The sequence below is a fragment of the Azospirillum sp. genome (assembly GCF_035627195.1).
Classification (GTDB): domain Bacteria; phylum Pseudomonadota; class Alphaproteobacteria; order Azospirillales; family Azospirillaceae; genus Azospirillum.
The window spans coordinates 1-56,416 of sequence record NZ_DASPMG010000169.1 but is presented as its reverse complement, the minus strand read 5'-3'; the positions used below and the strand labels follow the sequence as shown (position 1 = coordinate 56,416).

41 protein-coding genes are annotated in these 56,416 nt (G+C 72.0%); 24 read left to right on the top strand and 17 right to left on the bottom strand.

Annotation, left to right across the window (positions count from 1 at the left end; translation table 11 throughout):
• The first annotated feature begins 152 nt into the window (after nucleotides 1–152).
• Together VED21_RS15380 and VED21_RS15375 are read left to right on the top strand one after the other, a co-directional pair.
• On the top strand, nucleotides 153–455 hold the full coding sequence (locus VED21_RS15380) for a hypothetical protein (RefSeq protein WP_324883462.1): 303 nt from the start codon (nucleotides 153–155) through the stop codon (nucleotides 453–455).
• A gap of 147 nt (nucleotides 456–602) precedes the next feature.
• Nucleotides 603–10,730: a Calx-beta domain-containing protein gene (locus VED21_RS15375; RefSeq protein WP_324883457.1), complete on the top strand. Its 10,128-nt coding sequence runs from the start codon at nucleotides 603–605 to the stop codon at nucleotides 10,728–10,730.
• Nucleotides 10,731–10,741: 11 nt separating this feature from the next.
• Here the strand turns inward: VED21_RS15375 and VED21_RS15370 are convergent, their stop codons facing one another.
• Nucleotides 10,742–13,147 (bottom strand): ATP-binding protein, encoded by a 2,406-nt coding sequence (locus VED21_RS15370; RefSeq protein WP_324883460.1) that lies wholly within the window; start codon nucleotides 13,145–13,147, stop codon nucleotides 10,742–10,744.
• A 124-nt stretch (nucleotides 13,148–13,271) separates the two neighbouring features.
• Between VED21_RS15370 and VED21_RS15365 the strand changes: the two genes are divergently transcribed.
• The 4 genes from VED21_RS15365 (at nucleotide 13,272) to VED21_RS15350 (ending at nucleotide 15,781) form a co-directional block, all read left to right on the top strand.
• A complete protein-coding gene (locus VED21_RS15365; protein ID WP_324883455.1) occupies nucleotides 13,272–13,982 on the top strand; it encodes a response regulator transcription factor in 711 nt (236 codons plus the stop codon).
• 145 nt (nucleotides 13,983–14,127) lie between these two features.
• On the top strand, nucleotides 14,128–14,505 hold the full coding sequence (locus tag VED21_RS15360) for a hypothetical protein (protein ID WP_324883453.1): 378 nt from the start codon (nucleotides 14,128–14,130) through the stop codon (nucleotides 14,503–14,505).
• A 10-nt stretch (nucleotides 14,506–14,515) separates the two neighbouring features.
• On the top strand, nucleotides 14,516–14,722 hold the full coding sequence (locus VED21_RS15355; RefSeq protein WP_324883451.1) for a hypothetical protein: 207 nt from the start codon (nucleotides 14,516–14,518) through the stop codon (nucleotides 14,720–14,722).
• 60 nt (nucleotides 14,723–14,782) lie between these two features.
• Complete coding sequence (locus tag VED21_RS15350; RefSeq protein ID WP_324883449.1) at nucleotides 14,783–15,781, top strand: amidoligase family protein; 999 nt, start codon at nucleotides 14,783–14,785, stop codon at nucleotides 15,779–15,781.
• A 286-nt stretch (nucleotides 15,782–16,067) separates the two neighbouring features.
• Here VED21_RS15350 and VED21_RS15345 read toward each other — a convergent pair whose 3' ends face one another.
• Both VED21_RS15345 and VED21_RS15340 read right to left on the bottom strand, forming a co-directional pair.
• Nucleotides 16,068–19,055 carry a PAS domain S-box protein gene (locus VED21_RS15345; RefSeq protein ID WP_324883447.1) on the bottom strand — a complete coding sequence of 996 codons (2,988 nt, stop codon included), beginning with the start codon at nucleotides 19,053–19,055 and terminating at the stop codon, nucleotides 16,068–16,070.
• Between the two features lie 221 nt (nucleotides 19,056–19,276).
• Nucleotides 19,277–19,912: a TetR family transcriptional regulator gene (locus VED21_RS15340; protein WP_324883445.1), complete on the bottom strand. Its 636-nt coding sequence runs from the start codon at nucleotides 19,910–19,912 to the stop codon at nucleotides 19,277–19,279.
• 196 nt (nucleotides 19,913–20,108) lie between these two features.
• On the opposite strand from VED21_RS15340, the gene VED21_RS15335 reads away from it, so the two are divergent.
• The 9 genes from VED21_RS15335 to VED21_RS15295 all read left to right on the top strand — a co-directional run bounded on the left by VED21_RS15335 (nucleotide 20,109) and on the right by VED21_RS15295 (nucleotide 31,387).
• Nucleotides 20,109–21,299: an acetyl-CoA C-acetyltransferase gene (locus tag VED21_RS15335; protein WP_324883443.1), complete on the top strand. Its 1,191-nt coding sequence runs from the start codon at nucleotides 20,109–20,111 to the stop codon at nucleotides 21,297–21,299.
• Nucleotides 21,300–21,310: 11 nt separating this feature from the next.
• Nucleotides 21,311–22,282 (top strand): nitronate monooxygenase family protein, encoded by a 972-nt coding sequence (locus VED21_RS15330; protein WP_324883442.1) that lies wholly within the window; start codon nucleotides 21,311–21,313, stop codon nucleotides 22,280–22,282.
• A gap of 20 nt (nucleotides 22,283–22,302) precedes the next feature.
• Nucleotides 22,303–24,456 carry a fatty acid oxidation complex subunit alpha FadB gene (gene fadB, locus VED21_RS15325; RefSeq protein ID WP_324883458.1) on the top strand — a complete coding sequence of 718 codons (2,154 nt, stop codon included), beginning with the start codon at nucleotides 22,303–22,305 and terminating at the stop codon, nucleotides 24,454–24,456.
• Between the two features lie 7 nt (nucleotides 24,457–24,463).
• Nucleotides 24,464–25,246, top strand: coding sequence for an enoyl-CoA hydratase/isomerase family protein (locus tag VED21_RS15320; RefSeq protein WP_324883441.1), 783 nt, complete (start codon nucleotides 24,464–24,466; stop codon nucleotides 25,244–25,246).
• 20 nt (nucleotides 25,247–25,266) lie between these two features.
• Entirely contained in the window at nucleotides 25,267–26,403 is a 1,137-nt protein-coding gene (locus tag VED21_RS15315; RefSeq protein ID WP_324883439.1) for an acyl-CoA dehydrogenase family protein, read from the top strand.
• 44 nt (nucleotides 26,404–26,447) lie between these two features.
• Nucleotides 26,448–28,004 carry a long-chain fatty acid--CoA ligase gene (locus VED21_RS15310; protein ID WP_324883437.1) on the top strand — a complete coding sequence of 519 codons (1,557 nt, stop codon included), beginning with the start codon at nucleotides 26,448–26,450 and terminating at the stop codon, nucleotides 28,002–28,004.
• A gap of 53 nt (nucleotides 28,005–28,057) precedes the next feature.
• Nucleotides 28,058–29,257: an ABC transporter substrate-binding protein gene (locus VED21_RS15305; protein ID WP_324883435.1), complete on the top strand. Its 1,200-nt coding sequence runs from the start codon at nucleotides 28,058–28,060 to the stop codon at nucleotides 29,255–29,257.
• Between the two features lie 116 nt (nucleotides 29,258–29,373).
• Nucleotides 29,374–30,594: an ABC transporter substrate-binding protein gene (locus VED21_RS15300; RefSeq protein WP_324883433.1), complete on the top strand. Its 1,221-nt coding sequence runs from the start codon at nucleotides 29,374–29,376 to the stop codon at nucleotides 30,592–30,594.
• 64 nt (nucleotides 30,595–30,658) lie between these two features.
• Nucleotides 30,659–31,387 (top strand): acetoacetate decarboxylase family protein, encoded by a 729-nt coding sequence (locus VED21_RS15295; protein WP_324883431.1) that lies wholly within the window; start codon nucleotides 30,659–30,661, stop codon nucleotides 31,385–31,387.
• Nucleotides 31,388–31,492: 105 nt separating this feature from the next.
• Here VED21_RS15295 and VED21_RS15290 read toward each other — a convergent pair whose 3' ends face one another.
• A complete protein-coding gene (locus tag VED21_RS15290) occupies nucleotides 31,493–32,113 on the bottom strand; it encodes a TetR/AcrR family transcriptional regulator (protein ID WP_324883429.1) in 621 nt (206 codons plus the stop codon).
• A gap of 153 nt (nucleotides 32,114–32,266) precedes the next feature.
• Here VED21_RS15290 and VED21_RS15285 point away from each other — a divergent pair, with 153 nt between their 5' ends.
• Together VED21_RS15285 and VED21_RS15280 are read left to right on the top strand one after the other, a co-directional pair.
• Complete coding sequence (locus VED21_RS15285) at nucleotides 32,267–33,058, top strand: glucose 1-dehydrogenase (RefSeq protein WP_324883427.1); 792 nt, start codon at nucleotides 32,267–32,269, stop codon at nucleotides 33,056–33,058.
• 7 nt (nucleotides 33,059–33,065) lie between these two features.
• Nucleotides 33,066–34,589 (top strand): AMP-binding protein, encoded by a 1,524-nt coding sequence (locus tag VED21_RS15280; protein ID WP_324883426.1) that lies wholly within the window; start codon nucleotides 33,066–33,068, stop codon nucleotides 34,587–34,589.
• A gap of 15 nt (nucleotides 34,590–34,604) precedes the next feature.
• On the opposite strand, the gene VED21_RS15275 is transcribed toward VED21_RS15280, so the two are convergent.
• From VED21_RS15275 to VED21_RS15255, 5 genes are all read right to left on the bottom strand, one after another.
• Entirely contained in the window at nucleotides 34,605–35,363 is a 759-nt protein-coding gene (locus tag VED21_RS15275) for a histidine phosphatase family protein (RefSeq protein WP_324883425.1), read from the bottom strand.
• On the bottom strand, nucleotides 35,360–35,728 hold the full coding sequence (locus VED21_RS15270) for a DUF6285 domain-containing protein (RefSeq protein WP_324883424.1): 369 nt from the start codon (nucleotides 35,726–35,728) through the stop codon (nucleotides 35,360–35,362). The genes VED21_RS15275 and VED21_RS15270 overlap by 4 nt, the downstream gene beginning before the upstream one ends.
• Nucleotides 35,725–36,768, bottom strand: coding sequence for a phosphotransferase family protein (locus tag VED21_RS15265; RefSeq protein WP_324883423.1), 1,044 nt, complete (start codon nucleotides 36,766–36,768; stop codon nucleotides 35,725–35,727). The genes VED21_RS15270 and VED21_RS15265 overlap by 4 nt, the downstream gene beginning before the upstream one ends.
• The gene (locus VED21_RS15260) at nucleotides 36,765–37,961 is read right to left on the bottom strand and encodes an acyl-CoA dehydrogenase family protein (RefSeq protein ID WP_324883422.1); all 1,197 of its coding nucleotides are present in this window, start codon (nucleotides 37,959–37,961) and stop codon (nucleotides 36,765–36,767) included. Before VED21_RS15260 ends, VED21_RS15265 begins: the two co-directional genes overlap by 4 nt.
• A 136-nt stretch (nucleotides 37,962–38,097) precedes the next feature.
• Entirely contained in the window at nucleotides 38,098–38,865 is a 768-nt protein-coding gene (locus VED21_RS15255) for a glucose 1-dehydrogenase (protein ID WP_324883421.1), read from the bottom strand.
• A 401-nt stretch (nucleotides 38,866–39,266) separates the two neighbouring features.
• On the opposite strand from VED21_RS15255, the gene VED21_RS15250 reads away from it, so the two are divergent.
• On the top strand, nucleotides 39,267–40,013 hold the full coding sequence (locus VED21_RS15250; protein ID WP_324883419.1) for a TetR/AcrR family transcriptional regulator: 747 nt from the start codon (nucleotides 39,267–39,269) through the stop codon (nucleotides 40,011–40,013).
• A 39-nt stretch (nucleotides 40,014–40,052) separates the two neighbouring features.
• Here VED21_RS15250 and VED21_RS15245 read toward each other — a convergent pair whose 3' ends face one another.
• The 6 genes from VED21_RS15245 to VED21_RS15220 all read right to left on the bottom strand — a co-directional run bounded on the left by VED21_RS15245 (nucleotide 40,053) and on the right by VED21_RS15220 (nucleotide 49,024).
• On the bottom strand, nucleotides 40,053–41,855 hold the full coding sequence (locus VED21_RS15245; protein WP_324883417.1) for an acyl-CoA dehydrogenase: 1,803 nt from the start codon (nucleotides 41,853–41,855) through the stop codon (nucleotides 40,053–40,055).
• Nucleotides 41,856–41,955: 100 nt separating this feature from the next.
• Nucleotides 41,956–42,885 carry an electron transfer flavoprotein subunit alpha/FixB family protein gene (locus VED21_RS15240; RefSeq protein WP_324883415.1) on the bottom strand — a complete coding sequence of 310 codons (930 nt, stop codon included), beginning with the start codon at nucleotides 42,883–42,885 and terminating at the stop codon, nucleotides 41,956–41,958.
• A gap of 2 nt (nucleotides 42,886–42,887) precedes the next feature.
• The gene (locus VED21_RS15235; protein WP_324883413.1) at nucleotides 42,888–43,637 is read right to left on the bottom strand and encodes an electron transfer flavoprotein subunit beta/FixA family protein; all 750 of its coding nucleotides are present in this window, start codon (nucleotides 43,635–43,637) and stop codon (nucleotides 42,888–42,890) included.
• 2 nt (nucleotides 43,638–43,639) lie between these two features.
• Nucleotides 43,640–45,268: an acyl-CoA synthetase gene (locus VED21_RS15230; protein WP_324883411.1), complete on the bottom strand. Its 1,629-nt coding sequence runs from the start codon at nucleotides 45,266–45,268 to the stop codon at nucleotides 43,640–43,642.
• 149 nt (nucleotides 45,269–45,417) lie between these two features.
• Nucleotides 45,418–46,143 carry a response regulator transcription factor gene (locus VED21_RS15225; protein ID WP_324883409.1) on the bottom strand — a complete coding sequence of 242 codons (726 nt, stop codon included), beginning with the start codon at nucleotides 46,141–46,143 and terminating at the stop codon, nucleotides 45,418–45,420.
• 73 nt (nucleotides 46,144–46,216) lie between these two features.
• Nucleotides 46,217–49,024, bottom strand: coding sequence for a cache domain-containing protein (locus VED21_RS15220; RefSeq protein ID WP_324883407.1), 2,808 nt, complete (start codon nucleotides 49,022–49,024; stop codon nucleotides 46,217–46,219).
• Nucleotides 49,025–49,201: 177 nt separating this feature from the next.
• On the opposite strand from VED21_RS15220, the gene VED21_RS15215 reads away from it, so the two are divergent.
• The 4 genes from VED21_RS15215 (at nucleotide 49,202) to VED21_RS15200 (ending at nucleotide 52,892) form a co-directional block, all read left to right on the top strand.
• Nucleotides 49,202–49,513, top strand: a complete 312-nt coding sequence (locus tag VED21_RS15215) for a DUF485 domain-containing protein (protein ID WP_324883405.1) — start codon at nucleotides 49,202–49,204, stop codon at nucleotides 49,511–49,513.
• The gene (gene actP / locus VED21_RS15210; RefSeq protein ID WP_324883403.1) at nucleotides 49,510–51,177 is read left to right on the top strand and encodes a cation/acetate symporter ActP; all 1,668 of its coding nucleotides are present in this window, start codon (nucleotides 49,510–49,512) and stop codon (nucleotides 51,175–51,177) included. The genes VED21_RS15215 and actP overlap by 4 nt, the downstream gene beginning before the upstream one ends.
• Before the next feature lie 158 nt (nucleotides 51,178–51,335).
• Nucleotides 51,336–51,974: a YcbK family protein gene (locus VED21_RS15205; protein ID WP_324883401.1), complete on the top strand. Its 639-nt coding sequence runs from the start codon at nucleotides 51,336–51,338 to the stop codon at nucleotides 51,972–51,974.
• Between the two features lie 156 nt (nucleotides 51,975–52,130).
• Nucleotides 52,131–52,892, top strand: coding sequence for a 2OG-Fe(II) oxygenase (locus VED21_RS15200; protein ID WP_324883399.1), 762 nt, complete (start codon nucleotides 52,131–52,133; stop codon nucleotides 52,890–52,892).
• 8 nt (nucleotides 52,893–52,900) lie between these two features.
• Here the strand turns inward: VED21_RS15200 and manD are convergent, their stop codons facing one another.
• A complete protein-coding gene (gene manD / locus VED21_RS15195; protein WP_324883397.1) occupies nucleotides 52,901–54,106 on the bottom strand; it encodes a D-mannonate dehydratase ManD in 1,206 nt (401 codons plus the stop codon).
• A gap of 29 nt (nucleotides 54,107–54,135) precedes the next feature.
• Entirely contained in the window at nucleotides 54,136–54,825 is a 690-nt protein-coding gene (locus VED21_RS15190; protein ID WP_324883395.1) for a GntR family transcriptional regulator, read from the bottom strand.
• A 148-nt stretch (nucleotides 54,826–54,973) separates the two neighbouring features.
• Here VED21_RS15190 and VED21_RS15185 point away from each other — a divergent pair, with 148 nt between their 5' ends.
• Nucleotides 54,974–55,963, top strand: coding sequence for a C4-dicarboxylate TRAP transporter substrate-binding protein (locus VED21_RS15185; RefSeq protein ID WP_324883393.1), 990 nt, complete (start codon nucleotides 54,974–54,976; stop codon nucleotides 55,961–55,963).
• A gap of 57 nt (nucleotides 55,964–56,020) precedes the next feature.
• A partial coding sequence (locus VED21_RS15180) for a TRAP transporter small permease (protein WP_324883391.1) occupies nucleotides 56,021–56,416 on the top strand: 396 nt, incomplete at its 3' end.

Here is a 56,416-nt window from a genome sequence, read left to right as displayed (position 1 = left end):
CAACAGAACCAGTTGACCTGCCCCTGATTGCATCGCGCCGCATCGTCCCAGCCCTGGTAGCCGCACCGGGGCTGGGAGCTTGGCACATTCGGTCGCAATGAGCTGGAACTCAGTGCGCCACGGTCTCGACGCGGAACGAGGATCGTGTCCGCATGGGTGGTGTAAAAGGCCGTGTGGAGCCGGCGCTTCCAGCATTCCTGTTCGGAATGCTGGCCGATCCGCAGCCGGTGGACACGGCTTCCGAGGTGCAGACCATCGGTCGGCGCACGCTTCACGTCGGAGCCCGGCTTGAAAGGGCGGCACTCGTCTCGTCGGATCAAGAGGCGCGGATGGTCAAGGGCCGGGTCACGGCGGTGCCGTCCGCCAGCGGCACCGTCGCTCGGCCGCGGCCGGTTCCGCCGCAGCCGCCCGGGGCAGATGTTCAACGCATGTTGATGCGCAAGACCCTACTTTGAACGTGGGTTGAACACGGCTCCCCGGCATCCCGTGCTAGCACCTGCGGGCATCGCACCACCTCCGGTTTCACCGCCGGACGCTTGGCGGGCGCCTCTTGTCCGGGTCCCGGTCCGGAACGCCTGCCGTGCCCAGCAGGAGTTCCCCCCATGGCCACCTACACGCTGACCAGCGCCCCCGAGACCCTGACCGGCACGTCGGGCGACACGTTCGTGACCACGCCCGGCAACCTGGCCGGCGACGTCATCGACGCCGGCAACGGGCAGATGGCGCTCAGCGGGACCGGAACGTTCGACCTCGGCCAGGTGTCGCGCATCTCCAGGATCTTCCTGCAGGACACCGGCGACGGCGGGCCGGTCAAGGTGATCCTGGGTCCCGACGCGGCCCCGGGCGGATCCCTGCGCACATGGTTCCTGCCCACGGGCGTGGCGCTGACGCTGGACGGGTCGGCGATGCTGAGCGGCAGGCTCCGCACCCAGGGCGGCGTGCTGGACGACTCCCTGGCCGGCGGTGCGGGGGACGACGAGTTCGGGAGTAACGGCGGGAACGACACGTTGCGCGGCGGCGGCGGGAACGACTACCTCGACGGTGCCGACGGCGCCGACGTCTTCCAGTACGCGGCCACGGGCAACGGCGTGGACTCCGTCGCCTTGGGCACCGGCGACCGGATTGTCGTCGACGGCTTCGGCAGCCTGACGGTCCTGGCGGAGACCGGCACGGGCGGCGGCCTGCTGGCCGGGCAGGTGCAGGTCGGCGCCTACGACGAAGGAGGCTACGCCACGAAGCTGTACATCGGCACCGACACGCAGCCCGGCGCCGACATCGAGATCGACATCGCCGGCCTCCTCACCCCGGCGATGCTGAAGGCGGAGGGCGGCGGCGTGTCGATCGGCGGGACCGCCGTCACCATCACCGGCCCCGGCGCGGTGGTCTCCGGCACGTCGGCGGTGAACGCCACCGGCTCCACCGGGCTTGGCGAGGACACCGTCACCGGCGACGCCGACCTGCTCGACAGCGCCAGCATCGATGGTTCGGACGGGTATGACGAGCTGGTGGTGACCGGCACCGGATCGGCCGACCTGACCGGCAACCTCGCCAGCGTCGAGGTGATCCGGCTGCAGGACGCCGCCAGCGTCACGATGGCCGACAGCAGCGAGTTCCTGTTTGTTCACGGCAGCGCCGGCAACGACGTGCTGGGCTTCGGCCTTGTGGCCGAACTGGACGCGGGCGATGGCGACGACACGGTCCGCGCCGTCGGTCCGTCGGGGTCGGGGGGCGCCTTCAAGGGCGGGTCGGGCACCGACACGCTGGTCGTCGCCACCGGCACCTTCCGCGGCGCGCTGTCGGATTTCGAGGCGGTCGAACTGGCCGACGGCGGCAACCGCCGGGTGGTGCTCGATTCCGGCTTCCTCGACGGCACCCGCACCCTGGCCGGCGGCGACGGGGACGACACCGTCGACTTCGACGACGGCGGCACGGTCCTGCTGGCCGGCATCACCGGCGTGGAGACCATCACCGGCCGGGGCGGCACCTACACGGTCGCGGCGGGCGGCGTGAACGGGACGGCGGCCACCACCTTCACGGTCTCGCGCACCGAATACACGACGGAGGCGGTCACGCTGGACGGGTCCGCCAACCAGGGCGCCATGACCGTCCTGACCGGACAGGCGGCGGACCGCCTGACCGGCGGTTCCGGCAACGACGTCTTCCGCAGCGGCTGGGGGGCCGACACCCTGGCCGGCGGGGCCGGCGACGACACCTTCCACCTGGAAGGCGACAACAAGCTGGTGTCGGGCGGGGCGGGCAACGACACCTTCATCCTCGCCGAACCCGGCGACCTTCGGGGCAGCGTCGTGCGGATCGCCGACCTGGGCGACGGCGACCGTCTGAAGCTCGGCTCCGGACCCGTGCGGAACGGCGACGGCGTCGCCGTCGAGGCCGGGGCGGTGGAGGTCAGCACCGTGGACGGCGTGACCCGCCTGTACGTCGGCAAGGACAGCGTGCCCGGCGGCGACTTCACGGTGGAGTTCGCCGGGCTGGCCACCGCCGCGAACTTCGTGCGCGACGGCGACGCGCTGGTGGTGACGGGACTGCCCCCCGCCTTCTCGGTCGCCATGACGCCGGCCCAGGTGACGGAGGGACAGGGGGGTGCCTTCACCGTGACGGTGACGCGGTTCAGCAACCTGTCCGGCACGGCCAGCGTTTCCTACCGCGTCGTCGGCACCGGCGCCAACGCGGCGGATGGCGGCGACTTCGCGGGCGGCACGCCGCTCACCGGCACGCTCACCTTCGCCGACGGCGAGGCGACGAAGACCGTGACGCTGACCGTGGCCGACGACACGCGGTACGAAGGCGACGAGACCTTCGCGGTGCAACTCCTGTCGCCGTCGCCGGGCGTCATCGCCGTCGGCGAGGCCACCGCGACCATCGTCGAGGACGACCCCGCCGGCACCACGCACACCCTGACCGAGGCGCCGGAAACGCTGGCCGGCGCCGCCATCGACACCTTCGTCGCCACCGCCGCGGCGCTGGCCGGCGACAGCATCGACGCGGGCGGCGGCACCTTCGCGCTGCGCGGCGGCGGGACCTTCGACTTCGCGGGCGTGCGCAACGCGGGCGTCATCACCGGCGACACCGTCACCGGCGACACATCCGTGCGCACGGTCGTGCTCGGCGCCGGCACCGTGCCGGACGGCGCGCGGCTGACGGTGCGGGACGTCGGCGGGCCGCTGGCGCTGGACGGCGCGGCCGCCCTGGGTGCCCTGTCGGTCGTGGGCGGGGCCGGCGGCGACACGCTGCGCGGCGGCGCCGGCAACGACACGCTGGACGGCGGCGCCGGGCGGGACGTCTACCGCTTCGCCGCCTCGGGCAACGGGCTGGACCTGCTGGCCTTCGGCGGCGACCGGCTGGAGGTGGAAGGGCTGGCCGAGCTGACCGTGCTGGCGCAGACCGGCACGGGCGCGGCGCTGGCGCGCGGCGAGGTGCAGCTGGGTGTCAGCGACGGCACGCGCACGCGGCTGTACATCGGCACCGACGCCACCCCCGGCGCCGATATCGCCGTCGATCTGGCCGGGAGCTTCACCCCGGACATGCTGGCGGCAGAGGACGGCGGGCTGGTGGCGCGCGGGGCCGCGATCACCGTGACCGGGCCGAACGCGGTGGTGTCGCCCACCGCGCAGACCGCCGCCACCGGGACGACGACCGCCGCCGACGACACCATCACCGGCAGCGCCGCCCACCTGTCCAGCGCCACCATCGACGCCGCCGAGGGCGAGGACCGGCTGGTGGTGACCGGCGGCGGCACGCTGGTGCTGGGCGGCACCGTCACCGGCGTCGAGGAACTGGAGCTGGCCGAGGCGGCGACGGTGACGGCCACCGCGCTCGCCGGCCTGAAGACGGTCGCCGGCAGCGGCGGCGGCGACGCGCTGACCGTGGGGTCGCTGACCACGCTGGACGCCGGGGCCGGGGCGGACACCGTGCGGGTGGAGGGCGACACGGTCACCGGCGCCTTCGACGGCGGCGCCGGGGCCGACACGCTGGTGGTGGCGGCGGGCGTGCTGGCGGCGGCGCCGACCGGCTTCGAGACCATCGTGCTGACGGACGGCGCCGGCCACACGCTGACCCTGACGGCGGCGCAGACGGCGGCGCTGACCGCGCTGTCGGGCGGCGACGGCTACGACGTCCTGGTGCTGGAGGGCGACGGCGCGTTCGACCTCGGCCACGCCGCCCGGCTGGACGGGCTGCTGGTCACCGGGCGCGACGTCGCCGTCACGCTGGGTTCCGACACCGACCCGGCGGCCGGGCCGCTGTCCATCCTGCTGACGGACGCGGAGCGGGGCTCGGTCGACGGTTCCCGCTCCCGGCAGGCGCTGGAGATCGAGGCGGACGGTGGTGCCCTCACCCTGGACGGCGGCAGCGGCGACGACACCCTGCACGCCGACGACGGCGACGTCGTGCGCGGTGGCGCCGGCGCCGACGAGATCCGCTTCGGCGGCGGCAGCGCCGTCGCCAGCGGCGGCGACGGGGCCGACCGCTTCGTCCTCGACGCGGCCGGCACGGATGGGCCCGGCACGCTGCGCATCACCGACCTCGCGGTCGGCGACCGGATCCGCATACCGGGGATGTTCGCCGTCAGCAACGGCGGCGGCACGCCCATGGCGGGCCAGGTCATGGTGCGGGCGGACAGCGGCACGACGACGCTGACGTTCGGGGCGACCGACGGCGGACCCAACCGCACGGTCGTGCTGGACGGGGTGTACGACGCCTCCTTCTTCAACGTGGATTCCGACGGGCTGACGATGGCGCGGATCCACGCGCTCCACTCGGTGTCGGTGGCGCCCGGCCGGCGGATCGAGGGCGACTCCGCCAACACCGTCACCGTCACCTTCTCGCGCGACGGCGACCTCTCGCAGCCCAGCCGCGTGAGCTACATCCTGTCCGGCGGCGGCTACTTCACCGGCGGCACGCCGACCGCGGACACCATCTACTTCGAGCCGTGGGAATGGGCGCGCGCCATCACCCTGACGGTCGCCGACAACGCCGAGAACGACGGGAACCGCACCTACCGCGTCAGCATCTTCGAGCCCAGCCGCGGGGCGATCGCGCGCGGCGAGGCCACCGGCACCATCCTCGACGACGACGTGCCGCCGGTCACCCGGACGCTGACGGCGGCGGCGGAGCAACTGACGGGCAGCGTCGGCCACACCTTCGTCACCACGGCCGCGGCCCTGGCCGGCGACACCATCGACGCGGCCGGCGGGCGGTTCCGGCTGCAGGGCGGCGGCACCTTCGACTTCACCGGCGTCACCGACGCCTACGCGATCGACGCCGACGGCGAGCCGGCCCGCATCGTCCTCGGCCCGACCACGGCCATGGTGGCGAACACGCTGCACCTCGACGGCGCGGATGCGGGGGTGGAGATCGACGGCTCTGCCTCGATCCGCGACCTGCGCCTGACCGGCGGGGCGGCCGGCGACACGCTGCGGGGCGGCGTCGGCAACGACACGCTGGACGGCGCGGCCGGAAACGACACCTACCGCTTCGCCGCCACCGGCAACGGGGTGGACACGGTGGCACTCGGCATCGGCGACCGGCTGGAGGTGGCGGGGCTGAGCACGCTTGCCGTGCTGGCGCAGACCGGGACGGGCGCCGCGCTGGCGCGCGGGGAGGTGCAGGTCGGCGCCTTCGACGGCACCCGCACGCGGCTGTTCATCGGTACCGACGACACGGCCGGCGCCGAGCTCGCCGTCGACGTGGCGGGCGCCGTCGCCCCGGCCAGCATCGCCGCGCGCGACGGCGCGCTGAGCGTCCAGGGAGTGGCGGTCACGGTGACCGGGCCGAACGCCGTGGTCTCCCCCACCGCGCAGACCGCCGCCGCCGCCCCGACGGGGCCGGCGGACGACACCATCACCGGCAGCGCCGCCTTCCTGGCGAGCGCCAGCATCGACGGCGGCGGCGGGGCCGACCGGCTGGTGGTCACCGGCGGCGGCACCCTCGACCTGACGGGCCGCCTCGCCAACGTCGAGACGCTGGCGCTGGCCGAGGCGGCGACGGTGGACGCGGCGGCTGTTACGGGCCTGACGGCGGTCAGCGGCAGCGGCGGCGCCGACGCGCTGACGGTCGGGCCGGTGGCCGCGCTGGACGCCGGGGCCGGGGACGACACCGTGCGGGTGGAGGGCGACGCGGCCGGCAGCACCTTCGACGGCGGCGACGGGCTGGACACGCTGGTGGTGGCGGGCGTCCACGGGCCGGCGCCGGCCGGCTTCGAGACCATCGTCCTGGCCGACGGCGGCGACCACGCGCTGACGCTGACCGCGACGCAGGCCGCCGGGCTGACGGCGCTGAGCGGCGGCGACGGCGTGGACGCCCTGCTGCTGGACGGCGACGGCGCCTTCGACCTGCGGCACGCCACCCGCCTGGACGGCATCCTGACCATCGGGCGGAACGTTTCCGTCACCCTGGGGGCGGACGCGGCGGCGGCCGCGATCCCGCTGACCGTCACCTTCACCGGCGCCGACCGCGCCGTGCTCGACGGGTCGCGGTCGGCGCGCGGGCTGGACGTCACGTCGGACGGCGGCGCCGTCTCCGTGGCCGGCGGTGCCGGCAACGACACCATCGACGCCGACGACGGCGATACCGTCGCCGGCGGTGCCGGCAACGACGAGATCCACTTCCTGGGCGGTGAGGTCCTGGCCGACGGCGGGGCCGGCGCCGACACCTTCTCGCTGGCGGGCAGCGGCACCCTGCGGATCCGCGACATCGGCAACGGTGACCGGATCCTTTCCGGCCCGGTCACCACGGTGCGCGCCGACGACGGCACGCCGGCCGCGGCGGGCGAGGTGGTGGTGGCCGCCACCGGCGCGGGCACGGCGCTGCGCTTCGGCTCGCACCCCAACGCCACGGTGGTGCTGCCGGGAACCTACCGCGCCGCCGACTTCCAGGGCGGGGCCGACGGGCTGACGGTCGCCGGGCTGGACGTGCGCTTCTCCGTCGCCATCGAGCCGGCGACGGTGACCGAGGGCACGGCCGGCGCCGACGCCTTCACCGTCGTCGTGACGCGCGGCGGCGACCTGACCGGCGCCGCCCACGTCAGCTACAGCTTTTACGGCCCGGTCACCGACGGCGCCAGGGCGGACGACTTCACGCCGGCCACCCAGCTGGGGGGCACGGTCTTCTTCGCCGATGGGGAGACGACGAAGACCGTCACCCTGACGGTGGCGAACGACACCGTGTACGAGGGGGCGGAGACGTTCAAGGTCCTGCTCTTCCAACAATCGCGCGGCACGATCGTGACCGGCGAGGCGACCGCCACCATCCTCGACGACGATCCCGCGCCGGTCACCTACACCCTGACCGCCGCGCCGGAGACCATCACGGCCGTCGCCCAGGATGGCTTCGTGACGACCGCCACGGCGCTGGCCGGCGACGTCATCGACGCGGGCGGCGCCCGCTTCAACCTTACGGGCGGCGGGGTCTTCGACTTCGCCGGCGTCACGCACGCCGGCGGCATCTACGGCGACGCGGCGGACCGCACCATCGTGCTGGGCGCCAACACCGCCCGGCCAAGCTCGACCTTCAACACCAGCACGCAGGGTGGGCGGCTGACGTTCGACGGCTCCGCCGCCGCCGCCGACCTCTGGGTTTCCAGCGGGGACGCGGCGGACTCCCTGGTGGGCGGCGCCGGGGCGGACGGGCTGTCGGCCGGTGCCGGCGACGACACGCTGCGCGGCGGCGCCGGCAACGACACGCTGGAGGGCGGCGGCGGCAACGACACCTACCGCTTCGCCGCGTCGGGCGGCGGGGTGGACGTGGTCCGCCTCGGAACCGGCGACCGGCTGGAGATGGACGGCGTCGGCGCCTTCACCGTGCTGGCGCAGACCGGGACGGGCGACGCCCTGGCGCGCGGGCAGGTCCAGCTGGGCGCCTTCGACGGCACCCGCACGCGCCTGTTCATCGGCACCGACGATGCCGCCGGGGCGGACGTCGCCATCGACCTGCTCGGGCGGGTCGGCCCGGCGATGCTGGCCGACGGCGGCGGCGCCCTGGTGCTGCGGGGGGCCGCGGTGGCGGTGACCGGGCCGAACGCGGTGCTGTCGCCGACCGCGCAGACGGCGGCCACCGGCGTCACCACGCTAGCCGACGACACCATCACCGGCAGCGCCGCCGACCTGGGCAGCGCCAGCATCGACGGCGGGGGCGGCGTCGACACGCTGGTCGTCACCGGCGGCGGCAGCGTCACCCTGGACGGCCGCGTCCGGGGGATCGAGCTGCTGCTCCTGAACGACGCGGCGGAGGTGACCGTCGACGCCGCCTCCTGGATCTTCGGCGTCGCGGGCAGCGCCGGGGCCGACCGGCTGACGGTGGGACCGGACGCGCACGTCGCGGCCGGGGGCGGCGACGACACGGTGCGCGTGGTGGAGACGTTCGGCTACCCGGTCCGCGGCACCTTCGACGGCGGCGCCGGGACCGACACGCTGACCATCGACGCCATGGAGTTCGCCGGAACCCTGTCGGGATTCGAGGCGATCGTCCTGGCCGACGGGGCCGGCCGCACGCTGCACCTGCCGGCGGGCGTCGACACCGCCGCGACGGCGATCACCGGCGGCGACGGCAACGACACGCTGCAGCCGGAGGCCGGCAGCCACGACCTGAGCCGCGTCACCGGCATCGAGACGGTCCGCGGCGGCACCGGCGGCGACTACCGCCTCACCGCGTCGGCCCAGGCGGCGGAGTACGCCTTCGCCGACGCGGGCTCGCTGGCGTTGGACGCCGCGGCCGCGACCGGCGACATCCGCGTCCTCGGCACGGCGGGGGCGGATTCGATCCGGGGCGGCGCGGGCGACGACTGGTACGAACTGCGCGGCGGCGGCGACACGGTGGCCGGCGGGGCGGGCAGCGACCTGTTCGTCTTCTCGCCCGCCGACATGGCCGGCGGCTCGACGCGGATCACCGACGTGGACAACGGCGACGCGCTGTTTTTGCAGGCGACGGCCATCGCCGACGGGACCGGCGCCACGGTGGGCCGGCGGGCGGTGGAGGTCAGCAGCGCCGGTGGCGTCACGACGCTGCACGTCGGCGTGGACGACAACCCCGGCGCCGACTACGCGGTGGTCCTGGACGGCACCCTCTCGGCCGCCGACTTCACGCTGTACGGGGACTGGGCAGTGGTGACCGGGCTGGTGCCGCACTTCGCCGTCTCCATCGATCCGGCCAGCCGGGCGGAAGGCCACGGCGGCGGGGCCGCCTTCGCGGTGACCGTCACGCGCACCGTCGACCGGGAACGCGCGGCAACCGTCGACTACGCGGTCGCCGGTTCCGGTACGCACCCTGCGGGGGCCGGCGACTTCGCGGCCGGGACGGCGCTGACCGGCACCGTCAGCTTCGCCCCCTGGGAGACCGCGAAGACCTTTACCCTCACCGTCGCCGACGACCGCGGCGCCGAGCCGGACGAGGGGTTTACCGTCACCCTGTCCAACCCGTCGGCGGGCGTCATCGACATCGCCACGGCCGAAGCCGGCATCCTCAACGACGACGCCGAAACACCCCCGCCGTCCGGCGGCGATGGCGGCGGAAGCACCGGCGGCGGCACCGGGACCGGTGGCGGCGGCCAGACGGTGCCGGTCGGCGGCAGCGGCGGCGTGTCGGCCACGGTGCCGCCCGGCGTCATGCTGGGCAGCGGCGGCCCCGATACGCCCCAGGCGCCGGAGGCGGCGGGCGCGGCGCTGACCGAGGCGGTCTCCAACCTCATGCCGGAGGGGGAGGAGCGCGACGCAGCAGCAGCAGCGATCGCCGCCTTCACCGCGGCCCAGGGGAGCGATGCCACGGTGACGGTGCGCACCGTGACGCCCACGGTGACCGGCGGCGCCCCCGGCGCGCCCATCGTCATCGCCGGCCCGCCGGGCGGCGGCAACGCGGTGGCGCTGGTCATCGACGCCCGCAACCTGCCGCCCGGCACCGTCCTGCAGCTCGACCGCGTCGGCTTCGCCGTGGTGGCTGGGGCCGTGCGGGTGACCGGCGGCGAGGGCTCGCAGATGGCCAGCGGCGACGGCGCCGGGCAGTGGATGGTGCTGGGCGCCGACGACGACACGCTGCACGGCGGGGCCGGCGACGACTTCATCGGCTCGGAAGGCGGTGACGACGTGCTGTTCGGCGACGCCGGCCTGGACACGGTGACCGGCGGCATCGGCAACGACGTGTTGTACGGCAACCGGCAGGACGACGTGGTCTACGGCAACCAGGGCATGGACACGCTGTTCGGCGGCCAGGACCAGGACACCGCCTTCGGTGGCCAGGACGGCGACGTGCTGTACGGCAACCTCGGCAGCGACGCGCTGTACGGCAACATGGGGGCCGACACGCTGTTCGGCGGGCAGGGGAACGACGTGCTGTTCGGAGGCCAGGGCGACGACGTTCTGGCCGGCAACCTGGGTGCCGATACGCTGTACGGCGGGCTGGGGGCGGATACCTTCCGCGTCGGCATCCATGGCGGTGCTCCGGGCGGCGGGGTGGACGCGGTCGCCGACTTCACGGCGGGCGAGGACCGGATCGTCGCCGACGGCCCGAACTTCGGGGCCATCCCGGCGGGCACCCTGGCGGCGGGCAACTTCGCGCTCGACCGGCCGGGCGACGCCGACGACTGGTTCGTGTTCGACACCACCACCGGCACACTGTCCTTCGACGCCGACGGTTCGGGCGCCGGGGCGGCCGTTGCGCTGGCGGTGCTGAACGTCCGCACGCTGGGCCACGCCGACATCCTGGTGGCCGGCAACGGGGGATGACGCGCCGGCCTTCAGGCGGCTCCCGTTTTCGAGGCCACACGGGCGAGTTCCCGCCGCAGGGCGGCGGTCGCCCCGGCCACGGCCGCGGGGTCGGCAGCCGGGGCGGCCTCCTCCAGCGCCGCCGCCGCCGCGGCCAGCGCCGCGTGGCCGTAGGTGGCGGCGGAGCCGCGCAGGCGATGGGCGATGGCGGCCATCCGTTCGCGGTCGCCGTCGCCGAGGGACGCGAGTTCCAGCTCCAGCGCCGCGGCGACCTCGGCGAACAGGGCGTTCATCGCCGCCGTGGGTCCCGCGAAGGCGACGCCGGCCCCGTTCGACGGCGCGTAGCGGGCGACGACCGCCGCCAGCGCCGCCGGATTGACCGGCTTGGTCAGCACCTCGTCCATGCCGGCGGCGGCGTAGGCGTCGCGGTCGCCCGGGCTGGCGTTGGCGGTCAGCGCCACGACCGGGGTCTGCGCGGCGTCCGGGTCGGCCATGGCGCGGATGCGGCGCGTCGCCTCCACCCCGTCGATACCGTCCAGACGGATGTCCATCAGGACGAGGTCGAAACGGCGCCCGGCCATGACGTGCAAAGCCTCCTCGCCACTGGCGGCGTGCACGATGCGGTGCCCGCCCGGCGCCAGATAGCCGTCCACGACGATCCGGTTCTCCTCGGCGTCCTCGACCAGCAGGATGTCCAGTGCCGGCGTCGGCGGCGGGGCTTCGCCGGGGCCGGCCGCGGCGGGCGCCAGCGCGGCCCGCTCCGCCGGGAACTCGACCCGGAACAGGGCGCCGCCCAGGCGCCCGGCGGCGACGGAGACCCGGCCGCCCATCCCCTCGACGATCTGCCGGACGATGGCGAGGCCGAGGCCGGCGCCGGGCGGCCCGCCGCGCCCGGCCCGGGCGTAGGCCTGGAAGATCGCCTCGCGCTGGGCCGGCGGCACGCCGGGGCCGGTGTCCTCCACCTCCACCACGACGCGGTCCGTCGGCGCGCGGTTGGCGCCGCCGTCCTCCGCTTCGGCGCGCAGGCGCAGGCACACCTGCCCGGCCGGCGTGAACTTGAGGGCGTTGCCGACGAGGTTGAACAGCACCTGCCGGACCCGCAGCGGGTCGACGCAGTGGCCGGCGTCCGTTCCCGGCCCCGTCTCCAGCGACAGGCGCAGGCCCCGGGCGGCGGCCTCCGGCTCCAGCAGTGCGGCGACGTCGCCGGCCAGCCGGGCGAGGTCGGCGGGCTCCGGCCGCAGGTCCGCCGGGTCGGCCTCCAGCCGCGACAACTCCAGCACGTTGTCGAGCACCTGGACGAGGTGGCGCCCGGCGTCCTCGGCGATGCCCAGCCGGCGGTCCCAGTCGCCGGCCGGGCCGTCGCGGCGCAGCAGGCGGATCATGCCCAGCACGGCGTTCATCGGCGTGCGCGCCTCGTGGCTGAGCCAGGCGAGGAAGACCGCCTTGCGGTCGGCCGCCGCCGCCAGCTCCGCCGACTTGACCTCCAGCGCGCGGGTGCGCGTGGCGACCAGCCGCTCCAGCATGGCGCGCTGGTGCGCCAGCTCGTCCACGGCACCGCCCACCACGTGGAAGGCGACGCCCAGCACGACGACCACCAGCGCGAAGCCGAACACCGCCAGATCGGGGCGGTCGACGGGGAACGGCCCCTCCCGCGCCATCACCGTGACGACCGCCGACAGCGTCAGCACCAGCATCGCCAGCACCGATCCCGGAAGGCCGAAGCGCAGCGCCGCCAGCAGCGCCACCGCCAGCGCCAGGATGGCGACGTGCGGGATGGCGACGGTGGAGGCGAGGATGGGCAGCGGCACCAGCGCCAGCATGACGGCAAGTTCCCGCCACCGTCCGGCGAAGGTGGTGCTGCGGCGCCACGCCACGGTCAGCGGCCCCAGCAGGAACAGGCCCAGCGCGTTGCCGGTGACGACGACGAACAGCGTGGTCAGGATGCCCGCCGCCGTGCCGTCGGCGCTGGCGCGGCCGATGCCCAGCAGCGGGTCCTTGAACACCAGCAGCGTGCAGGTCACCAGCGGCGGCAGCACGCAGACGTTGGCCAGATAGCCGAGCAGCCCGCCGTAGGGCACGCCGGCCCCCGGCTCGCGGATCTCCCAGCGGCGCGCGGCGCGGTCGGCCAGCCACACCTGGAGCACGTCGAGGAGTGCGGTGGACAGCGCCGCCGCCGTTGCGAGCGGCAGCGGGTGGCCGGCCCGCAGGCCGTAGTAGATCAGCGACGTGCCCAGCGATGCCAGCGCCACCGAGACCAGCCCCGCCACGCCCAGCGCGCGCACGCACAGCAGGCCGACGCCGGAGGCGAACCAGACGGCGGTCCAGTTGCTTTCCGGCACGCGGGCCAAGGCCACGCTGAACCTTGCCGCGCCGTAGTACGCCGCGATGAAGAGGAGGCAAAGCAGGATGGTTCGTAGGGCGAATTTTCCGCGGGCCATGGTCACGCGCTGTTGCCGGTCGATCCGCTCTCTTGTCGCCCATTTCCGGTGGATTGTTTACGGGAAATCACGCGCTGGCCGCACTGTTGATGCGGGTGTATGCTCCGTTTCTTGCGAAGGCGGCGTGGAGGCGGTCCGGAACGCGATGGGCGAGGCGACGGTTCTGGTGGTGGAAGACGCGGTGGAGTTGCGGGTTCTGTACGCCCATGGTCTGGCCGAGGCGGGACTGCGCGTGCTCCAGGCCGCCGACGGCGCCGCCATGCAGGAACTGCTGGCCCGCGAACGGCCGGACGTCGTGCTGCTGGACATCAACCTTCCCGACGCCAACGGGCTGGAACTGGCGCGCCGGCTGGGGCTGCGCGACCGCGCCGGCCTGATCTTCGTGACGACGCGCACCGAAACCGCCGACCGGGTCGAGGCGTTGGAGAGCCTGGGCGACGACTACGTCACCAAGCCGGTCGACCTGCGCGAGCTGGTGGCGCGGGTGCGCAACCTGCTGCGCCGCGCCGCGCCGGGCGACGCCCCGCTGCGCTTCGACGGCTGGACGCTGGACCTCGTGCGGCGCGAATTGTTCCGGCCGGACGGCGCGTTCCTTCCGCTGACGACGGGGGAGTTCAACATCCTCGCCGCGCTCGCCGCCTTCCGGCCGCGGCCGGTGTCGCGCGAGTACCTGCTGGACGTCATCAGCAACCGCGACTCCGAACGTGTGAGCGAACACACGGTCGACACGCTGATGACCCGCCTGCGCCGCAAGATGCGCCAGGCCAGCGGGCGCGAGGCCCCCATCGTCACCGTGCGCGGCGTCGGTTACGCGCTGTCGAATGGCACGCTGTAGCAGGGAGGCTGGAGCCGCGAGAGCGAGGGGAAGGCGCCCGAATTCCACCTGGGGACACGCGCCCGCGCCCGGTTCGCTTTTTCCTTCTTGCGGAACATAGGGCGAACATTCATGTTGAAGCCCTCGGCGGCGGAGGGAGGACATCATGATCGTCTGCATCGGCACTGGCCTGACCACGCACCTTCATTCCTGGGCGTGGCTGGACGTCGGCCACCGGCAGCGCCGGCTGATCGGGTGGAGCGTCGAGGACGCGGCGTGGCTGGTCTCCGAACCGGTCGTGACCGCGGCGACCAGCCGGCCGTCGGAACCGCCGGGCTGGGCCGTGACGGCCAACAACCACCAGTACCTGCTCGGCCGGCCCGGCCTGCCGTGCGGCGATGAGCCGCTGGCCGCCATCGATCGCCTCCGCGGGACGGGCGACCTCGACGCGGACGCCGTCATCAGGCTTGTTCCCTGGCGCGCCGCGGCCCAGGCGGCGGCCCAGGCTGCGGAAATGCAATGGCAGGACCGCTGCTCCGCATGACGGACGCGCGATGAAGACGTTGAGCGCCGCCGAATTCGCCCGGAACATCGAGCATTGGCTGGCCGATCTCGAATACGATGGCGAGCCCCTGCTGATCCAGGGCCCTCATGGGCGCCAGATGGTTGCCATCCCGGCGGCATGGTGGTGCCCGGCCGACCCGCCGCCGTCTGCGGATCCGGGAGCCGAGGAATGGACGCCTGATGCGGACGGCGCCTGACGGCGCCCCCCGGCGTCGCGTACCCTTGGAAATCGGCGCGGCATGGCCACATGCAATCGGATGCACAATCACGATCCTCCGCGCCTCGCCGCCGCCGTCACGGGGCCTCGACTCAGTTTCGAGGCGTCACCCATCTTCCAGCAGCTGCCGTTCCGGCGAAACGCGCACGGTCTGGCCCGGCGCGTCGGCGTCGAGGTCGAATTCCAGGGCATCAGCGCCCAATCCGCCGCGCAGGCCCTCGCGGCCGAGTTCGGCGGGACCTGCTGGCAGGAAGATCCGCACGCCTTCCACATCCTGGACACGTCGATCGGGCGCCTGGCGGTCGAGCTGGACATCCGCTACGCGCATCCGCAACGGTCGACGGCAGCGCCGCGCGTGCGCCTGGGGACGACCGGGGCCGCGTGGCTCGGCACCGTGCTCGCCGGCGTCGTTCCGCGCGAGCTGATCACCGCGCCGCTGCCGGTCGACAAGCTGGACCGTGTGGACCGGGCGATCGGCGTGCTGCGTGCCGCCGGCGCCCGCGGGGCGGGGACGACGCTGTTCGGGTCGCTGGGGCTTCACTTCAACATCGATCCGCCCAGCCTCGACGCCGAAACGCTCACCGCCGTGCTGAAGGCGTTCCTGCTCCTGACCCCGTGGCTGCGGCAAGAGGCGACGCGGCCGACCGCAAGCACTGCCTTCCTTCCCGCGTCCTATCCGCGCGCCTACGTCCGCCGCGTCCTGGCACCGGACTACTGGCCGAGCCGGGAAGCCCTGGCCGAGGATTATCTCGACGCCAACCCGACGCGGAACCGCGACCTCGATCTGCTGCCCTTGTTCCTGCACCTCGACCCGGCCCAGGTGCGGGCGAGGCTGCCGTACGAGAAGATCGGGAAGCGGGCCGTCTTCCATTACCGCCTTCCACGCGCCCATGTCGGCAATCCGCTCTGGAGCATCACGTCCGCCTGGAACAGCTGGGTGGCCGTCGAACGGCTGGCCGGAGACCGCCGTCGGCTGGATGAGCTGGGCAGGGAGTTCCGCGACGCCCGCGACGTCCGGGATGCGAACACCGCTACGTGATGCACACATTTTCCGGCCGACGATAACATATTGATGTAACGAAGAAAAGAGCCCCTCTCCCCTGGAGGGAGAGGGGTTGGGGTGAGGGGGATTGCGGCCGGATGGCCGGAGAACGAGATTCTCTATCCCGCCTGCCGGCGGTAATGACCCCTCATCCCAACCCTTCTCCCTCAAGGGGAGAAGGGCTTTTCAGCCTCCACCGAGATGTGTGCATCACGTAGGATGCGAACGCCGGCCGGCGTGGCCGTTTAAGGCGTTCCGGCCGCCGGCATCCCCACGCCAGCGTCTATTCGGCGGCCTGGATGTGCCGGACCAGGGCCGCTTCGAGGAGGCGCGGGGTGACGGGCTTGTGGAGGATGCCGAGGTTGTGGGCGATGGCGTCGTTTTGCGGCTCGGCGCCGATCTCGCCGGTTACGATGATGCCGGGGATCTGCTGCCCGCACATCTCGCGGATGCGCACGACGGCTTCCGTTCCGACCCGCCCACCGCGCAGGCGGTAGTCGACGATCAGGACGTCCGGCCGGCGGTCCGCCTCCTTCAGGCGCGCCAGCGCCCGGTCCGTCGAATCCGCGGCCAGCACGTCGAAGTTCCAGTCGCGCAGGATCGTCTCCAGCCCCATCAGGACGATCGCGTCGTCGTCCACCACCACCGCGAACCGTCGGTCCGGCGGGTCCTCCGGCCGGGTTGGGGCCGCCGTGCGGGATGCCGGCGGCGGCGCCGGTTCGGCGTGCTCCGCCGCAAGGGGAACGGCGACGCTGAACACGGAGCCGCCGCCGGCGCGGGAACGGACGTCCACCGGATGGTCCAGCAGCGCCGACAGGCGGCGCACGATGGCGAGCCCCAGGCCCAGCCCCCGCGCCCGGTCGCGCTCGGGATTGCCGAGCTGGTGGAACTCCTCGAAGATGCGGCCCAGCTGGTCGTCGGGAATGCCGCAGCCGGTGTCGAGGACGTCGATCAGCACGCGGTCAGCCTCGACGGTGCAGCCGACCATCACCTTGCCGCGCTCGGTGTAGCGGATGGCGTTCTCGATCAGGTTGCGCAGCATGCGGCCGAGCAGGACGCGGTCGCTCCGGATCACGGCGCCGCACGGGATGACCTGCCACTCCAGCCCCTTGCCGCGCGCGATCGGGGCGTAGGCGTCGTCCAGCGGCTTCAGCACGGTGGACACGCGAAGCTCCTCGATCTGCGGGGCGACGATGCCGGCGTCGAGCCGGGAGATGTCGAGCAGACCGTCCAGAAGCCCCTTCAGGACGTCGAGGCCGTGCAGCAGGCGGTCCAGCCGGTCCTGCCCGGCGCCATCCGCCAGATGCGGGCGCAGCGCCTCGGCGAACAGCAGGATCGACTGCAGGGGCTGCCGGAGATCGTGGCTGGCGGCCGCCAGGAAGCGGCTCTTCGAGCGGTCGGCCTCCTCCGCCGCCTCACGGGCGTGGTGGATGTCGTGGACGTCCACCGCGCCGCCGAACCAGGCGACGATGTGGCCCCGCTGGCGGATCGGGTTGACGCGGGCGATGTGCCAGCGGTACACGCCGTCGACCCGCCGCAGGCGCATCTCGAACGCGTAGGGCTCGCCGGCCGCAAGGCCACGCGTGCGGGCCTCCCGGATGCGCCCGCGGTCGTCCGGGTGGACTTCGCTCAAACGTTCGGCGTCGGTCATGTCCTGGCCGGTGTAGGCCCGGCAGGCGGCGTTGATGAACTCGACCGTGCCGTCGGGGCGGTTCACCCACATGATCTGCGGTGCGTGCTCGACGAGTTCGCGGAAGCGCTCTTCGCTGGCCCGCAGGGCCTCCTCCGCCTCGCGGCGGCCGGTGACGTCGCGCATGATGCCGGTGAAGAAGCGCCGGTCGCCGACCGTCCACTCGGCGATGGCGAGTTCCAGCGGGAAGGTGGAGCCGTCCTTGCGCCGCCCTTCGACCTCCCGGCCGGTGCCGATGATCCGGCGCACCCCGGTGCGCCGGTAGGCGGCGATGTAGCCGTCGTGCTCCGAGTGGTACGGCTCGGGCATCAGCATGGCGACGTTCCGCCCGACCACCTCGGCCGCGGCGTACCCGAAGATCCGCTCGGCGGCGGGATTGCAGGACTGGACCACGCCGTCCTCGTCGATGACCACCATGGCGTCCACGGCGGTCTCGACGATGGCACGGTGCCGGGCCTCGCTGGCCTGCAGCGCGGCGGCCACCGCCGCCCGGGTGCGGGTCTCCGCCTCGAGTTCCTCGGCCAGGCGGTCGAACGCGTGCGCCAGCTGGCTCAGCTCGGAACCATCGACCCGCAGGCCCGAGCGGGCGGAGAGGTCGCCCGCCCGCCAGCGGCGGGTGGCGGCGACCAGCGCCTCGATCGGGCGGTGGACGTAGCGCCGGGCGAGCAGGAACGCCGCCGCCAAGCTCAGCAGGAGCGCCGCCGCAGTCAGCAGGAGGGAACGCCGCAGCGCCTCGTCGATGGTGGCCAGAGCCGCGTCGCGGTCGATGCCGATGGCGACGAAGATGTGCCGGACGCCGGCGGCGAGCGGCACGTAGGCGAAGACGCGCGGCATCCCATCGATGCCCACCAGCTCGGCGGTGCCGATCCTATCGGCGTCGAGCAGCGGGCGGAAGCGGTCGGGAAGCACGGTGCCGATGGCGCCGGGCACTTCCGGCGCGCGGGCCAGGACGACGCCCCGGCCATCGGCCACGAACAGCGCGGCGTTGGCGGGCAGCGGGTGCTTGGCGAGGTAACCTTCGAGCCAGCCGAGGTCGATCAGCGCCGTCGCCACGCCCGCGATGGCCCCGCCGTTCCTGCGGATCGGCAGGGCGAACGGCATCGCCGGCACGCCGCTCGGCCGCCGCCGGATGAACTCGCCCACGGTGAAGCCGCCGCTTTCCAGCGCGTCGCGCACGTGCGCTCGGTCGGCGATGTTCCGTCCCGACAGGTCCTCGGCCGTGGAGCACAGGATGGTGCCGTCCGCGGCGGCGAGGTTGACGGTGAGGTAGCCCGGCAGCCGCTGGCGCGTCCGTTCCAGCAGGGCCCCGCACGCGACCGGGTCGAGGTCCCGCGCGGCGTCCGTCTCGGCCAGCAGCGACAGCATCTGCCGCACGCCTTCGACGAGGCGCTGCTGCTCGCCGACCAGCAGGCCGAGGAGCTGGAGGGCGGTGTCGTGAATCTCCGCCGTGCGTTCGCGGCGCAGGTCGAGCTGGTTCCACACTTCCACGGCGGAGACCGGCGCCAGCGCCAGCAGAACGAGCAGGATCAGGCGGGCGAGGATGCTCATGGAGGCCGGCCCGCCGACCGTGTAGTCCGGCAAGGGGAATGCTTCGGGGCATGCGGCGGCCCCGGGAGAGGGCGTCTCAAGGCGCCCCGCCCGGCCAACGGCGGGCGAGGGAAAAAAGCAGTCGCGAAATGCTCCGTGGCTGCCGTGAAGTGCGCATTCACCCGAATTGAAACAGACATGCCGATGGGAAGAACAGGCCGCCGCGCGTGGCTGTTCCAGCCATTGCCCGATTGGCATGCGCAACGCGACTTAGCCTATCGCGCCAGCATGCCGCCCATCATCACCGCCGTCACGTGGCCGATGTAGCGCTCGGCCAGTTCGGGCGTCACCTGTTCGATGCCGTAGGCGTAGCGCAGGGCGTAGTGCGCGTCGAACAGGTGGTCGCACACGCCGACCAGACTGAAATAGAACAGCATCGGGTCGACCGGCCGGAACTCCCCGGCGCGGGCGCCCTCGTCCAGCAGGGTGCGGTAGAACTCCGTCAGCGGCTTCACGAAGAAGCGCGCGATCTCGCGCGCACCGTCGTCGTCCGGGCCGCCCAGGATGGCGCGGAACAGGCGGTTGATGTAGGGGTAGCGCAGGTAGGTCCGGATGAAGCCGGCGATGTGCAGGCGCAGCTTCTCCGTCGGCGTCTTGGTCGAGCGCAGCAGGCGGTCCAGGTCGCGGAACGACGCGGCGGTGTCGCGTTCCAGCAGCGCCGTCAGCAGCCCCTGCTTGTTGCCGAAATAGTACTTCACCAGGGCGGCGTTGACGCCCGCCTCCTCGGCGATCTCCTGCAAGGAGACGTCGGCCGAGTTGCGTCTGGCCATCACGGCGCCGGTAGCGTCCAGCAGCCGGTCGCGCGTGGCGGAGCCCTCCGCCGCCGTCCTCCTTGCCTGCGCCGCCCTCATGCCATGCCGCTCCGTGGGTGTGTCCAGTCTATTTAATCGATTAATTGAACGCCTGCAACGCACGGAAGCCGGCCTTTCCGCATATGCCAACCAAACGGTTGTTTGCCTCTTGCGCCGCTCTTAATTAGCTGATTAAATGAACGTCAACGAACGATGGCCAGCGAACGAGATGGCCAACGAACGATGGGAGGGACGGATGGGCGAGGCGTACATCGTTGCCGCGGCGCGGACGGCGGGCGGGCGCAGGGGCGGGCGGCTCCAGGGCTGGCACCCGGCCGACCTGGGCGGCCTCGTCGTCGACGCGCTGGTGGCGCGGTCCGGCGTCGACCCGGCCGACGTGGAGGACGTCATCCTCGGCTGCGTCAGCCAGATCGGCGAGCAGGGGGTGAACGTCGCGCGCAACGTCGTGCTGTCCTCCGGCCTGCCGGAAAGCGTGCCCGGCGTCACGCTCGACCGGCAGTGCGGCTCGTCCCAGCAGGCGCTGCACTTCGCGGCGCAGGCGGTGATGTCCGGCGCCATGGACGTGGTCATCGCCGCCGGCGTGGAGAGCATGAGCCGCGTGCCCATGGGCCTGCCCATCACGCTGCCGGCCAAGAACGGCTTCGGCCAGTACAAGAGCCCGCGCATGGAACGGCGCTACCCCGGCGTGGTGTTCAGCCAGTTCGACGGCGCGCAGATGATCGCCGAGAAGTACGGCTTCGACCGCGTCGCACTGGACGCCTACGCCCTCGACAGCCACCGCAAAGCCACCGCGGCGACGCGCGAGGGGCTGTTCGAGGCGGAGATCCTGCCGGTGGAGGTCACGCTGCCGGACGGCGGCGGGACAGATGTGCCCCGGGTGGATGTGCATCGTGTGGATGAGGGCATCCGCTTCGACGCCACGGCCGAGGGCATCGCGCAGGTGAAGCCGCTGGCCGACGGCGGGCGCATCACCGCCGCCAACGCCAGCCAGATGTGCGACGGCGCGTCGGGCGTGATGGTGGTGAACGAGCGCGGGCTGAAGCGCCTGGGCGTCGCGCCGCTGGCCCGCGTCCACCAGATGACGGTGATCGGCGAGGATCCGGTGATCATGCTGGAGGCCCCCATCACCGCGACCCGCCGCGCGCTGGAGCGCGCCGGCCTGTCCATCGCCGACATCGACCTGTTCGAGGTGAACGAGGCCTTCGCCTCCATCCCCCTGGCGTGGCTGCAGGCGACCGGCGCCGACCCGGCGCGGCTGAACGTGCACGGCGGCGCCATCGCGCTGGGCCATCCGCTGGGCGCCACGGGGACCAAGCTGATGGCCACGCTGGTCCACGCGCTGAAGCGGCGCGGCCTGCGCTATGGCCTGCAGACCATGTGCGAGGGCGGCGGGCTGGCCAACGTCACCATCGTCGAGCGGTTGTGAGGGGCCGGCCCATGAAGACCCGCGTCACGGAGCTGCTGGGCATCCGCTACCCGATCATCCAGGGCGGCATGCAGTGGGTCGGCACCGCCGAGATGGCGGCGGCCGTGTCGAACGCCGGCGGCCTGGGCACGCTGACGGCGCTGACCCAGCCGACGCCGGACGCGCTGGCGGCGGAGATCGCGCGGTGCCGGTCGATGACCGACCAGCCCTTCGCCGTGAACCTGACCATCCTGCCGTCCATCAACCCGCCGCCGTACGACGCATACCTCGACGCGGCCATCGACGGCGGGGTGCGCATCCTGGAGACGGCGGGCAACAACCCGCAGCGCTTCATCGAGAAGGCGAAGGCGCACGGCGTCGCCGTGATCCACAAGTGCACCGCCGTGCGCCACGCGCTGTCGGCCGAGCGGCACGGGGTGGACGCCATCTCCATCGACGGGTTCGAGTGCGCCGGTCATCCGGGGGAGGACGACGTTCCCGGTCTCGTCCTCATCCCGCTGGCGGCGCGGCGGCTGACGGTTCCGGTGATCGCGTCGGGCGGCATTTCCGACGGGTGGGGCATGGCGGCGGCGCTGGCGCTGGGGGCGGAGGGCGTCAACATGGGCACACGCTTCTGCGCCACGCGGGAGGCGCCCATCCACGACGCCATCAAGCGCGCCCTGCTGGACGCCGGGGAGCGCGACACCACGCTGATCTTCCGCACGCTGCGCAACACCGCGCGCGTCCTCACCAACGCCGTGTCGCGCGAGGTGGCCGCCATCGAGCGGCGGGACGGCGGCTGCACCTTCGACGACATCCGCCATTTGGTGGCCGGAAGCCGAGGCCGCGCCGCCCTGGAAGCGGGCGACCCGGACGGCGGCATCGTCACCGCCGGGATGGGCGTCGGCCTGATCGACGACATCCCGACCTGCCGGGACCTCATCGACCGCATGGTCGCGGAATGCCGCGAGCGCCTGGGCGCCGCCGCCGCGCTGTGCGCCTGACTTCGGGAAGGGAACACGTGATGCATTCGGGACAGTCGGTCCAGGTCCTGCGGCTGGACGGCGGGATCGCGGAGATCCGCTTCGGCCGCGCCGGCCGTGCCGTCAACGCGCTGGACGCGCTCACCTTCGCGGAGTTGAAGGCGGCGTTGGCCGACGTGCGCGCGGCCGTGGCCGACGGGCTCGTGACGGGCGTGCTGCTGACCAGCGGCAAGGGCGCCTTCATCGTCGGCGCCGACATCACCGAGTTCACCGCCCTGTTCGCCCGCCCGGCGGCCGAGGTGGCGGCGCTGGCGCTCGCCAACGGCGCCATCCTGGGGGCGCTGGAGGAACTGCCGGTGCCCAGCGTCGCCGCCGTCAACGGTCTGGCGCTGGGCGGCGGGCTGGAACTGGCGCTGGCCGCCGACCAGCGGGTGCTGGCGGCGACGGCGCAGGTCGGCCTGCCGGAGGTGAGGCTGGGCATCATCCCCGGCCTGGGCGGCACGGTGCGCCTGCCGCGCCTCGCCGGGCTGGCCGAGGCCGCAACCTGGATCACCGACGGCCGGCCGCGCGACGCCGGGGCGGCGCTGGCGGCCGGCGTCGCCACGCTGGTGGCCGAGCCGGAGCGGCTGCGCGACACCGCACTCGGCACCCTGCGGGCGCTGATCGCCGAGCCGGACGCGTGGCGTGCCGCGCGGGCGGCGCGCTCCGGCCCCGTGGTTGCCGCCGCCGTCGCCACGGCGGACCTTGCCCCGGTGCGGGCGGTGGTGCTGCGCGCCCACGCGCACGTGCCGGCCGGCCGCCGCGTGGTCGACCTGCTGGAACGCACCGCCGGGATGGACAAGATCGCGGCGCTGGCGGCCGAGGCCGATCTGCTGGGCGAGGTCGTGCACACCCAGGCGGCGGACGCGCTGGTGCGCGTCTTCCTGAACGACCAGGCGGTCAAGCGCAAGGGGCGCGGCTACCGCGACGCCGGGCGGCCGGTGCGCCGCGCCGCCGTTCTGGGCGCCGGCATCATGGGCGGCGGCATCGCCTACACCAGTGCGGCGCGCGGCGTGCCGGTGATCCTGAAGGACATCGTGCAGCGCGCCCTCGACCTCGGCATGGCCGAGGCCGGCAAGCTGGCCGCCAAGCAGGTGGCGGCCGGCCGCATGACGGCGCAGAAGGCCGACGCGGTCGTGTCGTCGATCCGTCCGCAGCTGGACTACGCCGGCTTCGCCGAAACGGACGTGGCGGTGGAGGCGGTGGTCGAGGACATCCGCATCAAGAAGGCCGTGCTGGCGGAGGTGGAGGCGGCGGCGCGGGCGGACACGATCATCGCCTCCAACACCTCGTCCCTGCCCATCGGCGATCTGGCGGCGGCGCTGCGCCGGCCGGAGAACTTCGTGGGCATGCACTTCTTCAACCCCGTCCCGGTGATGCCGCTGGTCGAGGTGATCCGAGGGCCGAAGACCAGCGACGAGGCCGCCGCGACGGTGGCGTCCTATGCGCTGGCCATGGGCAAGGTGCCGGTGGTGGTGAAGGACTGCCCCGGCTTCCTGGTGAACCGCATCTTCACGCCCTACGTCCTGGGCTTCCTGCGGCTGATCGCCGACGGTGCCGACTTCCGCGCCGTCGACCGCGCGGCCGAGGCGTTCGGCTGGCCCATGGGGCCGGCGTACCTGCAGGACGTCATCGGCATGGACACCAGCAACCATGTGCTGGAGATCATCACCGCCGGCTATCCCGAGCGCATGGCCGGCCCCGCCCGGCACGCCGTGTCGCTGATGGTGGAGAACGGGCGCCTGGGCCAGAAGTCCGGCCGGGGCTTCTACCGCTACGAGCCGGACGACAAGGGCCGGCCGAGGAAGCTGCCGGACGACGGCGCGCACGTCCTGCTGGCCGCGATCCAGCCCGGCGGCACGCGGGATTTCACCGACGCGGAGATCGTCGATCGGCTGATGCTGCCGATGATCGTCGAGGCCGCCTGCTGCCTGGAGGACGGGATCGCCGGATCGGCCGCGGAGATCGACATGGCGCTGGTCCTGGGCCTGGGCTTCCCGCGCCACGTCGCCGGCCCGCTCGCCTACGCCGACTGGCTGGGGATGGAGGCGGTGGTGGCGGCGTGTGGCCGGCACGCGGCTCTCGGCGCCCTCTACCGCCCGACCGCCGCCATGCGCGCCATGGCCGCCGAGGGCGGCCGCTTTTATGCCGAGTGAGGCCCCCATGAGTGAACCCGTGATCCTTGAGGTGCAGGACGGCGTCGCCGTCGTCACCATGAACCGGGCGGAGCGGCGCAACGCCCTGTCCGCCGACCTCTACGAAGGGCTGGTGCGCACGCTGGAGGGGCTGCTGGACGACCGTTCCGTGCGCTCCGTGGTCCTGACCGGCGGCCCGCACTTCTGCGCCGGCGGCGACCTCGCGGATCTGGAGACGGACGGGCCGGAATCCTCGCCGCTCGGCCTGCGGCGGCGCATGGCGCTGGGCCAGCGCATCGTGCGCGCCATCGTGCAGGGCCGCCTGCCGGTGGTGGCGGCGGTGGAGGGGGGCGCGTTCGGCGCCGGCTTCTCCATCGCGGCGGCCTGCGACTTCGTGGTGGCCGACGCGAAGACCACCTTCTGCGCCGCCTTCGGGCGCGTCGGGCTGATGCCGGACTACGGGCTCGCCTGGACGCTGCCGCAACGCATCGGCCTCGGCCCCGCGCGCGAGGTGATGATGCTGTGCGAGGCCATCCCCGGCCCCCAGGCGCACGCCATCGGCATCGCCGATCTGCTGGCCGGCGAGGGGCAGGTGATGGCGGTGGCGATGGAGCGCGCGCGCCGCCTCGCCCAGGCGTCCGAGGGGGCCATCTCGGCGACCAAGGCGCTGCTCGGCCGCGGGCCGGTCAGCCTGGACGTGGCGCTGTCGTGGGAGGCCGACACCCAGTCGCTGCTGATCGGCAGCCAGGACTTCATCGAGGGGGTCGCGGCCTTCCGCGACCGCCGCGCCCCGCGCTTCCGGGGCCACTGATTTATTCGGGAGAAAACGCCATGCCATCCGCCGCACCGCCGGAAGAGATCGAGATCATCCGCCACTCCGTCCGGCAGTTCATCGCCCAGGAGGTGGTCCCCAACCGCGAGCGCTGGCGCAAGGCCGGCATCGTCGACCGCGAGCTGTGGCTGAAGGCCGGCGAAATGGGCCTGATCGGCCCCGGCGTGCCGGAGGAATACGGCGGCGGCGGCGGCGACTTCCGCCACGAGGCGGTGGTGTACGAGGAACTGGGCCGCGCCAACTTCATCGACTTCGGCATCACCGTGCACAGCGGCGTCGTGCTGCCCTACTTCCTGCACCTGGGCACACAGGCCCAGAAGGAGGCGTGGCTGCCGAAGCTGGTGAGCGGCGAGGCGGTGTCGGCGGTGGCGATGACCGAGCCGGACGCCGGATCCGACCTGCAGGCCATGCGCACCACGGCGCGGCGCGACGGCGGCGATTATGTCATCACCGGGCAGAAGACCTTCATCAGCAACGGCCTGCTGGCCGACGTGGTGGTGGTGGCCGCCAAGACCGACACGGCGGCCGGCAGCCGCGGCATCACGCTGTTCATCGTCGAGGCCGACCGCGAGGGTTTCCGCCGCGGCCGCAAGCTGGAGAAGATGGGCCTGCACGCGCAGGATACCTCGGAGCTGTTCTTCGACGAGGTGCGCGTGCCCGCCGCCAACATTCTGGGCGGGGTCGAGGGGCAGGGCTTCAAGCAGCTCATGTCCATGCTGCCGCAGGAACGGCTGGTCATCGCGCTGCAGGGCCTGGGCGCCATGGAGGCGGCGATCGCGGAGACCGTGCGCTACGCCAAGGAGCGGCGCGTCTTCGGCAAGCAGCTGATGGAGATGCAGAACACCCGCTTCCGCCTGGCCGAGGCGGCGACCGAGGCGCGCATCGCCCGTGTCTTCGTCGAGGACTGCATCGCCAAGCTGGCCGACGGCACGCTCGACGTGCCGACGGCGGCGATGGCGAAGTGGTGGGTGACCGACCGCCAGTGCGCGGTGATCGACGAGTGCCTGCAGCTCTTCGGCGGCTACGGCTACATGACCGAGTATCCGATCTGCCAGATGTTCCTCGATGCGCGGGGGCAGAAGATCTACGCCGGCACCAATGAAATCATGAAAGAAATCATCGCGCGGTCGCTGTAGGGCGACGGTCGTCGTTCCAAAAACAAAGGGGGGAGGGAACCGCCATGCACCTGACGCAACCCGTGCACAAGGGCCGGTACGAGCGGCCCGGCGCCCTGGCGCTGGTCTTCCGCGACCGGCGGCGCACCTTCGCGGAACTGGCCGACCGCGTGGCGCGGCTGGCGGGGGCGCTGCGCGGGCTGGGCGTGGCGCCGGGGGACCGCGTCGGCATCCTCGCCCAGAACTCCGACCGCTACGTCGAGGCGCTGTTCGCGGTGTGGTGGGCCGGCGGCGCCGTCAACCCGGTCAACACGCGCTGGAGCGCCGACGAGGTCGCCTATTCCCTGGACGACTGCGACACCCGCGTCCTCTTGGTGGACGACGCCTTTGCCCCGGTGGCCGGCGCGCTGAAGGAACGCTCCAGGGCGTTGCGCACGCTGGTCCACATGGGCGACGGCCCGACGCCCGACGGCATGCCCGGCTTCGAGGCGCTGATCGAAGCGGCGGAGCCGGTGCCGGACGCCATGCGCGGCGGCGACGACCTCGCCGCCATCCTCTACACCGGCGGCACGACCGGGCTGCCCAAGGGCGTGATGCTGACGCACGGCAACCTCTACGCCAACGCGCTGTCCACCATCGCCGCGACGCCGCGGCCGGAGCGGTCGGTGGGCCTGCAGGTCGCCCCGCTGTTCCACGTCGGCGGCATCGGGCCGGTGATGCAGTACGCGCTGCGGCTGGCGACGCAGGTGATCCTGCCGGGCTTCACGCCGCCGGCGGTGCTGCAGGCCGTCGCGGCGGAGGGGGTGACCGAGGTGTTCCTGGTGCCCACCATGCTGAAGCAGGTGATCGAGCACCCGGAGTTCGCAAATCACGACACGTCCAGCCTGCGCCTCGTCCTCTATGGCGCGGCCCCCATCGACGGCACGCTGCTGGACCGCGCCATCGCGGCGTTTCCCGGCGCCGGCTTCGCCCAGGTCTACGGCATGACGGAACTGGCGCCCGTCGTCACCGTGCTGGGCGAATGGTGGCACACGGCGGACGGGCGCGCGGCCGGCAAGCTGGCCTCGGCCGGGCGGCCGGTGTCGCTGGCCGACGTGCGGGTGGTGGATATCGACGGGCAGGAACTGCCGCCCGGCCGCGCCGGGGAGATCGTCGCGCGCGGCGCCAACGTCATGGCCGGCTACTGGAACAAGCCGGAGGAGACGGCGGCGGCGTTGCGCGGCGGCTGGATGCACACGGGCGACGTCGGCTTCATGGACGGGGACGGGTTCCTCTTCGTCGTCGACCGCATCAAGGACATGATCGTGTCGGGAGGCGAGAACGTCTATTCGGCCGAGGTGGAGAACGTCATCCTCGAGGTGCCGGCCGTGTCGTCCTGCGCCGTCATCGGCGTGCCGGACGAGACGTGGGGGGAGCGCGTGCACGCCGTCATCGTCGCGCGCGACGGCATGGCGGTGGACGCCGAGGCGGTCATCGCCCACTGCAAGGCCCGCATCGCCGGCTACAAGTGCCCGCGCAGCGTGGAATTCCGCACCGAAATGCCGCTGTCGCCGGCCGGCAAGCTCCTGAAGTTCAAGCTGCGGGAGCCCTACTGGGAAGGGCGCAGCCGGCGCGTTTCGTAACGCCGGCCACCCGCCGGACCACGTCACCAACACAACACGAGGGGGGAAAGACCATGAAGCGCACCTTCGCGGCGACGACGCTCGCCCTGGCCATGCTGGCCGCCAACGCATCCGCGGCCTCGGCCGAGCCGGTCCGCATCGGCGTGCTGACCGACATGTCCGGTCCGCTGTCGGCGACGCTCGGCCAGGGGTCGGTCGAGGGCGCCCGGCTGGCGGTGGAGGAGTTCGGCGGCAAGGTCCTGGGCCAGCCGGTCGAGGTGCTGTTCGCCGACCACCAGAACAAGCCGGACGTCGGCACCGCCATCGCCCGCAAGTGGCTGGAGCAGGACGGGGTGAGCCTGATCCTCGACCTCGGCCACTCGGCCATCGCGCTGGCCGTGCAGCACATGGTGACCGAGCGGAACAAGGTCATCATCACCACCGGTGCGGCGTCTTCGGCGCTGACCGGCAAGGCGTGCTCGCCCAACGGCTTCCACTGGGGCTACGACACCTACCAGGCGGCGGTGGCGTCGGCGAAGGAGCTGGTCAGGCGCGGCGGCGACACTTGGTACTTCGTCACCGCGGACTACGCCTACGGCCACAGCCTGGAGGCCGACACCACCAAGGCGGTCACGGCGGCCGGCGGCAAGGTCCTGGGCTCGGTCCGGCACCCGATCAACAACATGGACTTCTCCTCGCACCTGCTGCAGGCGCAGTCGTCGGGCGCCAAGGTGATCGGCATCGCCAGCGCCGTGTCCGACCTGCAGAACGCGCTGAAGCAGGGGCACGAGTTCAACGTCTTCTCCGACAAGCAGCGCCCGGCACCCATGGGCATCCTGCTGGTCGACGTGAAGTCCATCGGCCTGCCGGCCCTGCAGGGCGCCACCTTCAGCACCGTCTTCTACTGGGACGCCGACGAGCGCACGCGCGAGCTGGCCAAGCGCTTCCAGCAGAAGACGCAGCGCCCGCCGACCGAGCCGCACGCCATGAACTACAGCGCCGTGCTGCACTACCTGAAGGCCATCGAGGCGGCCGGGACCACCGACACCAAGGCCGTGCTGGCCAGGATGCGCGAGACGAAGATCAACGACGCCACCACCAACAACGCCTGGATCCGGGCCGACGGCCGCGTGATGCGCGACATCCATCTGGCCTCCGCCAAGCGCCCGGCGGACGCGAAGGGCGACTGGGACCTGTTCGCCATCCAGGGCACCATCCGCGCGGAGGACGCCTTCCGCCCGGCCGGCGAAAGCGAGTGCCCGCTGCTGAAGTGACGTCGCGGCGGCGCGGTGAACAAACAGTTGTTTGGCAACTTTGTTGGTGCTACGGTCTATTCCGGATGTGGGCGCCCGGACGTGGGCGCAAGAACCCACCGGCGGGAGGAGATGTCATGACGTTCTTGGGTGGTTTGAAGGCGGCGCTGCTGGGATCGGCGCTGATGCTGGCGGCGGGCACGGCGCAGGCGGAGTTCACCAACAACGCGATCCGCATCAGCGTGCTGACGGACCTCAGCTCCAGCTATTCCGAAACCTCGGGCCAGGGCTCGGTGGTGGCGGCCAAGCTGGCGGTGCAGGATTTCGGCGGGAAGGTCAACGGCGTGCCCGTGGAGATCATCCCGGTCGACCACCAGAACAAGGCCGACGTCGGCGCGCTGGCGGCCCGCCAGCTGATCGACGTGAACGGCGCCGACGCCTTCGTCGACATCTCCAACTCCGCCGTCAGCCTTGCGGTGCAGGAGCTTGCCAGGAACGCCGACAAGGTCGTGCTGCACGTCGGCTCGGCCACGGCGGACCTGTACGGCAAGGCCTGCTCGCCCACCGGCGCGCTGTGGCTCTACGACACCTACGCGCTGGCCCAGGGCCTCGCCCGCTCGATCATCGCCGAGGGCGGCGACACCTGGTACTTCGTCACCGCCGACTACGCCTTCGGCAAGGCGATGGAGGATGCGGTGCGCAAGATCCTGGAGGCGCAGGGCGGCCGCACGCTCGGCTCCTCGCGCCACCCGGTGAACAACACCGACTATTCCTCCTTCATGCTGCAAGCACAGCAGTCGGGCGCCAAGATCGTCGGGCTGGCGAACGCGTCCGGCGACACCGTGAACGCGATCAAGCAGGCCGGCGAGTTCGGCATCACCGAGGGCGGGCAGAAGCTGGCGGCGCTGATCTTCTACATCCAGTCGGCCAAGTCGGTGGGGCCGGAGCTGGCGCAGGGCCTGCGCTTCATGACCGGCTACTACTGGGACCGCGACGACGCCAGCCGCGCCTTCGCCAAACGCTTCGCCGCCGAGATGAAGGGCGGCATGCCGTCCCAGGCGCACGCCGGCATCTACAGCGCCGTGCTGCACTACCTGAAGGCGGCCGCTGCCACGGGTTCGGACGCCGGCACGACGGTGATGGCGAAGATGAAGGAACTGCCGGTCGAGGATTTCTTCGCCGGGCGCGCCACGCTGCGCGAGGACGGCCGGCTGATGAAGGACATGTACCTGGTGGAGGTGAAGAAGCCGTCGGAGGTGACGCAGCCCTGGGACCTGCTGAAGGTCCTGCGCCGCATGCCGGCCGACGAGATCATCCGCCCGCTGAAGGACGGCGGCTGCCCCTTCGTGAAGTCGTAAAGCCCTTTCGGCGCGGCGTCGTCCGGCCCGGCCGGAACGGCGCCGCGCCCACAGGAGACCAGCCATGGAGCAGCGGGCGTACCCGGCGCCGCCCTGGACCTACGTCGGCGCGCGGGTCCTCAACGTCGTATGCCGGGCGGCGGAGCCGCGGGCGGTGCACCGCTGGATCCCGGCGCCGCTGCGCCCGGCGCGGGACGACGGCCTGTTCACCCTCTGGTTCGCCAGCGTGCCGTCGATCCCCGAGGTGGGGCCGCACTACACCTCGGCCGAGGGCGGGATCTGCATCCCCGCGCAGACCGCCGACGGGGCGGCGCGGGGCGGCAGCTTCGCCCTGATCGTCGTCGACAACGACGTGGCCCTGTGCGGCGGCCGGGAGATCTGGGGCTTCCCGAAGCGGATGGGGGCGGTCCGCTTCGACGCGGACGGCTCCCGCTCCGTTTCCGCCGCCATCCACCAGACCGCGTACCGCGACGGCCGCGGCGCCCCCATCCTGTCGGTCGAGGCCACCCTGGACGGCAGCGGGGAGGAGGCGCTGGCCCTCCTGCCGGCGTTCGAGCCGCGCCTGCTGAAACGCACCATCCCCAGCCCCTTCGGCCCCGAACGCGAGGCCGACGGCATCGTCCGCGTCGGCGTGCGGTCGGTCGTGGTGCACGAGCTGCGCACGGGGCGGGCCGAGGTGCGCCTTGGCCCCGGCCTGGACGGCCTGGACGAATGGGGGCCGGTCACGGTGCTGGGCGCCGTCCACCGGCATTGCGACTTCGTGCTTCCCTACGGAGAGCCGGTGTCGGGCTGATGAACGTTGGGTTTTCGCTGGCGCTCAACCCAACCTACGGGCGCGTTCCATGTAGGTTGGGTTGAGCGCAGCGAAAACCCAACGTTCCGCGAAGGCACGCCCCCTTCACCCCCGGCGCAGCATGCGCACCAGCTGGCGGCCGATCTCGGCGGGCGGCAGGCGGGAGCCGGGGCGGTACCAGGTCTGCGTCCAGTTGAGCGCGCCCAGGACGTGCAGGCGGAAGACGTGCGGGTCCACGCCGCCGGGCAGCGGCAACGCGGCGACGAGGCCGGCGATGAGCTGTTCGTAGGCGTCGCGCTGGCGGACCAGCGTGTCGCGGTACTCGCCGATGCTGGCCGGGAACTTCGGCACCACCATGATCATCAGGTCGCTGCTCTCCAGCAGCGCCGTGCAGTGGGCGGCGGCCGCCGCCTCCAGCCGGTCCCACGGGTCGTCGATGCCCTGCACGGCGCCGCCGACGGTTTCCATCAGCACCCGCATGCCGGCCTCGTGCACCGCCACGAACAGCTCCTCCTTGGAGGTGAAGTGGTGGTACAGCGAGCCGGCCAGGATGCCCGTGGCCGCCGCGATGTCGCGCATGGAGGTCCCCTCGAAGCCCTTCTGCGCGAACAGGCGCGCGGCCTCCAGGATGATCTGCTGGCGGCGGTCGAAGGGAACGGCGTCCTCCTGGGGTGCAGCCTCCCGCCGCCGCGCCCGGTTGCCCGCCATAATCTTCGCCTTGGCCATGGTGTCGTCCCGCGTTAACAGCCGCCCGTCCGGGCCTGCATAATACATTGAACGGAAAAGCGCACGCACGGGCGCCGCGCAGGACACCCGGCTTGACTCGCGGAACTGTAGAGTCATACGATTCAACAAACAAGTGTTCGTTTGGAGGGAGCGATGGGACGGGTCGAGAACAAGGTGGCGGTCGTCACCGGCGGGGCCGGCGGCATCGGCGCCGCCGCCGCGCGGCTGCTGGCGGCCAACGGGGCGACGGTGGTGGTCACCGACCTGGCCGAGGCGCCGGCCCCGGACTGGGAGGAGACGGGCGCCGCCCTGTACCTGCGCCAGGAGGAGACGGGCGCCGCCCTGTACCTGCGCCAGGACGTGACGCGGGAGGAGGAGTGGACGCGCGTCCTCGACGCTGTGATCGACCGTTTCGGTCGTTTCGACATCCTCGTCAACAACGCCGGGGTGGGGTTCCGCCGCAGCGTCGAGGACACGACGCTGGAGGAATGGCGGCGCGTGATGACGGTCAACCTGGACGGCGTCTTCCTCGGCACCCGGCACGGCATCGCCGCCATGCGCCGCGCCGGCAACGGCGGCTCCATCGTCAACGTCGCGTCCATCGAGGGGCTGATCGGCGACCCGGAGCTGGCCGCCTACAACGCCAGCAAGGGCGGCGTGCGGCTGCTGACCAAGTCGGCGGCGCTGCACTGCGCCCGCGCCCGGACGGGGATCCGCGTCAACTCCGTCCACCCCGGCTACATCTGGACGCCGATGGTCGCCAGGTCGGTGGCCGCCGCCCCGGACCCGGAGAAGGCGCGGCGCCACCTGGCATCGCTGCACCCGGTCGGGCACCTGGGCACGCCGGACGACATCGCCTACGGCATCCTGTATCTGGCGTCGGACGAGTCGCGCTTCGTCACCGGCTCGGAGCTGGTGATCGACGGCGGCTATACGGCGCAGTGAGGCGGGAATGAACATCGCCCATCTCCTGACGCGCGCGGCGCGGGCCGCGGCGGACCACGTGGCGGTCGCCCGCGGCGACCGGCCGGTGTGGACCTACGGCGCGCTGGCGGCGCGCGTGGCGGCGCTGGCCGGTGGGCTGCGGCGGCGCCACGGGCTGGCGCCCGGCGACCGCGTCGCCCTGCTGATGACCAACGCGCCCGACTACGTGGTGGCGGTCTTCGCCTGCTGGCACGCCGGCCTGACCGCCGTTCCCATCAATTCCAAGCTGCACGCACGCGAGATCGCCTACATCCTCGACCACGGCGGTGCGCGCCTCCTCATCGCCACGCCCGACCGCGCGGCGGCCGCCGCCGCGGCGGTGGAGGCGAGCGAGGGCAAGCCGGCGGTGGTCGAGACCGGCACGGCCGACCACGCGCGGCTGCTGGCCGGCGAGGCGCTGGCCCCGCACGCGGCGGCGCCGGACGACACGGCGTGGCTGTTCTACACCAGCGGCACGACGGGGCGGCCGAAGGGGGCGATGCTGACGCACCGCAACCTGCTGGCGATGACCGCCAACTACTTCGTCGACGTCGACCGGGTGGAGCCCGGCGACGCGATCCTGCACGCCGCCCCGATGACGCACGGCTCCGGCTGCTATATGCTGGCGCACGTGGCCGGCATGGCGGCGAACGTGATCCCGGAGAGCGGCGGCTTCGACCCGGCGGAGATGTTCGCGCTGATCCGGGCGTGGCCCGGCGCCTCCTTCTTCGCGGCACCCACGCTGGTGCACCGGCTGACCCTGGCGCCGGAGGCGGGCGACGCCGACACCCGCAACCTGAAGACCCTGGTCTACGGCGGCGGCCCCATGTACCGGGAGGACTGCAAGCGGGCCCTCGCCCTCTTCGGCCCGAAGCTGGCGCAGATCTATGGCCAGGGCGAGAGCCCGATGACCATCACCGTGCTGCCCAAGCGCCTGCACGCCGACATCGGCCACCCCCGGTACGAGGAGCGGCTGGCCTCCGTCGGCTACGCCCAGGGCGTGGTGGAGGTGATGGTGGCCGGTGATGGCGACCGGCCGCTGCCGCCCGGCGGGATCGGCGAGGTGCTGGTGCGCGGCGACACCGTCATGGCCGGCTACTGGCGCGACCCGGAGGCGACGGCGCAGACGCTGCGCGGCGGCTGGCTGCACACCGGCGACCTGGGGGCCATGGACGAGGACGGCTTCCTCACGCTCAAGGACCGCTCGAAGGACCTGATCATCAGCGGCGGCGTCAACATCTACCCGCGCGAGATCGAGGAGGTGCTGCTGACGCATGAGGCGGTGGCCGAGGTCGCCGTCGTCGGCCGCCCCCACCCCGACTGGGGCGAGGAGGTGGTGGCCGTCGTCGTGCCGCTGCCCGGCCGCACGGTCGACCCGGCGAGCCTCGACGCGCTGTGCGGCGCGCACATCGCCCGCTTCAAGCGCCCGAAGCACTACCGCATCGTCGAGGCCCTGCCGAAGAACCACTACGGCAAGGTGCTGAAGACGCAGCTCCGCGCCGATCTTGTATGATCCGGCGGGGAACGGTCAGGGCATCTTCAGCAGCGGGCCGAAGGCGACCTCCATGCTGGTCTCGTGGATGCCGGCCTTCGCCGGATCGCCGGGTGTGACGTTGACGGCGCGGATCAGGCGGCGGCGGATGCGGCCGCCCGCCACGTCCATATCCACGTCAACATCCAGGATGTTGACGCAGCCGTAGTCCTGCTCGAACGCCGCTAGCGCGCACAGGCCCGCACCACAGGCCCAGGACAGCACCACCCGGTTCACCCCGTCGTGCGCGACCAGCGCCAGATGAGTCCAGCCGGGCTCCAGCGCCAGCCGCTCGATGCCGGCGACCACGCGGTCGCGCACGGCGGCGAAGGCGTCGCCGCCGGCGAAGCACGCACCCTCGGCGTCCGCCCCCTCGAAGCCGTAGATATACTCGGCCTCGCGCCGTTCCTTCGGCACGCCGGCCATCCGGCCGGTGCGGATCTCCAGGAAGGCGGGGTCCTCCTCCACCGCCAGCCCGCGCCCTTCCACCACCAGCTCCGCCGTCTGCCGCGTGCGCGGCAGGCCGGAGCAGACCACGCGGTCGAGCGGCACGCCGGCCAGCAGGGCGCCGGCCGCGCGCGCCTCCGCCCGGCCACGCTCGGTCAGTTCGGCCAGCTTGGGATTCAGCGGGCGGCCGGCGGCGTCGTAGTAGGCGACGTGGCCGTGGCGCAGCAGGTAGATGCGCCGCCGCGCCACGGTGCCGGGCAATGGGGTGAAGGGCAGGGGCGTGAAGGGCAGGGGCGTGAACAGGCTCATCGTCCGGCCGCCAGCAGCTTGGGGTTGGACACCGCCAGCCGGGCGCGCGTCACCTCCGCCAGCACGGCGCGGAGACCGGCCTGCCGGTCCGGGGCGTCGAACGACCCGGCGTCGATGGCGGCGCACAGGCGGGGCAGCAGGGCGGGCAGGTCGCCCGCCTCGCCCAGCAGGGCGCCGACGGCGGCGGCCAGCGCCGGTTCGGCCCCAGCGCCGGCCGCCAATTCGCGCTCCGCCATGCCCAGCGCGTTGGCGATCATCAGGGCGGCGAAGCGCTGCTCGGCCGGGACCACGGGCAGGACCGCCTCGCGGAAGGTCTTCAGCGCGATGGCGACGAGGTCGCGGGCGCCGGGATCGTCGTTGATCATGCGCGTTCTCTTTTCGAAGACACGGCGTCCAGGTGCCGCAGCAGGTCCATTTCGATCTCCGGCAGCATGCGGCCGGTCAGCGCCAGTTCCAGCGACGGTTCGGTGCCGGAGGTGTGGCGCATGCCCTGCTGGACCGCCACGGCGGCCCAGCGCAGGTAGGCCGCCGCCTCCCAGTACGCCACCGCCGCCTCGTCCACCGTGCGGCCCGACGTTTCCTCGTAGCCGGCGTAGAGGTCGGCGCGGTCGGCGATGCCGCCGGCCTCCCGGTCGTGCCGGCCGAAGCGCCAGGAGGCGGAGCAGAACCACGCCAGATCCTCCATCGGGTCGGACCAGCCGGCGAACTCCCAGTCGATGATCGCCGTCAGCGCGCCGTCCTGGACCATGTAGTTGCCGGTGCGGTAGTCGCGGTGGCACAGCACCAGCTCCCCCGGCGGCGGCGCGTTGATGGTGAGCCAGCGCAGGCCGTAGGCCAGCACCGGGTCGGTCCCGGCGTAGCGCCCGATCCAGGCGCGGAAGTCGGCGGCGGATTGCAGCGCCGGGCTGGGGGAGGGCAGGGGCAGGAGCTCCAGCCCCGCGGCACCCGGCCGCACCGTGTGGATGCGCCCCAACTGCCGGCCGAGGTCGCGGGCGAGGTCGCGCTGCGGCGCCTCGCTCTTGACCACGCGGTGGCCGGCGGCCACGCCGCCGGCGCGCCGCATGATGTAGAAGGGGGCGCCCAGCAGGGCCGGGTCGGCGCCGATGAACAGCACCTCCGGCACCGTGGCGCCGGTGGCGAAGACGGCGCGCAGCACCGCCGCCTCCTCTGCCTTGCCCAGGCTGGCCGAAACGCCGGAGGCGGAGCCGGTGCGCAGCACCGCCGCGTGCCGGCCGGCGCGCGGGCCGCCGTCGATCTCCAGCGTCACCGCGAGGTTGAGCGAGATGGCGCCGCCGCTGAGGCGCCCCTCGTCCACCACGCGCACCGTCCGCGCCCCGGCCTCGGCCTTCAGCCAGGATTCCAGGGCGCTCCGGCGGGCGTCGTCCAGGAAGGGGGCGCCGCTCACGACCAGCTCCAGAAGCCGTCGCCTTCGGACAGGTAGTTGCGGCTGAGCACCATCTTGTGCACCTCCGACGCACCGTCCACCAGCTTGGCCTGCCGGGCGTAGCGGTAGATCCACTCCAGCACCGTGTCCTTGGAATAGCCGCGGGCACCGCACAGCTGGATGGCGGTGTCCACCGCCTTGAACAGCGTGTCGGCGACCTGCACCTTGGCCATCGACACCTCCTTGCGGGCGAAGCTGCCGTGGTCGAGCGCGTGGGCGGCCTTCATGGTCAATAGGCGGCCGATCTCGATCTGCATCGCGACCTCGCCCAGCATCCACTGCACGCCCTCGTGCTCGGCCAGCTTCAGGCCGAAGCTCTCGCGCTCCTTCACGTAGGCCGCGGCGATCTCCAGGCTGCGCTTGGCAAGGCCGGTCCAGCGCATGCAGTGGGTCAGGCGCGCCGGCCCCAGGCGGATCTGCGTCGCCTTCAGCCCGTCGCCGATGGTCATCAGCACCTGGTCGTCCGGGATCTCCAGCCCGTCGAAGACCAGCTCGCAGTGGCCGCCGTGCTCCTCCGGACCCATGATCGGGATGCGGCGCTCGATGCGCCAGCCGGGCTGGTTGCGGTCGAACAGGAAGGCGCTGAGCCCCTTGCGGCTGTCGTCGGAGGTGCGGGCGATGATGATGAAGTGCTGCGCGGCGTCGGCGCCGGTGATGAACCACTTGCGGCCGGTGATGACCCAGCGGTCGCCCCGGCGCTCCGCCTTCGTCTTCATCATGCCGGGGTCGGAGCCGCCGCCGGGGTGCGGCTCGGTCATCACGAAGGCGCTGCGCACGGCGCCATCGACGATGGGCTTCAGCCAGCGTTCCTTCTGGGCGGGCGTGCCGACCATGCCGAGGAGCCGCATGTTGCCGTCGTCCGGGGCCGCGCCGTTGAAGCAGACGGGGCCGAAGATGGAGCGGTTCATCTCCTCGTAGCACGCGGCCACGCCGACCATGGGCAGGCCCTGGCCGCCCCATTCGCGCGGCATCTGCACGGCCCACAGGCCGGCCGCCTTGGCCTTGGCGCGCAGCGGGGCCAGCGCCGCCTCGGTGATGTTCTCGTGCTCGTCCCAGTTGGCGCGGTCGGCCTCGACGGGGAGGATCTCCGTCTCCACGAAGGCGCGGATGCGGCGGCGGTAGTCTTCGATCTCGGGCGACAGGGTGAAGTCCATGGCGCGTTCCGTCCTTTTTCCAGTGCGGGGAGCCGTAGGTTGGGTTGAGCGCCAGCGAAAACCCAACATCGCCGGCATTGCGAACACGTTGGGTTTTCGGCTCCGCCTCAACCCAACCTACGCTGTATCCGTTCGTTCAAAGCGAGGAGACGAGGTGCCCGCCGTCCACGGCGATCACCGATCCGGTCATGTAGGAGCCGGCGTCGGAGCACAGCAGCAGGAGCGGCCCGTCCAGCTCCGCCGCCCGACCCAGGCGGCGCTGGGGGATGCGCTTGATCAGCGTCTTGCCGGCGTCGGTGGAGAAGAAATCCTGGTTGATGTCGGTCTCCACATAGCCGGGGCACAGCGCGTTGACGCGGATGCCGTGGCGGGCCAGCTCCAGCGCCATGGCCTTGGTCAGGTGCACCAGCCCGCCCTTGGAGGCGACGTAGGAGGAGATCTGCCCGGCCACCCGGATGCCGAGGATGGAGGCGATGTTGACGATGCTGCCGCCCTTGCCGCCGTCGCGCATGCGGCGCGCCACCTCGCGCGCCACGCGGGCGCAGCCGGTCAGGTTGGTGTCGACGACGCGGTCCCAGTCCTCCTCGCTCATGTCGAGGAAGGGGGCGCTGGCGGTGATGCCGGCGTTGTTGACGAGGATGCCGATGCCGCCCAGCGCCGCCTCCGCCTCCGCCACCGCGCGGCGGACGGATTCGGCGTCGGTGACGTCCATGGCGACGGTGACGGCGCTTCCGCCCGCCGCCTCGATCGCCGCGCGGGTCTCGGCCAGCGCGTCGGTGCGGCGCGCGGCGAGCGCCACGCGGGCGCCGGCGCGGGCGAGCACGCCGGCGAAATGGCGGCCCAGGCCGCTGGACGCGCCGGTGACGAGCGCGGTGCGCCCGGTCAGGTCCATCATGGCGCTCATGCCTCCTCCCTTAAGGTTTTTGCCCGCTTGCGGCTTTGCGTCTTCGCTGCGGGTCTGCTAAAAAACGAGCGAGCGCTCGTTTTATACATCGGGCGCGGCTCGCCCGCAACGGCGTTCCGTGCTAAAGGCGGGCAATCGCTTGAAGGGCCTGGGGTTGCTGCATAGCCCCTCCCCCCTCGCTCTCGCCGGATCTTTGATCCGGCTGACGCGACAGGCGGGTCCTTTGGACCCGCTGAGAGCGGGGGAGGGGTTGGGGAGAGGGGGATTACGGCCGGCAGGGCGGAAAAGACTCATGTCCCGGCTGCCGCCGGCAATACCCCCTCTCCCCAACCCCTCTCCCGCGAGGGGAGAGGGGCTTTCAAGCGATTTAGAGGCGGGCTGGGGGAGGATGTATGGGCAGCATGGGCAGCTTGCGGGACTTTCAGGCGCGGCACGACCTGTCGATGGAGGCGCTGTGCGCCCGCATCCTGGAGCGGCACGCGGCCACCATTCGGGTGAAGAAGCCGGCGGTCGCCATCGCCAACCTGGCGCGCATCGTCGAGACGACGCTGGATCTCGCCAACCGCAAGGGCTTCCATTCCATGAGCCTGCGCGACCTGACCGAGCGGTCGGGGCTGAGCATGGGGGCGCTCTACGCCTACTTCGACGGCAAGGACACGCTGCTGATGATGATCCTGGGGCAGGTCGTCGGCGCGGTGGAGGAGGTGCTGGGCCACCCGCCGGAACAGCTCGCCGGGGACCCGGCCGGCCGGCTGCGCTGGCTGCTGGAGACGCACATCTTCCTGACGGAGGCGATGCACCCCTGGTTCGTCTTCGCCTACATGGAGGCCAAGGCGTTTTCCAGGGAGGGCCGGGATCTGGCCGTGAGCAGCGAGCTGATGACGGAACGGCTGATGGCCGACGCGCTGGAGGACGGCGCGCGGCGCGGCCTGTTCACGGTGCCGGACGTGGAGATGACGGCGGCGCTGATCAAGCCGCTGCTGCAGGACTGGTACGTGAAGCGCGCCAAGCACCGCCGGCGCGGCGTCACGCCGGAACGCTACGCCCGCTCGGTCGTCGCCTTCGTCGAGGCCGCCATCGGCGCCGGCCCGCCGCCGGCCGGTTCCGATGCGGAGGAACCCCGGCTCTCCCTGTCCCTGCCCCGATAGGAGGCACCGCCGGCCGGCCGGCCGGCGGTGCGGAGCCGGTCAGAGCTGCGCCGGGTCCAGCGCCATCACGGTGGCGGCACCGTCGACCACGGCGGCGCGGAAGCCTTCCACCTGCCCCAGCAGGTGTTCGGCGTAGAAGCGCGCGGTCACGGGCTTGGCGGCCAGGAAGCCGTCATCGGCCACTCCCTCGGCCGCGCCCTCGGCCAGCCGGCGGAGCGCCGCCCGCGCGCCGATGCCCAGGCAGTGGCCGCCGGCCACCAGACCCATGGCGTTCAGCAGCGGCACGGCCGATGCGGCGGCCAGCGCCGGCTCGGCCGCGTGCGCCAGGATCCAGGACGCCATCTCCCCGGTGCGGCGGGCGGCCAGGACCAGTTCGCGCCCCAGCACCCGCAGGTCGGCGTCGGTGGAGGCCGCCATCGCCTCGGCGTGGCCGGTCACCTCGGCCAGATAGGCGGTGAGGGAGGCCCCCTTGTCGCGCAGCAGCTTGCGGTTCACGAGATCGTTGGCCTGGATAGCCGTGGTGCCCTCGTAGATCGTGGTGATGCGGGCGTCGCGCAGGTGCTGGGCCGCGCCGGTTTCCTCGATGTAGCCCATGCCGCCGTGGATCTGCACGCCGGCCGAGGCGATGTCCTGCCCCATCTCGGTGCTCCAGCCCTTGGCGATGGGGGTCAGCAGCTCCTCCAGCGTCGCCGCGGCAGCGCGGGCCGCGGCGTCGGCGCCGTGGTGGCGGAGGTCGTGCGCGGCGGCGGCGGTGTAGAGGATGCCGCGCATCGCCTCGATCCGGGCCTTCATGCCCATCAGCGTGCGGCGCACGTCGGGGTGGTTGACGATGGGCGTGCGGCCCTCGCCCGTCCAGCCGGCCGGCGTGCCCTGCACCCGCTCGCGGGCGTAGGACAGCGCCTGCTGGTAGGCGCGTTCGGCGATGGCGAGGCCCTGCAGGCCGACCGACTGCCGGGCGTGGTTCATCATCACGAACATGTAGGCCAGCCCGTTGTGCGGCTCGCCCACCAGCCAGCCGCGCGCCCCGCCGTTGTCGCCGAAGGACAGGACGGCGGTGGGGCTGGCGTGGATGCCCAGCTTGTGCTCCAGCGACACGCAGGACACGTCGTTGCGCGCGCCGATGCTGCCGTCGGCGTTCACCAGGAACTTCGGCACGACGAACAGCGAGATGCCCTTCACCCCGGCCGGCGCGTCCGGCAGGCGGGCCAGGACGAGGTGCACGATGTTGGGCGTCAGGTCGTGGTCGCCGTAGGTGATGAAGATCTTCTGCCCGAAGAGCCTGTAGCTACCGTCGCCGGCCGGCTCGGCCTTCGAGCGGATGGCGGCGAGGTCGGAGCCCGCCTGCGGCTCGGTCAGGTTCATGGTGCCGGTCCATTCGCCCGAAACCATGCGCGGCAGGTAGGTCCGCTTGAGATCCTCCGAGGCGAACTGCCGGAGCGCGTTGACGGCGCCCTGCGTCAGCATCGGGTTCAGCGCGAAGGCCATGTTGGCGGCGTGCCACATCTCCTGCACCGCCGTGTTCAGCACGTTCGGCAGGCCCATGCCGCCCCATTCGGCGTCGAACGGCAGGCCGTTCCAGCCGCCCTCCACCAGCGTGTTCCAGGCGTCCGACCAGCCGTCGGGCGTGGTCACCGCGCCGTCGGCCCATGTGGCGCCTTGGGTGTCGCCGACGCGGTTCAGCGGCGCCAGCACCTCCCCGGCGATCCTGGCGGCCTCGTCGAGGATGGAGGAGCACAGCTCCTCCGTCGCTTCCTCGAAGCCGGGGAGGGCGGCGACGGCGCCGATGCCGGCCACCTCGTCCAGGGTGAAGCGGATGTCGCGCAGCGGTGCGGTGTAGGTCATCCTGGTGTTCTCTCCCGTATTCTTGTGCGTGCGCTCTGTGGCTGAGGATGAAGCCCCTCTCCCGTCGAGGGAGAGGGGCTTTACGCATCCATGCAGAGCCCTAGAGCGCCTGTTCCAGCTCCGGCAGCGCCTTGAACAGGTCGGCCACCAGGCCGTAGTCGGCGACCTGGAAGATCGGCGCCTCCTCGTCCTTGTTGATGGCGACGATCACCTTGCTGTCCTTCATGCCGGCCAGGTGCTGGATGGCGCCCGAGATGCCGACGGCGACGTACAGCTCGGGCGCCACGATCTTGCCGGTCTGGCCGACCTGCAGGTCGTTGGGCACGAAGCCGGCGTCCACCGCCGCGCGCGAGGCGCCGACGGCGCCGCCCAGCGTGTCGGCGACCCGCTCGATCAGCGCGAAGTTGTCGCCCGAGCCCATGCCGCGCCCGCCCGACACGACGACGCGGGCCGCCGTCAACTCGGGCCGCTCGGACTTGGCGATCTGCGCCGACACGAAGCGCGACAGGCCCGGATCGCCGGCCCCGTCCACCGTGCGGACCGCCGCCGCACCGCCGGTGGCGGCGGCCGCCTCGAAGGCGGTGGTGCGCACGGTGACGACCTTGACGGGATCCGAGGACTGCACCGTGGCGATGGCGTTGCCGGCGTAGATCGGCCGCTCGAAGGTGTCGGCCGACACCACGGCGGTGATGTCGGAGATCTGCGCCACGTCCAGCAGGGCCGCCACGCGCGGCAGCACGTTCTTGGCGGTCGCCGTGGCCGGGGCGAGGATGTGGGTGTAGCCGGCGGCCTGCGCCACGATCAGCGCGGCCAGCGGCTCCGCCAGCGCGTGCTCGTACGCCGGACCCTCGGCCGCCAGCACGGTGTCGATGCCGGCGATGGCGGCTGCGGCCTGCGCCGGGCCTTGGGCGGAGCCGGCGGCGACCAGCACGTCCACGGGGGCGCCGATCCTCGCGGCGGCGGCGACGGCGTTCAGGGTGGCGGGCTTCAGCGCGCCGCCCTCGATGTCGGCGATGACCAGGGTGCGCATCGTCAGATCACCTTCGCTTCGGTCTTCAGCTTGTCGATGAGGGCGGCCACGTCCGCCACCTTGACGCCGGCCTTGCGGCTTGGCGGCTCGGAGACCTTCAGCGTCTTCAGGCGCGGCGCCACGTCGACGCCCAGGCTGTCCGGGGTGACGGTGTCGAGCGGCTTCTTCTTGGCCTTCATGATGTTGGGAAGGGACGCGTAGCGCGGCTCGTTCAGGCGCAGATCGGTGGTGACCACGGCGGGAAGCGTGAGTTCCACCGTCTCCAGGCCGCCGTCGATCTCGCGGGTGACGGTGAGGGTGCCGTCGCCGGGGGCGACCTTGGAGGCGAAGGTGCCCTGCGGCCAGCCGAGGAGTGCTGCGAGCATCTGGCCGGTCTGGTTGCTGTCGTCGTCGATGGCCTGCTTGCCGAGCAGCACGATCCGCGGGCCTTCCTTCTCGACCAGCGCCTTGAGCAGCTTGGCGACGGCGAGCGGCTGCACCTCGGCGTCCGTCTGCACCAGGATGGCGCGGTCGGCACCCATGGCCAGCGCCGTGCGCAGGGTTTCCTGGCACGCCGCCGGGCCGATGGAGACGGCGACGATCTCGCTGGCCTTGCCGGCCTCCTTCAGGCGGACGGCTTCCTCGACGGCGATCTCGTCGAAGGGGTTCATGGAGAACTTGACGTTGGCCGTCTCCACGCCCGACGCGTCGCCCTTCACGCGGATCTTGACGTTGTAGTCGACGACCCGCTTCACCGCACACAAGACTTTCACGCTCACAGCTCCTTCACGATCTGGCGCAGCACGTACTTCTGGATCTTGCCGGTCGAGGTCTTCGGCAGGGCGCGGAACACCACCGTGCGCGGCGCCTTGAAGTGGGCCAGATGCCCGCGGCAGAAGGCGATGATGTCGGCCTCGGTCGCGGTGGCGCCGTCCTTCAGCGTAACGAAGGCGCAGGGCGTCTCGCCCCACTTCTCGTCCGGCCGCGCCACCACGGCCGCCTCCAGCACGTCGGGGTGGCGGTAGAGCACGTCCTCGACCTCGATCGTCGAGATGTTCTCGCCGCCGGAGATGACGATGTCCTTGGAGCGGTCCTTGATTTCCAGGTAGCCGTCCTCGTGCCACACGGCGAGGTCGCCGGTCTGGAACCAGCCGCCGGCGAAGGCCGCCTCGGTGGCGTCCTTGTTCTTCAGGTAGCCCTTCATGACGTTGTTGCCGCGCATGAAGACCTCGCCCATGGTCGTGCCGTCCTTGGGCACGGGCTGCATCGTCATGGGGTTGGCGACCATGACGCCTTCCAGCATCGGGCCGCGCACGCCCTGGCGCGCCTTCAGCGCCGCCTTCCCGTCCAGGTCCAGGCCGTCCCACTTTTCGTGCCAGACGCACAGCGTCACCGGCCCGTACACCTCGGTCAGGCCGTAGACGTGGGTGACTTCCCAGCCCATGCGCTCCATGCCGGCGATCACGGCGGCGGGCGGCGCGGCGCCGGCGGTCATCACCTTCACCTTGTGCGCGATGCCGGCCTTCATCTCGGCGGGCGCGTTGTTGATCATGTTCAGCACGATCGGCGCGCCGCAGAAGTGGGTGACCTGCTCGTCGCGGATGGCGGCCAGCACGGCGTCCGGGCGCACGGCGCGCAGGCAGACCGAGGTGCCCGCCACCACCGCCAGCGTCCACGGGAAGCACCAGCCGTTGCAATGGAACATCGGCAGCGTCCACAGGTAGACCGGGCCGTCGCCCATGCTCCAGGACAGCGCGTTCGACACCGCGTTCAGGTAGGCGCCGCGGTGGTGGTAGACCACGCCCTTCGGGTTGCCCGTGGTGCCGGAGGTGTAGTTGAGCGTGATGGCGTCCCACTCGTCGGTGGGCATGGTCCAGGGGAAGTCGGCGTCGCCGGAGGCCAGCAGCGCCTCGTAGTCGCACTCGCCGAACAACTCGCCGCCGGTGAACTGCGGGTCGTCGATGTCGATGACCGGGATCGGGTTCGCCATGGCCGCCACCGCCGGCTTGCCGATGCGGGCGAACTCGCGGTCGCAGATGAGGATCTTCGCCTCGCTGTGCTCCAGCATGAAGGTGATGGCCGGGGCGTCCAGGCGGGTGTTCATGGCGTTCAGCACGGCGCCGGCCAGCGGCACGCCGAAGTGCGCCTCGAACAGTTCGGGCGTGTTGGCGGCCAGCATGGCGACGGTGTCGCCCTTGCCGATGCCGCGCTTGGCGAGTGCGGAGGCCAGCTTGCGGCAGCGCACGAAGGTTTCGGCCCAGGTGCGGCGGACGGGGCCGTGCACGACGGCGACGCGGTCCGGCCAGATGCCGGCGGCGCGTTCCAGGAAGGTCAGCGGCGTGAGGGCCACATAGTTGGCGTCGTTCTTGTCGAGATGCAGGCTGAACGGGTTGACAGCACCCATGGCTTCGTTTCCCCAGGCTTGGACGTCGACGCGTTGGTCGCGGCGTTGGCCCGGAGCGTAGCGGCGCCCCTTTTCTCAATTTTCTCCGAATTGTTACGAATTGTGGCGGCGGCCGGCCGGGACGGAGCCGGCCGGAACGGAAGGGCGCGCTACCCGTTCAGCCAGACCACGTCGGCGGAGAACAGGTAGCCGGCGCCGTACACGGTGCGGATCAGCGCCGGGGCGCGGGGGTCGCGCTCGATCTTCTTGCGGATGCGGGAAATCCGCACGTCCACCGCCCGCTCGAACGGCAGGTCGCCGCGCTCCAGCTCGGCGCTTTGCAGCTGGTCGCGCGACAGCACGCGGCGCGGCGCCTTCAGCAGCATGGTCAGGAGCGCCGCTTCCGCCGCCGTCAGCGTTTCGTGCTGCCCGTCGTCGGACGTCAGCGTCAGGTCGCCGGCGTCGAAGGTCCAGCCGGCGAAGCGCGCCTTGCCGGCGGCGACGCTGCGGCCGGCGGCCATCAGCTGTTCGCGCCGGCGGATCACCGTGTTGACCCGCGCCACCAGCTCGCGCAGTTCGAAGGGTTTGACGATGTAGTCGTCGGCGCCCAGCTCCAGCCCCAGCACGCGGTCAGACACGTCGCCGCGGCCGGTCAGGACGATGACGCCGAAGCGCACGTCCTCCCACAGTTCGCGGACCAGCGTCAGGCCGTCCATGTCCGGCAGGCCCAGGTCGACGATGGCGACGTCCGGCGGTTCGCGGCGGATGGCCGCCCGCACCGCCTGCCCCGACCCGAAGGCGGAAACCGTGTAGCCGAAGCCGCCCAGCGCGGTGCGCAGCAGGTCGCGGACGTCGGGGTCGTCGTCGACGACGTATACGATCTTCCTCGCGGCCATGCGGTCTTTCATCATGTTCCGGCGTCATGTTCCGGCGTCATCTCCCGGCGTTGCCGGGGTCAGGGGGCCCGGGTCACGGGGCGGCGGACAGTTGGATGGCCTCCGCCAACTCCCGTTTTTCCCACGGTTTGCCCAGAATGACCAGCCCTTCACCCTTGTCCAGCTCCTCGGTGGAGAACCCGCTGACGAGGACGACCCGCACCTCGGGCCGGGTGGCGCGCAGATGGCGGGCGAGCGCCAGGCCCGACACCCCCGGCATGACGATGTCCGTGACCACGAGCCGCAGGTCGTCGATCTGGCCGGCCAGTTCCATGGCCTCGTCGCCGCTGGCCGCCTCGATCACCGACAGCCCGAGGTCCACGAGCTGCTGGCGCATCACCAGCCGCACGTCGGCGTCGTCCTCCACCACCAGCGCCAGCATGCCGCGCCACGCCGACGGCGGCGCACCGTGCGCCCCCGTGTCGGCCGCTGTGTCGGCCGGGGCCCTGGCGGCCGGCGCCCCGGCCTCGGGCAGCAGCAGCGTGATCGCGGTTCCCGCGCCGGGCGCGCTGTCGATGCGGATGTAGCCCCCCGACTGCTTGACGAAGCCGTAGACCATCGACAGGCCCAGTCCGGAGCCCAGCGCCTTGGTGGTGAAGAACGGTTCGAAGGCGCGGGCGGCGGCGCCGGGGGCGAAGCCGAAGCCGCTGTCGCGCACCTGGATCTCGACGTAGCGGCCGGCGGCCGGCGGCTCGTCGAAGTCCTCGCCGCCCGCGGCATCCCGGAGGCGGACCGAAACGGTCAGGGTGCCGCCCTCGGGCATGGCGTCGCGGCCGTTGAGGGCGAGGTTGACCAGCGCGTTCTCCAGCTGCGTCGGGTCGGCGACGGCCCAGGCGGCGGCGTCCGCGGGCGGCGTGCCGATGGCGATGGTGGAGGGCAGCGAGCGGCGGAGCAGCACGGCCATCTCCCGCACCAGCGCGCACACCTCGACCTGCTGCGGCTTCAGCGGCTGGCGGCGCGCGAACGCCAGCAGGCGGGCGGTGATGTCGGCGCCGCGCCGGCTGGCGCGCTGCGCCGGTTCCAGGCAGGCGGTGAGTTCGTCCAGGCCGGCGAACCGCTCGCGCGCCACCGCGAGGTTGCCGAGGATGATGGTGAGCAGGTTGTTGAAGTCGTGCGCCAGCCCGCCGGCCAACTGGCCCACCGCCTTCAGCCGCTCCGCCTCCTCCAGGTGGCGCTGGCGCTCCTTCTCGTCGGTCACGTCCAGCGACAGCACGAAGAAGCCGATGGTCGCCCCGTGGGCGCCGCCCTGCGGGATCAGCGTGTTGCGGGTGATCAGCGTCCGCCCGTCGCCCGCCGTGGCGGCGTAGTCGAAGCCGGTCGTCTCGCCGGCGCGCGCCCGCTCCAGGTAGGGCGACAGGTGCGCGTAGGCGTCCGCGTCCACGGCCTCGCGCAGGCTGCGGCCGAGGACGTCGCCGGCGCGGGCGTGCGGCAGCTCCATCCAGCGGCGGTTGACGAAGCGCAGCCGCTCGTCGCCGTCGAGGTAGGCGATGGCGGCGGGGATGGCGTCGAGGATCAGGCGCTGGCGCGCCTCGGCCTCCTCCAGCGCCGCCGTGCGTTCCTTGACGCGGCTGTCCAGCGTGGCGATGTCGTCCTTCACGCGGCGGACCATGCCGTCGAAGGTCGCCGCCAGGTCGCCGATCTCGTCGTTGCGGACGATGCCGCTGCGCGCGTCCAGGTTGCCGGCGCGGACCTGCGCGGCGGTGTCGGCAAGCCGGCGCAGCGGGCGGACCAGCCGGTGCGCGCCCAGGTAGCCGAGCCCGCCGCCCAGCACCATCACGCCCAGCGACACGCCGAGCAGCCGGTTGCCGAGCACGATGGAGGAACTGCGCAGCTCCTCCTCGTAGACGCTCGACGCGATGTACCAGTCCAGGCCCTGCACGTGGCGGACCCAGGTGATCTTCTCGTAGGCGTAGTTGTTGGGATCGTCCGGCTTGTCCCACAGGTAGCGCAGGTAGCGGTTCTCGTGCGCCGCGCGCATCAGCGCCTCGCCGATGAAGGCGCCGGTCGCCGGATCGCGCAGGTCGCCGAACGCCGTCCCTTCGATGTTGGCGTTGGGATGGATGAGCATCCGCCGCGACGCGTCGAAGATGTAGACGTAGCCCGTGCGCGCGATGCGGACGTTGCGCAGCGACTGGCGCAGGTCCTCGACGGCGTCCTGCATGCGGCGTTCGACCACGGCGTCCATGTCGTCCAGGTAGGCGCCGGCGCCGATGACCAGCCGGTGCGCCGGCAGGTGGCGGAAGTACGACATCTTCTGCACCATCTTGTGCACCGGCTTGTGCACCGGCGGGTCGGCGCCGGGCCGCCGCCAGGGATAGACGTGGTAGCCCTCGCCCTCGCGCCGCGCCCGCTCGATCATGGTCGGCACGATGAAGCGCCCGTGCGCGTCCTGGACCTCGGCGGCGTTGCGGCCGGCCAGATCGGGGTCGGGGTGCGACAGCAGGAAGGAGTCGTAGTCGGCGAGCCAGATGTAGTCGTCCCGGCCGTAGCGGAACGCCTTCAGCCCGTCGTAGATCAGGCGTTCGGCCTCGGCCCGCGTGATCTCGCCGCGCTCCGCCCGGCCGAGGACGTAATCGATGTAGCCGGTGGCCAGCGCCACCTTGACGCGCATCTCGGACTTGAAGGTCTCGATGATGGCGGCCCGCTGCTCGTCGAGGTCGGCGCGGATCCGGCCGACCATCTCGTGGACGTTGTCGAGGATGGTGCGGCTGGCGTCCAGTTCGATCTGGTAGGCCTTCTCCTTCACCAGCGGCACCGACAGCAGGTAGCAGGCGGACGAGAATGCGACCACGCCCAGGAGGACGCTGGAGAACAGGCGCAGGAACAGGCGGGAGTGGGCCATGGCTCTCGATCGGCGGGGGCGGGCGGTGCGACTGTGGCCCGATCCGGCCCGCGACGGCAAGCCCCCGCGCCGTGGCGAATTTTCGCGTGGAACACAATTCGTCACAATTGATGGAAATTCGGGAAACAATGGATTGGTAGGAGCATCCCCCGACAAAACCAAGTCATCGGGGGAAACATGTCCGATCCTGTCTACGAGCGGGTCCGCCGGAACCCGAAGTTCCACGTGCTGGTCAAGAAGCGCGGGCGGCTGGCGCTGCTCCTCTCGGTCGTCGTGCTGGGCGCCTACTACGCGCTGATGATGGCCGTCGCCTTCGCGCCGGACGCGCTGCGCACGCCCATCGCGCCGGGATCGGCCATCTCCATCGGCTTTCCGCTGAGCGCCGTCGTCATCGTGCTGTCGTGGCTGCTGACCGGCGTCTACTCGCACTTCGCCAACGGCGCGTTCGAGACCCTCAACAACGAGATCGTGGCGGAGAGCGAGCAATGAGAACGGCCTTCGCAACGGCGCTGGGCGCCGCCCTGCTCGCCGCCGGCCCGGCGTTCGCGGCCGGCGACATGGCGGCGGCGGACAAGCAGTCGGTGAACCCCATCGCCATCGCCATGTTCGTGGCGTTCGTCGGGCTGACGCTGGCCATCACCTATTGGGCGGCCAAGCGCACGCGCTCGGCGTCGGACTTCTACACGGCGGGCGGCGGCATCTCCGGCTTCCAGAACGGCCTCGCCATCGCCGGCGACTACATGTCGGCGGCCACGCTGCTGGGCCTGTCCAGCCTCGTCTACCTCACCGGCTTCGACGGCATGGCCTACACGGTCAGCTTCTTCGTCGGCTGGCCGATCATCCTGTTCCTGATGGCCGAGCGGCTGCGCAACCTCGGCCGCTTCACCTTCGCCGACATCGCCTCCTACCGCCTCGACCAGTCGAAGGTGCGCACCTTCGCCGCACTCGGCTCGCTGACGGTGGTGGTCTGCTACCTGATCGTGCAGATGGTGGGGGCCGGGCAGCTGATCAAACTGCTCTTCGGCCTCGACTACGCGGTCGCCGTGGTGCTGGTGGGCGTGCTGATGGTGATCTACGTCACCTTCGGCGGGATGATCGCCACCACCTGGGTGCAGATCATCAAGGCCTGCCTGATGCTGGGCGGCGGCCTGCTGCTGCTGGTGCTGACGCTGGCGCAGTTCGGCTTCAGCCTGGAGGCGGTCGCCTCCAGCGCGATGGCCGCGCACAAGGGCGGCGCCAAGATCATGGGGCCGGGCGCCATGCTGGCCGATCCGGTGTCGACCGTGTCGATGTCGCTGGGGCTGGTGTTCGGCACGGCGGCGCTGCCGCACATCATGATGCGCTTCTTCACCGTTCCCAACGCCAAGGAAGCGCGCAAGAGCGTGTTCGTGGCGTCGGGCCTGATCGGGCTGTTCTTCCTGGTGGTGTGCGTGCTGGGCATGGCGGCGATCTCCATCGTCGGAGCCAACCCGAAGTACTTCGAGGGCGGCGTGGCCGGCGGCAAGCTGATCGGCGGCAACAACATGCCGATCATGCACCTGGCCCAGGCGATGGGCGGCGACCTGCTGCTGGGCTTCATGTCGGCGGTGGCCTTCGCGACCATCCTCGCCGTGGTGGCGGGGCTGGCGCTGGCCGGCGCGTCGTCCATCGCGCACGACCTGTACGCCCGCGTGATCATGAAGGGCAAGGCGAGCGAGGCGCAGGAGATGCGGGTGTCCAAGCTGTCGTCGCTGGCGCTGGGCGTCGTCGGCGTGGTGCTGGGCATCCTGTTCGAGAAGCAGAACGTCGCCTTCCTGGTCGGCCTGACCTTCGGCATCGCGGCGTCGGCCAATTTCCCGGTGCTGATCCTGTCGATGTACTGGAAGGGGCTGACCACCCGGGGCGCGCTGCTGGGCGGGCTGGCCGGCCTCGTCTCGGCCGTGGTCCTGGTGATCCTGTCGAAGACGGTGTGGGTGGCGGTGATCGGCTACGCGCAGCCCATCTTCCCGTACGAGCACCCGGCGCTGTTCTCCATGTCGCTGGCGTTCCTGGTGACCATCGTCGTCTCCAAGCTCGACACCAGCGCGCGGGCGCGGGCGGAGATCGCCGCCTACGAGGACCAGTACGTCCGTTCGCAGACCGGGATCGGTGCCGCCGCCGCGTCGTCGCACTGACGGCCGCGTTCGCGGCGGGATGTTTCGGACCGGGGTCCGCGCGCCCCCGGTCCGGCGCGCGGACCCGACGTCAACCCAATCGGCGGTGACGCGATCACGGCCAATTGGGTTGACATCGGGCCCGCGTGTCGAAACAAACTGTCCGCACCATGTCCTCGATGCCCGTGAAACGCCGTGACCTCCTGGCCGCCTGCGGCGTGCTGATGCTGATGCCGGCCGGTGCCCTGGCGCTGCCGGCGGCGCGCCGGCTCCATCTGCGCAACCAGCACACGGGCGAGACCTTCGACGGCCCCTACCGCGACGCGGCCGGCCCGCTGCCCGACGCCATGGCCGATCTGGCGAAGGTTCTGCGCGACCATCACGCCAACACGGTCGGTCCGGTGGACGTCGGGATGCTCGACCTCCTGGCCGACATCATGGAGGCCGTGGGGCAGAGCAAGGCGACCGTGCTGTCCGCCTTCCGCACGCCCGAGACGAACGCCAAGCTGGCGCGCCAGGGCCTGGGGGTGGCCGAACACAGCCAGCACCTGCTGGGCAAGGCGCTCGACGTCAGCTTCCCGTCGCGCCTGCCCGACGCGCACCGCACGGCTCTCGCGCTGAAGCGCGGCGGCGTGGGGTGGTACCCGCGCTCCTTCTTCCTTCACATCGACACGGGGCCGGTGCGGAGTTGGGAGATGTTCGGCCGTGACCTGAACAACCTCTTCGCGCCGGGCGTCAGGGGCCGCCTTCGGACGGTCGCCGACCGCATGAAGCTGCATCGCGCCATCGCCCGCCGGCGCCTGTCCGCGGTTCGCTGACCGGCGGGCGGCGGTGTTCCGGCCGGGAATTCCGGCTGGGATTCCGGTTGGGATTCCGCGGCCGCAAGAACCGGGTGGAAGCGGCCGGCCGGATCTGCGAACACGGCGGTGCATCGGGCGCGAGCCCACACCCACCGGTCGGGAGGGGAAGCCGGCATGGACACCATTGCAGACGCTGCCGCAGACGCCGCCGACGCCGCGGCATGGACGCGGGACGCCGCCGGGAGGGCAGGGGCGGTCGACTGGCCGGGCGTTTCCGCCGACCTCGACGCCCAGGGCTGGGCGATGATCGGCGGGCTGCTGACCGCGCGGGAGTGTGCCGCCGTCGCCGCGCTCTATGACCAGGACGAGCGGTTCCGCAGCCACGTCCTGATGGCCCGCCACGGCTTCGGCCGGGGGGAGTACAAGTATTTCGCGTACCCGCTGCCTAGCTTGGTCGCGGCGCTGCGCACCGCGCTGTACCCGCACCTCGCGCCGATCGCCAACCGCTGGCACGAGGCCATGGGCATGCCCGCCCGCTTCCCGGCCGAACACGCCGCGTTCGTCGCGCGCTGCCACGAGGCCGGGCAGGTCCGCCCGACGCCCCTGCTGCTCCGCTACGGCGCGGGGGATTACAACGCGCTGCACCAGGATCTCTACGGGCAGCACGTGTTTCCGCTTCAGGCCGCGATCCTGCTGTCCGAGCCGGGCGCGGACTTCACCGGCGGCGAGTTCGTGCTGACGGAGCAGCGGCCGCGCATGCAGTCGCGCGCCGAGGTCGTGCCGCTGGGCCGGGGGGATGCGGTGATCTTCGCCGTCAACAGCCGCCCGGCGCAGGGCGCGCGCGGCATCCACCGCGTCGCCCACCGCCACGGCGTGAGCCGGCTGCGCTCCGGGCGGCGCCACACCCTGGGGATCATCTTCCACGACGCGGCCTGATCCCGGCGTCACCAGTTCCACAGCGTGCCGTCGGCCAGCCGGGCGACCGGCAGGTAGGCGGGGGCGTAGGGGTATTTGGCGGCCAGATCCTCGTCGATGTCGACGCCGTGGCCGGGCGCCTCGCCGGGGTGCATGTAGCCGTCGTTGAAGGTGTAGGCGTGCGGGAAGACGGCGTCGGTCTCGGGGCAGTGGGCCATGTGCTCCTGCACGCCGAAGTTCGGCACCCACAGGCCGAAGTGCAGCGACGCCCCCATGCACACCGGCGACAGGTCGGTGGCGCCGTGGCAGCCGGTGCGCACCTGATAGAGCGACGCCAGATCGGCGATGCGGCGCAGGTGGGTGATGCCGCCGGCGTGCACCACGGTGGTGCGGATGTAGTCGATCAACTGCTGCTGGATCAGGTCCTTGCAGTCCCAGATGCTGTTGAACACCTCGCCCACGGCGATGGGCGTCACCGTGTGCTGGCGGATCAGGCGGAAGGCCTCCTGGTTCTCGGCCGGGGTCGGGTCCTCCATCCAGAACAGGCGATAGGGCTCCAGCGCCTTGCCCAGGCGCGCCGCCTCGATGGGGGTGAGGCGGTGGTGCACGTCGTGCAGCAGGTGCGGGCCCATGCCGTGCTTGGCGCGGATCGCCTCGAACAGGGACGGCACGAAGTCCAGGTAGGCCTCCGTCGACCACACGGACTCCTCCGGCAGGCCGCGCCCGGCCGGCTCGTAGAAGGCGCCCTTCGCGACACCATAGACGCTCTCCAGCCCCGGCACGCCGGACTGCGCGCGGATCGCCTTGTAGCCCTTCTCGATGTACTCGCCCACCCGGTCCACCGTCTCCGCCACGTCGCGGCCGTTGGCGTGGGCGTAGACCATGACGCCGCTGCGGCTCTGCCCGCCCAGCAGCTGGTAGAGCGGCAGGCCGGCCGCCTTGGCCTTGATGTCCCACAGCGCGGTGTCGACGGCAGCGATGGCCGACATGGTGACCGGGCCGCGGCGCCAGTAGGCGCCCTTGTACAGGTATTGCCAGGTGTCCTCGATGCGGTGCGGGTCGCGGCCGATCAGGCAGGGGATGACGTGGTCGTTCAGGTAGGAGGCGACCGCCAGCTCCCGCCCGTTCAGCGTCGCGTCGCCCAGGCCGTACAGCCCCTCGTCGGTCTGGATCTTCAGCGTGACGAAGTTGCGGCCGGGGCTGGTGACGATGACCTTGGCGCTGTGGATCTTCATGGGCAAGAACTCCGGACGCGGAAAGCGGTTCAGGCGGCGCCGTCGAACAGCTCGGGGAAGCGCTGCTCCAGTTCGGGCAGGGAGGTGAGGATCTCGCGCAGGTGCACGCGCATGGCGCCCTCGGCCAAGGCCGGGTCGCGCGCCTCGATGGCGTCGACGACGCGTTCGTGCTGGACGATCAGGCGGTCGAGCGGCGTGGCGTGCGGCAGGCTGAGGTAGCGCACGCGGTCCATCTGCGCCTTGGTCTCCTCCACCACCCGCCACGCGTATTCGCACCCGACGCCCAGCGCGATGGCGCGGTGGAACGCCTCGTCCAGCTCCAGGAAGCGGTCGGGCTGGGCGTCGTCGGCGGATGCCCGCTGCGCCTTCAGGTTGGCGCGCAGCTCGTGCACGGCCGCCGCCGGCATCTCCTCGCAGGCGCGGCGGACGACGGCCAGCTCCACCGCCTCGCGCACGAAGCGGGCGTCCAGCACCTGCCGGGCGGAGATCTTGACGACGAAGGTGCCGCGTTGCGGCCGGATGGTGACCAGCCCGGCCTCGCCCAGCTTGATGAAGGCCTCGCGCACCGGCTGGCGGCTGACGCCCAGGCGGGTGGCCACCTCCTGCTCCGACAAGGGTTGGCCGGGGCGGACGCGCATGGTGACGATCGCCTGGCGCAGGTCGCGGAAGACGCGCCGCGCCACGGGTTCCGTCAGGTCCGGTTCGATCCTGCTGAGCATGGTGGTCCCGCCGCCTTCCTTGGGTCACCGGATCATCATGCACCCGAACAAGGGCGTTGCCAACACCATTCTTGTAGACTACCATACCAGTCGTGTCACAAACAATTGGCCCGCACGGCGGGCGACTCCTGGGAGGGAGGGAACGGGCATGAGCATCATCACCCGTGCGTGGCGGGCCACCGCGCTGGCCACGACCATGATGGGCATCGCGCTGGGCGGAAGCGCGCTGGCCGCCGACTACACGCTGAGCATCAACACGGCATTGGCCACCTCCGACCCGCTGTTCAAGGGGCTGGAGGAGTTCAAGCAGACCGTCGAGGCCCGCACCAACGGCAAGGTCGCGGTCCGCCTCTTCCCCGGCTCGCAGCTGGGCAAGGACGAGGACGTGCTGGAGCAGGCGCGCTACGGCGCCGGGGTGGCCGTGGTTGTCGACGGCGGCCGGCTGGCCACCTACGTCAAGGAGTTCGGCGTGCTCGGCGGCCCCTACCTGGCGTCCGGATACGACGGCATCCGCAAGGTGGTGACCTCCCCCATGTTCGAGGAGTGGGTGAAGAAGCTGCACGACGGCGCCGGGCTGCAGGTGCTGTCCTTCAACTGGTGGCAGGGCGAGCGGCACCTCCTGACCAACAAGCCCGTCGCCAAGCCGGCCGACCTGAGCGGCGTGCGCATGCGCACCCCCGGCGCGCCGGTGTGGATGGAGACGATCCGCGCCATGGGCGCCACCCCCGCCCCCATGGGCTGGGCCGACGTGTATCCGGCGCTCCAACAGGGCGTCATCGACGCGGTGGAGGCGCAGCACCCGGCCAGCTACGGCTCGCGCCTCTACGAGGTGACCAAGCACCTGACCAAGACCGGGCACTTCAACCTGATCACCGGCATCGTCGGCAGTGCGAAATGGTTCGACGGCCTGCCGCCCGACATCCGCAAGACGCTGCGCGAGGCGGCGCTGACGGCCGGCGACACCGCGTCGCGCGGCACCGAGGCGTCGCTGGCGCAGATCGAGAAGGACATGGCCGCCAAGGGCGTGACCGTGACCGAGGTCGACACCAAGCCCTTCCGCGAGGCGACCGCCGGCGTCTACGCCAAGCTGGGCTACAGCGACCTGAAGACGCAGATCGACGCGCTGATGGCGAAGTAACCATTGATCCCTTCTCCCCTCAAGGGGAGAGGGGCCTCCACGATCGGGAGCACCGCCATGTCCTCCGCCATGTCCTCCACCAAATCCTCCATCGCCTACACCGTGGAATCGATCGTCGGCCGGACGCTGCTGGCCGCCATCGTGTTGCTGGTCTTCGGCGCGGGCGTCCTGCGCTCGTTCGGCCATCCCATCGTCTGGTCGGTGGACATGGCGCAGCTGCTGTTCGTCTGGACGTCGTTCATCGGCGCCGACATGGCGTTGCGCAAGCGCAACCTGATCGCCGTCGACCTCTTCATCCGCTGGGCCAGCCCGCGCACGCGGGCCTTGGTCGATCTCGCCACGAGCGCGGTGGTGCTGGCCTTCCTCGTCGCCATGGTGGTGCTGGGCGTGCAGCTGACCCTGTCCAATTTGCAGCGGGAGTTCGGCGACAGCGGCATCAGCTACGGCTTCGTC

Coding starts and splice junctions, on each gene's coding strand:
- VED21_RS15250 (WP_324883419.1), top strand. CDS start 39,267: ATGGGCAGCTTGCGGGACTTTCAGGCGCGGCACGACCTGTCGATGGAG.
- VED21_RS15320 (WP_324883441.1), top strand. CDS start 24,464: ATGAGTGAACCCGTGATCCTTGAGGTGCAGGACGGCGTCGCCGTCGTC.
- VED21_RS15260 (WP_324883422.1), bottom strand. CDS start 37,961: ATGGACTTCACCCTGTCGCCCGAGATCGAAGACTACCGCCGCCGCATC.
- VED21_RS15205 (WP_324883401.1), top strand. CDS start 51,336: ATGCCCGTGAAACGCCGTGACCTCCTGGCCGCCTGCGGCGTGCTGATG.
- VED21_RS15200 (WP_324883399.1), top strand. CDS start 52,131: ATGGACACCATTGCAGACGCTGCCGCAGACGCCGCCGACGCCGCGGCA.
- VED21_RS15310 (WP_324883437.1), top strand. CDS start 26,448: ATGCACCTGACGCAACCCGTGCACAAGGGCCGGTACGAGCGGCCCGGC.
- VED21_RS15305 (WP_324883435.1), top strand. CDS start 28,058: ATGAAGCGCACCTTCGCGGCGACGACGCTCGCCCTGGCCATGCTGGCC.
- VED21_RS15335 (WP_324883443.1), top strand. CDS start 20,109: ATGGGCGAGGCGTACATCGTTGCCGCGGCGCGGACGGCGGGCGGGCGC.
- VED21_RS15215 (WP_324883405.1), top strand. CDS start 49,202: ATGTCCGATCCTGTCTACGAGCGGGTCCGCCGGAACCCGAAGTTCCAC.
- VED21_RS15315 (WP_324883439.1), top strand. CDS start 25,267: ATGCCATCCGCCGCACCGCCGGAAGAGATCGAGATCATCCGCCACTCC.
- VED21_RS15270 (WP_324883424.1), bottom strand. CDS start 35,728: ATGATCAACGACGATCCCGGCGCCCGCGACCTCGTCGCCATCGCGCTG.
- VED21_RS15245 (WP_324883417.1), bottom strand. CDS start 41,855: ATGACCTACACCGCACCGCTGCGCGACATCCGCTTCACCCTGGACGAG.
- VED21_RS15350 (WP_324883449.1), top strand. CDS start 14,783: ATGCACAATCACGATCCTCCGCGCCTCGCCGCCGCCGTCACGGGGCCT.
- VED21_RS15220 (WP_324883407.1), bottom strand. CDS start 49,024: ATGGCCCACTCCCGCCTGTTCCTGCGCCTGTTCTCCAGCGTCCTCCTG.
- VED21_RS15300 (WP_324883433.1), top strand. CDS start 29,374: ATGACGTTCTTGGGTGGTTTGAAGGCGGCGCTGCTGGGATCGGCGCTG.
- VED21_RS15275 (WP_324883425.1), bottom strand. CDS start 35,363: ATGAGCCTGTTCACGCCCCTGCCCTTCACGCCCCTGCCCTTCACCCCA.
- VED21_RS15355 (WP_324883451.1), top strand. CDS start 14,516: ATGAAGACGTTGAGCGCCGCCGAATTCGCCCGGAACATCGAGCATTGG.
- VED21_RS15295 (WP_324883431.1), top strand. CDS start 30,659: ATGGAGCAGCGGGCGTACCCGGCGCCGCCCTGGACCTACGTCGGCGCG.
- fadB (WP_324883458.1), top strand. CDS start 22,303: ATGCATTCGGGACAGTCGGTCCAGGTCCTGCGGCTGGACGGCGGGATC.
- VED21_RS15185 (WP_324883393.1), top strand. CDS start 54,974: ATGAGCATCATCACCCGTGCGTGGCGGGCCACCGCGCTGGCCACGACC.
- VED21_RS15360 (WP_324883453.1), top strand. CDS start 14,128: ATGATCGTCTGCATCGGCACTGGCCTGACCACGCACCTTCATTCCTGG.
- manD (WP_324883397.1), bottom strand. CDS start 54,106: ATGAAGATCCACAGCGCCAAGGTCATCGTCACCAGCCCCGGCCGCAAC.
- VED21_RS15330 (WP_324883442.1), top strand. CDS start 21,311: ATGAAGACCCGCGTCACGGAGCTGCTGGGCATCCGCTACCCGATCATC.
- VED21_RS15255 (WP_324883421.1), bottom strand. CDS start 38,865: ATGAGCGCCATGATGGACCTGACCGGGCGCACCGCGCTCGTCACCGGC.
- VED21_RS15280 (WP_324883426.1), top strand. CDS start 33,066: ATGAACATCGCCCATCTCCTGACGCGCGCGGCGCGGGCCGCGGCGGAC.
- VED21_RS15190 (WP_324883395.1), bottom strand. CDS start 54,825: ATGCTCAGCAGGATCGAACCGGACCTGACGGAACCCGTGGCGCGGCGC.
- VED21_RS15285 (WP_324883427.1), top strand. CDS start 32,267: ATGGGACGGGTCGAGAACAAGGTGGCGGTCGTCACCGGCGGGGCCGGC.
- VED21_RS15375 (WP_324883457.1), top strand. CDS start 603: ATGGCCACCTACACGCTGACCAGCGCCCCCGAGACCCTGACCGGCACG.
- VED21_RS15380 (WP_324883462.1), top strand. CDS start 153: ATGGGTGGTGTAAAAGGCCGTGTGGAGCCGGCGCTTCCAGCATTCCTG.
- VED21_RS15225 (WP_324883409.1), bottom strand. CDS start 46,143: ATGGCCGCGAGGAAGATCGTATACGTCGTCGACGACGACCCCGACGTC.
- VED21_RS15240 (WP_324883415.1), bottom strand. CDS start 42,885: ATGCGCACCCTGGTCATCGCCGACATCGAGGGCGGCGCGCTGAAGCCC.
- VED21_RS15340 (WP_324883445.1), bottom strand. CDS start 19,912: ATGAGGGCGGCGCAGGCAAGGAGGACGGCGGCGGAGGGCTCCGCCACG.
- VED21_RS15290 (WP_324883429.1), bottom strand. CDS start 32,113: ATGGCCAAGGCGAAGATTATGGCGGGCAACCGGGCGCGGCGGCGGGAG.
- VED21_RS15370 (WP_324883460.1), bottom strand. CDS start 13,147: ATGGCCCGCGGAAAATTCGCCCTACGAACCATCCTGCTTTGCCTCCTC.
- VED21_RS15230 (WP_324883411.1), bottom strand. CDS start 45,268: ATGGGTGCTGTCAACCCGTTCAGCCTGCATCTCGACAAGAACGACGCC.
- actP (WP_324883403.1), top strand. CDS start 49,510: ATGAGAACGGCCTTCGCAACGGCGCTGGGCGCCGCCCTGCTCGCCGCC.